The organism is Vibrio sp. 10N.261.52.C11 (assembly GCF_041471405.1).
Lineage (GTDB): Bacteria > Pseudomonadota > Gammaproteobacteria > Enterobacterales > Vibrionaceae > Vibrio > Vibrio crassostreae_C.
Map to the genome: position 1 here is coordinate 1 of NZ_JBFROI010000035.1, position 57,671 is coordinate 57,671.

45 protein-coding genes and 1 pseudogene (1 of these 46 running past the window's edge) are annotated in these 57,671 nt (G+C 43.8%); 22 read left to right on the top strand and 24 right to left on the bottom strand.

Annotation, left to right across the window (positions count from 1 at the left end; translation table 11 throughout):
• The 6 genes from mltG to AB4323_RS14200 all read left to right on the top strand — a co-directional run.
• The coding region (gene mltG, locus AB4323_RS14175; protein ID WP_372152760.1) for an endolytic transglycosylase MltG at positions 1-1,009 on the top strand (1,009 nt) is incomplete at its 5' end.
• Between the two features lie 10 nt (positions 1,010-1,019).
• The gene (tmk, locus tag AB4323_RS14180; RefSeq protein ID WP_017062148.1) at positions 1,020-1,652 is read left to right on the top strand and encodes a dTMP kinase; all 633 of its coding nucleotides are present in this window, start codon (positions 1,020-1,022) and stop codon (positions 1,650-1,652) included.
• A gap of 6 nt (positions 1,653-1,658) precedes the next feature.
• Complete coding sequence (locus AB4323_RS14185) at positions 1,659-2,624, top strand: DNA polymerase III subunit delta' (RefSeq protein WP_017062147.1); 966 nt, start codon at positions 1,659-1,661, stop codon at positions 2,622-2,624.
• Entirely contained in the window at positions 2,615-3,382 is a 768-nt protein-coding gene (locus AB4323_RS14190) for a TatD family hydrolase (RefSeq protein WP_017063483.1), read from the top strand. The genes AB4323_RS14185 and AB4323_RS14190 overlap by 10 nt, the downstream gene beginning before the upstream one ends.
• A 445-nt stretch (positions 3,383-3,827) precedes the next feature.
• On the top strand, positions 3,828-5,258 hold the full coding sequence (gene ptsG, locus AB4323_RS14195; RefSeq protein ID WP_102332502.1) for a PTS glucose transporter subunit IIBC: 1,431 nt from the start codon (positions 3,828-3,830) through the stop codon (positions 5,256-5,258).
• Positions 5,259-5,487: 229 nt separating this feature from the next.
• Positions 5,488-5,892, top strand: coding sequence for a hypothetical protein (locus tag AB4323_RS14200; RefSeq protein WP_372102488.1), 405 nt, complete (start codon positions 5,488-5,490; stop codon positions 5,890-5,892).
• Between the two features lie 92 nt (positions 5,893-5,984).
• Here the strand turns inward: AB4323_RS14200 and AB4323_RS14205 are convergent, their stop codons facing one another.
• Positions 5,985-6,578, bottom strand: a complete 594-nt coding sequence (locus AB4323_RS14205; protein ID WP_017067207.1) for an outer membrane beta-barrel protein — start codon at positions 6,576-6,578, stop codon at positions 5,985-5,987.
• A gap of 145 nt (positions 6,579-6,723) precedes the next feature.
• On the opposite strand from AB4323_RS14205, the gene AB4323_RS14210 reads away from it, so the two are divergent.
• Together AB4323_RS14210 and AB4323_RS14215 are read left to right on the top strand one after the other, a co-directional pair.
• Entirely contained in the window at positions 6,724-6,813 is a 90-nt protein-coding gene (locus tag AB4323_RS14210; RefSeq protein WP_100214626.1) for a YnhF family membrane protein, read from the top strand.
• A gap of 62 nt (positions 6,814-6,875) precedes the next feature.
• Positions 6,876-8,090, top strand: a complete 1,215-nt coding sequence (locus AB4323_RS14215; protein WP_372134782.1) for a patatin family protein — start codon at positions 6,876-6,878, stop codon at positions 8,088-8,090.
• Positions 8,091-8,249: 159 nt separating this feature from the next.
• Here the strand turns inward: AB4323_RS14215 and pyk are convergent, their stop codons facing one another.
• Positions 8,250-9,698: a pyruvate kinase gene (gene pyk / locus AB4323_RS14220; RefSeq protein ID WP_017062141.1), complete on the bottom strand. Its 1,449-nt coding sequence runs from the start codon at positions 9,696-9,698 to the stop codon at positions 8,250-8,252.
• Positions 9,699-10,017: 319 nt separating this feature from the next.
• On the opposite strand from pyk, the gene AB4323_RS14225 reads away from it, so the two are divergent.
• Both AB4323_RS14225 and AB4323_RS14230 read left to right on the top strand, forming a co-directional pair.
• Positions 10,018-11,235 carry an ROK family protein gene (locus AB4323_RS14225; protein ID WP_372152762.1) on the top strand — a complete coding sequence of 406 codons (1,218 nt, stop codon included), beginning with the start codon at positions 10,018-10,020 and terminating at the stop codon, positions 11,233-11,235.
• A 168-nt stretch (positions 11,236-11,403) separates the two neighbouring features.
• Entirely contained in the window at positions 11,404-12,345 is a 942-nt protein-coding gene (locus tag AB4323_RS14230) for a chemotaxis protein CheV (protein WP_017062139.1), read from the top strand.
• Positions 12,346-12,678: 333 nt separating this feature from the next.
• On the opposite strand, the gene AB4323_RS14235 is transcribed toward AB4323_RS14230, so the two are convergent.
• From AB4323_RS14235 to AB4323_RS14250, 4 genes are all read right to left on the bottom strand, one after another.
• The gene (locus AB4323_RS14235) at positions 12,679-15,771 is read right to left on the bottom strand and encodes an error-prone DNA polymerase (RefSeq protein WP_372152764.1); all 3,093 of its coding nucleotides are present in this window, start codon (positions 15,769-15,771) and stop codon (positions 12,679-12,681) included.
• A gap of 73 nt (positions 15,772-15,844) precedes the next feature.
• Complete coding sequence (locus AB4323_RS14240; RefSeq protein WP_372152765.1) at positions 15,845-17,314, bottom strand: DNA polymerase Y family protein; 1,470 nt, start codon at positions 17,312-17,314, stop codon at positions 15,845-15,847.
• A gap of 3 nt (positions 17,315-17,317) precedes the next feature.
• The gene (imuA, locus tag AB4323_RS14245; protein WP_017063488.1) at positions 17,318-18,025 is read right to left on the bottom strand and encodes a translesion DNA synthesis-associated protein ImuA; all 708 of its coding nucleotides are present in this window, start codon (positions 18,023-18,025) and stop codon (positions 17,318-17,320) included.
• Between the two features lie 318 nt (positions 18,026-18,343).
• Positions 18,344-19,084, bottom strand: coding sequence for a YciK family oxidoreductase (locus AB4323_RS14250; RefSeq protein ID WP_017062135.1), 741 nt, complete (start codon positions 19,082-19,084; stop codon positions 18,344-18,346).
• 137 nt (positions 19,085-19,221) lie between these two features.
• Between AB4323_RS14250 and sohB the strand changes: the two genes are divergently transcribed.
• The gene (gene sohB, locus AB4323_RS14255; protein ID WP_065583981.1) at positions 19,222-20,289 is read left to right on the top strand and encodes a protease SohB; all 1,068 of its coding nucleotides are present in this window, start codon (positions 19,222-19,224) and stop codon (positions 20,287-20,289) included.
• A gap of 144 nt (positions 20,290-20,433) precedes the next feature.
• On the opposite strand, the gene AB4323_RS14260 is transcribed toward sohB, so the two are convergent.
• From AB4323_RS14260 to AB4323_RS14270, 3 genes are all read right to left on the bottom strand, one after another.
• Complete coding sequence (locus AB4323_RS14260; RefSeq protein ID WP_050634858.1) at positions 20,434-21,996, bottom strand: SpoVR family protein; 1,563 nt, start codon at positions 21,994-21,996, stop codon at positions 20,434-20,436.
• Positions 21,997-22,007: 11 nt separating this feature from the next.
• The gene (locus AB4323_RS14265; protein ID WP_017062133.1) at positions 22,008-23,279 is read right to left on the bottom strand and encodes a YeaH/YhbH family protein; all 1,272 of its coding nucleotides are present in this window, start codon (positions 23,277-23,279) and stop codon (positions 22,008-22,010) included.
• Between the two features lie 127 nt (positions 23,280-23,406).
• Entirely contained in the window at positions 23,407-25,341 is a 1,935-nt protein-coding gene (locus AB4323_RS14270) for a PrkA family serine protein kinase (RefSeq protein ID WP_017062132.1), read from the bottom strand.
• Between the two features lie 379 nt (positions 25,342-25,720).
• Between AB4323_RS14270 and AB4323_RS14275 the strand changes: the two are divergent.
• A pseudogene (locus tag AB4323_RS14275) lies at positions 25,721-25,861 on the top strand (MipA/OmpV family protein); the annotation flags it as partial.
• Positions 25,862-25,969: 108 nt separating this feature from the next.
• On the opposite strand, the gene AB4323_RS14280 reads toward AB4323_RS14275, so the two are convergent.
• The 5 genes from AB4323_RS14280 to AB4323_RS14300 all read right to left on the bottom strand — a co-directional run bounded on the left by AB4323_RS14280 (position 25,970) and on the right by AB4323_RS14300 (position 32,927).
• Positions 25,970-26,470 carry a YfbU family protein gene (locus tag AB4323_RS14280; RefSeq protein ID WP_017070032.1) on the bottom strand — a complete coding sequence of 167 codons (501 nt, stop codon included), beginning with the start codon at positions 26,468-26,470 and terminating at the stop codon, positions 25,970-25,972.
• 224 nt (positions 26,471-26,694) lie between these two features.
• Entirely contained in the window at positions 26,695-27,435 is a 741-nt protein-coding gene (gene pflA, locus AB4323_RS14285; RefSeq protein ID WP_010437353.1) for a pyruvate formate lyase 1-activating protein, read from the bottom strand.
• Positions 27,436-27,599: 164 nt separating this feature from the next.
• Positions 27,600-28,601 carry a lipid A deacylase LpxR family protein gene (locus AB4323_RS14290; RefSeq protein ID WP_017062129.1) on the bottom strand — a complete coding sequence of 334 codons (1,002 nt, stop codon included), beginning with the start codon at positions 28,599-28,601 and terminating at the stop codon, positions 27,600-27,602.
• A 200-nt stretch (positions 28,602-28,801) separates the two neighbouring features.
• A complete protein-coding gene (pflB, locus tag AB4323_RS14295; RefSeq protein WP_017063492.1) occupies positions 28,802-31,078 on the bottom strand; it encodes a formate C-acetyltransferase in 2,277 nt (758 codons plus the stop codon).
• 307 nt (positions 31,079-31,385) lie between these two features.
• Positions 31,386-32,927, bottom strand: a complete 1,542-nt coding sequence (locus AB4323_RS14300) for a DUF3360 family protein (RefSeq protein ID WP_008220142.1) — start codon at positions 32,925-32,927, stop codon at positions 31,386-31,388.
• A 799-nt stretch (positions 32,928-33,726) separates the two neighbouring features.
• Here AB4323_RS14300 and AB4323_RS14305 point away from each other — a divergent pair.
• The 4 genes from AB4323_RS14305 to AB4323_RS14320 all read left to right on the top strand — a co-directional run bounded on the left by AB4323_RS14305 (position 33,727) and on the right by AB4323_RS14320 (position 36,905).
• Positions 33,727-34,497 (top strand): ABC transporter ATP-binding protein, encoded by a 771-nt coding sequence (locus tag AB4323_RS14305; RefSeq protein WP_372102498.1) that lies wholly within the window; start codon positions 33,727-33,729, stop codon positions 34,495-34,497.
• Between the two features lie 137 nt (positions 34,498-34,634).
• Positions 34,635-35,405 carry an ABC transporter substrate-binding protein gene (locus AB4323_RS14310; protein ID WP_010437364.1) on the top strand — a complete coding sequence of 257 codons (771 nt, stop codon included), beginning with the start codon at positions 34,635-34,637 and terminating at the stop codon, positions 35,403-35,405.
• A gap of 79 nt (positions 35,406-35,484) precedes the next feature.
• On the top strand, positions 35,485-36,225 hold the full coding sequence (locus AB4323_RS14315; RefSeq protein WP_017066929.1) for an ABC transporter permease: 741 nt from the start codon (positions 35,485-35,487) through the stop codon (positions 36,223-36,225).
• Between the two features lie 2 nt (positions 36,226-36,227).
• Complete coding sequence (locus AB4323_RS14320; RefSeq protein WP_017063494.1) at positions 36,228-36,905, top strand: ABC transporter permease; 678 nt, start codon at positions 36,228-36,230, stop codon at positions 36,903-36,905.
• A 71-nt stretch (positions 36,906-36,976) separates the two neighbouring features.
• On the opposite strand, the gene xthA is transcribed toward AB4323_RS14320, so the two are convergent.
• The 3 genes from xthA to emrD all read right to left on the bottom strand — a co-directional run bounded on the left by xthA (position 36,977) and on the right by emrD (position 41,582).
• Positions 36,977-37,783, bottom strand: a complete 807-nt coding sequence (xthA, locus tag AB4323_RS14325; protein WP_372152767.1) for an exodeoxyribonuclease III — start codon at positions 37,781-37,783, stop codon at positions 36,977-36,979.
• A 169-nt stretch (positions 37,784-37,952) separates the two neighbouring features.
• Positions 37,953-40,043, bottom strand: coding sequence for a S9 family peptidase (locus AB4323_RS14330; protein ID WP_372147280.1), 2,091 nt, complete (start codon positions 40,041-40,043; stop codon positions 37,953-37,955).
• Positions 40,044-40,376: 333 nt separating this feature from the next.
• On the bottom strand, positions 40,377-41,582 hold the full coding sequence (emrD, locus tag AB4323_RS14335) for a multidrug efflux MFS transporter EmrD (protein WP_017065927.1): 1,206 nt from the start codon (positions 41,580-41,582) through the stop codon (positions 40,377-40,379).
• A gap of 499 nt (positions 41,583-42,081) precedes the next feature.
• On the opposite strand from emrD, the gene AB4323_RS14340 reads away from it, so the two are divergent.
• Complete coding sequence (locus AB4323_RS14340) at positions 42,082-44,199, top strand: methyl-accepting chemotaxis protein (protein ID WP_372116420.1); 2,118 nt, start codon at positions 42,082-42,084, stop codon at positions 44,197-44,199.
• A 112-nt stretch (positions 44,200-44,311) separates the two neighbouring features.
• On the opposite strand, the gene AB4323_RS14345 is transcribed toward AB4323_RS14340, so the two are convergent.
• The 5 genes from AB4323_RS14345 to dinG form a co-directional block, all read right to left on the bottom strand.
• Entirely contained in the window at positions 44,312-45,445 is a 1,134-nt protein-coding gene (locus tag AB4323_RS14345) for a cupin domain-containing protein (protein ID WP_102332495.1), read from the bottom strand.
• Between the two features lie 71 nt (positions 45,446-45,516).
• The gene (rsmS, locus tag AB4323_RS14350; protein ID WP_017055021.1) at positions 45,517-45,687 is read right to left on the bottom strand and encodes a pleiotropic regulatory protein RsmS; all 171 of its coding nucleotides are present in this window, start codon (positions 45,685-45,687) and stop codon (positions 45,517-45,519) included.
• Positions 45,677-46,225 carry a primosomal replication protein gene (locus AB4323_RS14355; protein WP_372097852.1) on the bottom strand — a complete coding sequence of 183 codons (549 nt, stop codon included), beginning with the start codon at positions 46,223-46,225 and terminating at the stop codon, positions 45,677-45,679. The genes rsmS and AB4323_RS14355 overlap by 11 nt, the downstream gene beginning before the upstream one ends.
• Before the next feature lie 22 nt (positions 46,226-46,247).
• Positions 46,248-47,027 carry a TSUP family transporter gene (locus AB4323_RS14360; RefSeq protein WP_017062114.1) on the bottom strand — a complete coding sequence of 260 codons (780 nt, stop codon included), beginning with the start codon at positions 47,025-47,027 and terminating at the stop codon, positions 46,248-46,250.
• A gap of 128 nt (positions 47,028-47,155) precedes the next feature.
• A complete protein-coding gene (gene dinG, locus AB4323_RS14365) occupies positions 47,156-49,231 on the bottom strand; it encodes an ATP-dependent DNA helicase DinG (protein WP_229647102.1) in 2,076 nt (691 codons plus the stop codon).
• A gap of 513 nt (positions 49,232-49,744) precedes the next feature.
• Here dinG and AB4323_RS14370 point away from each other — a divergent pair.
• On the top strand, positions 49,745-50,689 hold the full coding sequence (locus tag AB4323_RS14370; RefSeq protein ID WP_372152769.1) for a porin: 945 nt from the start codon (positions 49,745-49,747) through the stop codon (positions 50,687-50,689).
• Between the two features lie 67 nt (positions 50,690-50,756).
• Positions 50,757-51,371 (top strand): DUF2057 family protein, encoded by a 615-nt coding sequence (locus AB4323_RS14375; protein ID WP_372152771.1) that lies wholly within the window; start codon positions 50,757-50,759, stop codon positions 51,369-51,371.
• A 61-nt stretch (positions 51,372-51,432) separates the two neighbouring features.
• Here the strand turns inward: AB4323_RS14375 and AB4323_RS14380 are convergent, their stop codons facing one another.
• On the bottom strand, positions 51,433-52,161 hold the full coding sequence (locus AB4323_RS14380; RefSeq protein WP_372152773.1) for a pseudouridine synthase: 729 nt from the start codon (positions 52,159-52,161) through the stop codon (positions 51,433-51,435).
• A gap of 321 nt (positions 52,162-52,482) precedes the next feature.
• On the opposite strand from AB4323_RS14380, the gene AB4323_RS14385 reads away from it, so the two are divergent.
• Positions 52,483-54,708, top strand: a complete 2,226-nt coding sequence (locus tag AB4323_RS14385; protein WP_372152775.1) for an NADP-dependent isocitrate dehydrogenase — start codon at positions 52,483-52,485, stop codon at positions 54,706-54,708.
• A 279-nt stretch (positions 54,709-54,987) separates the two neighbouring features.
• Here AB4323_RS14385 and cspD read toward each other — a convergent pair whose 3' ends face one another.
• Positions 54,988-55,209, bottom strand: a complete 222-nt coding sequence (gene cspD / locus AB4323_RS14390; protein ID WP_010437410.1) for a cold shock domain-containing protein CspD — start codon at positions 55,207-55,209, stop codon at positions 54,988-54,990.
• A gap of 585 nt (positions 55,210-55,794) precedes the next feature.
• On the opposite strand from cspD, the gene clpS reads away from it, so the two are divergent.
• On the top strand, positions 55,795-56,115 hold the full coding sequence (clpS, locus tag AB4323_RS14395; RefSeq protein WP_004737430.1) for an ATP-dependent Clp protease adapter ClpS: 321 nt from the start codon (positions 55,795-55,797) through the stop codon (positions 56,113-56,115).
• A gap of 39 nt (positions 56,116-56,154) precedes the next feature.
• Positions 56,155-57,671 carry the 5' portion of an ATP-dependent Clp protease ATP-binding subunit ClpA gene (gene clpA, locus AB4323_RS14400; protein ID WP_017062108.1) on the top strand. The gene runs 757 nt beyond the window's last position, so 1,517 of the gene's 2,274 nt are visible here — the first part of the coding sequence; its start codon is at positions 56,155-56,157; its stop codon lies off the right edge, out of view.

The following is a 57,671-nucleotide window of genomic DNA, read 5'->3' on the forward strand; positions in this document are numbered from 1 at the left end:
AAAGTTATTTATTTTTATTATCTTGTGCTTAATTGCAGCCGGTGCTGCTGGTTTTTATGTTTACAACCAAGCGCAAGATAACCTGAAACAAGTTATTCAATTAGAAAAACCACAAGTCGTGACTGTTGCTTCAGGTAGCAGCTTTAACCGCGTTCTAGCCCAGTTGATTAACGAGGGGCTGTTTGAGGCTTCTCCTTACGAGAAATTAATCCGTAAGTTACATCCTGAGCTTGTAGACGTAAAAGCGGGTACTTTCCTGCTTGAACCGGGTTTAACCTTAGAGCAAGCGCTACAGGTGCTTGTAGAAGGGAAAGAACACCAGTTTACTATTACCTTTGTTGAAGGCAGTCGTTTTGACGAATGGCTTGTTCAGCTAAAAGACAACGAATTCATTCAACAGACATTGGATGGCGTTTCTGAAAAAGAGATCGCTGAAAAGTTGGGTATTGAAAACGAAAAGCTAGAAGGTCTCTTCTTAGCAGAAACGTATCACTACACCTACGGCACCACTGATTTAGATTTGTTGAAGCGCGCGCATCGAGACCTAATGAGCGTGGTGAATGAAGAGTGGGAAAATCGAGCGGATAAGCTGCCTCTTAAATCGCCATACGAAGCGTTAATTCTTGCATCTATCATTGAGAAAGAGACCGCTGTTGCGTCAGAACGTGAGCGTGTTTCTTCTGTGTTTGTTAACCGTCTAAACAAGCGTATGCGTTTGCAAACTGACCCAACGGTTATCTATGGCATGGGTGACAGCTACGATGGCAACATCCGTAAGAAAGACTTACGCACGCCAACGCCTTACAACACCTATACAATGAGTGGCTTGCCACCGACACCTATCGCTATGGCAGGCAAAGCGTCTATCAACGCGGCGTTGAATCCAGAGAAGAGCAACTACTTGTATTTCGTTGCGAGTGGAACAGGTGGTCACGTATTTTCAAAGAGTTTGACTGAGCATAACCGTGCAGTGCGAGCTTACTTAAAGCAATTAAGAAAAAACAGATAAAGAAATAATTATGAATCAGTCGAAATTTATCGTGGTTGAAGGCCTTGAAGGCGCTGGCAAAAGCACAGCAATCAATGCCATCGTTGAGACATTAAAAGCATCGGGTGTTGAAGATATTGTTAATACTCGCGAGCCGGGTGGTACTGTCTTAGCTGAAAAGATGCGTTCATTGGTTAAAGAAGAGCACGAAGGCGAGAAGCTTCAAGACATGACTGAATTGCTGTTGATGTATGCAGCACGTGTTCAATTAGTCGAGAACGTCATCAAGCCGGCACTCGCCAATGGTCAATGGGTATTGGGTGATCGTCATGATATGTCTTCACAGGCATACCAAGGTGGTGGTCGCCAGATCGCGCGCACGACTATGGAATCACTGAAAGCAACCACGCTAGGCGGCTTTAAACCCGATCTAACGCTATATTTGGACCTAGACCCTAGAGTAGGGCTAGAGCGTGCTAGAGGCCGTGGTGAGCTTGATAGAATTGAAAAGATGGACATCTCATTTTTCGACCGCACGCGTGAGCGCTATCTAGAAATTGCAGAACAAGATGATTCTGTACTTGTGATTAACGCGCAGCAAGAAATTGAGCAAGTAGCCGCTGATATTAAAGTCGCGCTAACTGCTTGGCTCGACAAACAGTAGGTAGTCATGGCTGAAGTGTATTCTTGGCTCACACCTGTATGGAGTGAGTGGAAAAAAAGTCTCGATGCGGAGCGTTTTCCTAACTCTGTGATTGTTAATGCACCGGAAGGGCTCGGCGTTGATGCTTTGATTAGCCAACTTACCGACGCATTGATGTGCACGAACTATGAAAGCGAGTCGTGCGGGTTTTGCCACAGCTGTGAGTTAATGAAGTCGGGCAGTCATCCTGATTTTCATGTGATCTCACCCGAGAAAGAAGGTAAGTCGATCACGGTTGATCAAGTGCGTGCCAGTAACCGCTGGGCTCAAGAGTCTTCTCAGTTAGGTGGCTTGCGCGTTATTTTGCTTAACCCTGCTGAAGCAATGAACGAATCGGCTTCCAACGCACTATTGAAAACTCTGGAAGAGCCATCAAGCAAGTGCATCTTCATTCTGTCTACTCGTAACAGTAATCGCTTAATGCCGACTATTATTAGCCGTTGTCAGCAATTCAATGTGGTTAGTCCGCAGTTAGAGACAGCATCAGCGTGGTTAGATGGTGAAGTGGGCAAAGCGGTACCGCAGTATATTTTAGCACTCAATGACAACGCGCCTTTAAAAGCAAAAGCGATGTTTGAGCAAGGTGGCGTTGAAGCTTCAACAAAAGCGCTCGATGGCTTTGTGAATGTGATAAAAGGCACTCAACCTGACATGCTAAAGTTCTCTACAGAGCTTAGCAAAGACCCTTTGATTCAACTTGGCTGGCTTTGGCATCTATTGTCAGATGTACAGAAGCTGCATTTTGGTTTGGCGAATCAGGCTTTCACTCCGAGTGCGAAAGCACTGTGTGAGGCGATGTCTTATCAAAGTGCTTATGCAGCATCGAATAAACTGCTGACATTGATTGAGCAGTTAAAGCAACACCCTGGGCTCAATACGGAGCTACTCATAATGAATTGGCTGATAGCCACTTGCGAGGAAACATGTTCGTAGATTCCCACTGTCATTTAGACAAACTGGATTACCAAGATTTACACACCAGCGTAGAAGATGTGGTTAACAAGGCGAAGGCTGCTAATGTAGACCAATTGCTTTCTGTCGGTGTGACACTCGATTCGTTTGAAAATATGCTCGAGATGATCTCGCCGTTTGATAACGTTAAAGCCTCTTGTGGCGTTCACCCTCTCGATGTTGAAAGTGATTTCAGCCTAGAGACAATGCGTGAATACGCGAGCAACCCTAAGGTTGTGGCGATTGGAGAGACAGGTTTAGATTATCACTACCAACCAGAGACGGCGGAGCTGCAACAGCTACGATTTAAGCAGCATGTTGAGTTAGCCGTTGAGCTGAATAAACCTTTGATCATTCACACTCGTAACGCACGTGAAGACACATTAGCTATTTTACGTGATGGCGGAGCTGAGAAGTGTGGCGGTGTGATTCACTGCTTTACCGAAGATCAAGCATTCGCAGAAGCAGCAATGGAACTAGGTTTCTATATCTCAATTTCAGGCATTGTGACCTTTAAGCAGGCTACAGAACTTAAAGAAGTTGTTAAAAACCTACCGCTAAACAGGTTGCTGATCGAGACGGATTCTCCATACTTGGCGCCCATTCCATATCGTGGAAAGCAGAATCAGCCTGCATATGTCGTCGAAGTGGCGGCCTACATTGCGCAATTAAAAGGTGTGTCGATGAAAGAGGTTGCCGAACAAACGACCAAAAATTACCAAAAACTTTTTTTGCGATAAAAATCTAAGTAAAGAAATAAAAGGGAGCAAAAGCTCCCTTTTTGTGTTTTTTATCACCAAAAATACGTTTTTTTTTAATGTTTACGAATTATGTTGAACTTGAGAGCGCTAATTATAACATTTGTAATTTTGTTACTAAAAATAACATTCGCTCCTATTTTATTTACCCAGTAAAATAATAGGGCTCTTGAAAAATACTTATATATTTCAATGCATTAAACACTTGTAAAGCATTGCATTTCTAGATTTGACATGTGATCCAAGACGTGTTTTGGAACTAAATTTCGTAAGTGACTAGAAAGTTAGTTCCCCATCAATATATATTTAGCGGCAGAAAATATAATGCAATACATGGTTACATTTTCGCAGGGTGCTAACATATAGGCTACGGGGGTGTGCCGTTAGAACCCAATATAATTATTTTATCTTTATCAGGAGCATAAACATGTTTAAGAACCTTTTTGCTAGCCTGCAGAAAGTTGGTAAGTCTCTGATGCTTCCAGTATCAGTTTTACCAGTTGCGGGTATTTTGCTAGGTGTCGGTGCAGCAGATCTTCCTTTCATTCCAGAAATCGTTTCAAACTTAATGGAACAAGCTGGTGGTTCAGTATTCGGTCAAATGGCACTACTGTTCGCAGTAGGTGTTGCACTTGGCTTTACTAACAACGATGGTGTAGCGGGTCTAGCTGCTATCGTTGGTTATGGCATCATGACTGCTACACTTGGCGTAATGGCTGGTGTAATGGGCGTTGATAAAATCGATACTGGTGTACTAGGTGGTATCCTAGTCGGTGGTGTTGCTGCTTGGGCATTCAACCGTTTCTTCCGTATTCAACTACCAGAGTACCTTGGCTTCTTCGCTGGTAAGCGTGCTGTGCCAATCATCACAGGTTTCTCTGCGATTGGTCTAGCAATCCTACTATCTGTAGTATGGCCACCAGTTGGCGGCGCTATCTCTGCGTTCTCTGATTGGGCTGCTCACCAAAACCCACAAGTGGCGTTTGGTATCTACGGTATCGTTGAGCGTTCTCTAATTCCATTTGGTCTTCACCACGTTTGGAACGTACCTTTCTTCTTTGAAGCTGGTACTTGTGTAAACGCTGCTGGCGAAACTCAAAACGGTGTTCTTACTTGTTACTTAGTTGCTGATGACGCATCTCGTGCAGCGGGCAATGGCTTCGGTCAGCTAGCTGGTGGTTACATGTTCAAGATGTTCGGTCTACCTGCTGCTGCAATCGCGATTGCACACTCAGCTAAGCCTGAAAACCGCGCTAAAGTAATGGGCATCATGGCTTCTGCTGCGTTGACTTCATTCCTAACGGGTATCACTGAACCAATCGAATTCTCTTTCCTATTCGTTGCTCCAGTACTGTACGCAATCCACGCTCTACTAGCTGGTTCTGCATACGTTCTTGCGAACACTCTAGGTTTTGTACACGGTACATCTTTCTCACACGGTCTAATCGACTTCCTAGTTCTATCTGGCCACGCGTCTAAGATGGGCCTAATGGTTGTATGTGGTATTGCTTACGCTGCAATTTACTACATCGTATTCCGCACTGTGATTAAAGCTCTAGACCTTAAAACTCCAGGCCGTGAAGACGAGACTGAAGAAGAGTCAGTTGCGACTGGTTCTGAACTTGCTGGTGAGCTAGTTGCTGCATTCGGTGGCAAAGCGAACATCACTGGTCTTGACGCTTGTATTACTCGTCTACGTGTTGCAGTAGCTGATACAGCTCTTGTTGACCAAGACAAGCTGAAGAAACTAGGCGCTGCAGGTGTTGTAGTAGTAGCGGGTGGCGTACAAGCTATCTTCGGTACTAAGTCTGACAACCTTAAGACAGACATGGATGAGTGGATCCGTAACAACGGTTAATTCTCTGATTCAATAAATTGAAAGGAGGCCGAAAGGCCTCCTTTTTTGTTTTCTGCTCTATGAAAGATCTATTGTGCTTAATCTCCATTAACTCAGGTACTTATCATTCAACTCGATCATTTGATGGTCGTTCCCAAATTTTTCGTGTCTTTTATCTTTTACCCAGCGATGACACCTTTTGCTGAGATTCCAGTAGACTTCCGTTTTTTAAGTACAGTCTGAGAATATTATGAAACATCGTTACTTGTTCGGCCTTATGTGCTGCAGCGGAGCCTCGTTTGCTCAAGCTTCTGAAGCTCCAGCTTTGGAAGTTGGACTCGCCATTGACCAAGACCTGAGTGTCGTTGTGGAATTTGATCAGAAATACCGTGCTACGATTGGCAATGACGGCGCTGCCTTTGATTACATTTTGAAGCGTGGTCAGTTCGAGACTGAAGCTCCGTTGAGCTGGTACGTCGGTGCTGGTGCTTGGGCTGAATGGAATGACGACTTTGGCTTACGCTTGCCGTTAGGCGTGAAAGTGAATTTCTACGAAGGTTGGAATGCTTACGCTCAAGTTCACCCTGAACTCGATATGTATAAAGGTGTTGAGTTGCAAGTGGGCGGCGCTTTAGGTGTTACCTATAAGTTCTAACCTGAACTAAAACCGTTTTAATAATGAAAAAACCAGCATTTAGCTGGTTTTTTAGTTTGGGCCGATCTTATATTTTTGCTTCATTGAGCCGCTTAGAAAGTAAAACTCAGTCCGACATTGGCTTGGAATTGGTTCATCCAGTCGGTATCAAAGCGAATGATGCACTCTTGCCCGTTATTTGGGATATTACAAACACCGGAGGTATCGTTGTCGACAACCGTGCCTAACCAACGTACTTGTGTGTTCAACGCTAGTCGGTCACTAAATTTGTACTCTAAGCCACCAAAGATAGAAGTTGAGAATCCATACTTATCTTTTGCCCAGTCTACATCGACGTAAGAAGCACCCAGGCCTAGCCCTAGATAACCCGACAACACAGGCGAAGCAGGGTAGTAGATGCTGCTTTGAAGGTGCAGGTATTGGATGGAGGAGCTTAGGTTAAGCGTTTCTAATTCCGAGCTCTGATTGGAGTAGAAGAAGCCGATGCGTCCTTTTTCAAGTGGCGTTTCAATGGCAAAGGTGTAATTTTCAGAGCCTTTCATGTCATAGGTTTTACCGTCCTGGTCTTCGACACTGCCACCGCCGGTATAACCTACCATAGGTGTAATGATGATCTCCGGCGAAGCATACGCGCTTGAAACGGAGAGAAGCGTAATCAGTGCCATCATATTTGCTTTGTTATTCATGAGTATATCCTTATCCATACACTTACTAATTGTGATGGTTACATCAATATTGTGCGACTAATTTCGACGATTCTTGAAGATACTTCACACACCTGATAGTACTTAAATAGAGACTCGACAAATTAATAATAAGCCAGAGGTGTCTATGGACCATAATCTGAAAAATGCCCTACAAATTACCGTGTTTATCTACATGATCATTCTTTCATTTGGCTTTATTGCGATTGGTAGTTAATACCATCTATTGCGAGGCTGAGTTTTGATACTCAGGGAATAATGAATAATGAATAATGAATAATGAATAGTGGGATTATAACCAATATTGATACAGCAATAGACTTGGATTATTACGCTAAGTTTATTGCTGGAAAAACAGCACTGGTCGCTCAAGGTGGCGGACAGAGAAGTATTTTTACTTCTGGAGTGCTGGATGCCTTTCTTCTCTCAAATTTTGACCCCTTCGACGAATTTTTTGGTACCTCAGCAGGTGCTCTCAACTTATGTGCTTATCTGTGCCGTGATAAAGGCCTTGGACGTTCTTTTGTTCTCGACCTCACAACCTCACCAGAGTTCTTCAATCTCTTTTCCTATATACGACACAGAAAGAACCTAGGATTAGAATGGGCGCTAGAACAAATCATGGCTTACCCATATAAGCTCGATCTGGATTTAGGGCGACAAACGCTAGGCGATCGCCACTTCTATGCGGCTGTAACGGATTCCAAAGACTTACGAGACCACTACTTCCCATTATTGGGCGAAGATTGGTACAAGGTGATGATTGCGACCTGTGCTATTCCTCGCTTGTACAATGACGAAGTCTTTATTGGTGACAGTGCTTATGTGGACGGTGGTGTATCGGCGTGTATCCCAGTTCAGGAAGCGTGGCGAAGACAAGCTCGTTCTATTGTGGTGATTCGTACTGAGCCAGTGGTGGAGGAAGGTAATACCCATTTGGTTGAAGCACCAGTTAAGGGATCTTCAGTCAAAGCGCCTAAACCTATATCTGCAGAAGAACTGGAGTGGTTCCGCGAATCTTTCGACAGTGTTCAAGGCCATTGGCAACAGAAAGTGGAACAGTGGAAAACCGACTGGACCTCTTTCTTCCAACAACAAATTATGCGCTCAAAAGAGCAGAAGCGTGACCGTGGGCATTTAGACCTGCTGAACGGTGGTCGCTGGCTATTTGGTGCAGATGATATTTATCGCTTAAGTCATTTAATCGGAGATAAGTTTGATTCAGGGTTGGCTGACATGCTGATGGTGCATTATCAGACCTACTCATTGACTCAGGATTTTTTGAATTCGCCACCAGACGACGCGTTTGTGGTTCAGATAGCACCTAGTCAAACGCTTAAATCGAGCTCATTAATGAGTCATAAAGATGATTTACTGCATGATTACGAATTGGGTTTAGAAGCCGGTTACCGATTTGTGGAGAGCTATACCTCAACGGAAAACGCTCGCAACTCGCATATGCCACAGTTAGCCACCATTGCTGCGGGTAACTAATTCCCGAAGTTGATGAGCTAGCATGCTGTGAGCTCGTTATGCTGTTTAAGCAGATTTTAGTGAGTCGTGTTCTGAAATGAAAAAGGGTTATTGAACTTGGTTCGATAACCCTTTTAAGTTTTTGAGATTAGGCGAATCGTTTCGCCTTAAGGTCAAATATTAGGTGACAGGCAAGATTCTCATACAGTTGGTTGACCCTGCTACATCCATAATGTCGCCTTGAGTGACGATCACTAGGTCACCAAACTTAAGGTGTCCTTTCTCTTTCAAGCAAGTGAGTGTAGATAGTGCAATGTCAAAGCTGTCTTCGGCTTCTGTCTCGAAGTAGATTGGTGTCACACCTCGGTATAAGGTACAGCGATTAAGCGTTCCTTCGTTACGAGACAGCGCGTAGATCGGCATGTCGGCACTCAGGCGAGACATCATCAGTGCGGTGCGGCCTGACTCGGTGAGAGTGACAACGCCTTTAATGCCTTCCATATGGTTTGCAGAGTAGATGGTCGCCATCGAAACGGTTTCTTCGGCAGTAACAAAGGTGCGGTCAATACGGTAATTGGATTGGTTATTAATGCCTGCCATTTTTTCCGCACCAATACAGACTTCAGCCATCGATTTTACGGTCTCGACTGGGTAGTCACCAGCTGCAGTTTCACCAGACAGCATCACAGCATCGGTGCCATCGAGTACGGCGTTGGCAACATCCATAACTTCGGCACGGGTTGGCATTGGCGCAGAAATCATTGATTCCATCATCTGAGTTGCGGTGATGACAGTTCGGTTAAGCGCTCTGGCACGGCGTATAAGCTGTTTTTGTACTCCGACTAACTCAGGGTCGCCAATTTCCACTCCGAGGTCACCACGAGCCACCATGACCACATCTGAGGCCATTATGATGTCATCCATGTTCTCAACTGTAGCTACTGTCTCTGCTCGCTCCACTTTTGCGACGAGGTGAGCTTCTAAGCCGGCTTCTCGTGCAAGCTGACGAGCATAGTGCATGTCTTCACCATTACGAGGGAAAGACACCGCTAGGTAATCCACTTTGATTTGTGCGGCGGTGACGATGTCGCGCTTGTCTTTTTCTGTTAGCGCTTCTGCGGAAAGGCCACCCCCTTTTTTGTTGATGCCTTTGTTATTTGAGAGTGGGCCGCCAATGATGACTTCGGTATGAACGCGACAGCCTTCCACTTTGGTTACTTTGAGTTGAACACGACCATCGTCAAGCAACAGTATATCGCCGGCGGATACGTCGTTAGGCAGTTCTTTGTAATCAAGGCCAACGGCTTCTTGATTGCCTTCACCTAAACCTAGGCTGCTATCGAGAGTGAACAGGTCGCCTACGGCAAGTTGGATTTTGCCATCTTTGAATGTCGACACACGAATCTTGGGACCTTGTAAGTCTCCGAGAATGGCGATTTGAGTACCGTGTCTTTTTGCTATTGCTCTGACTTTTTCTGCGCGTTGTATATGGTCGTCGCTGGTGCCGTGAGAGAAGTTCATACGGACTATATTGGCACCGGCTTTGATGATCTCTTCAAGCACGTTACCTTTATCAGTAGAAGGGCCTAGCGTTGTGACGATTTTCGTTTTTCTTAATTCGGCTGTCATGAATACTCCTAGAGTGAGGCCAAGTAATCTTTTAAAAGACTGAATTAAGTATATGCATTAATTGATAATTTATTGGGAGCTAGGAGGATATTTCTTGATTTGCCTTTAATTATTGAATTCAGGGCTCAAACGCAATGTTTTACTCTGAAAATTAAGTCGCAAATTATCGATGTGGGTGTTAATTTTCCTCGAACTATTTGACTCGATACACAAAGATTCATGTATATACGTGATACTGGTCACGGCGATATACCAAGTGACTTCACAATTACTTCGCAAAGTAAAAAAATTACCTCGTTGATGATTTCTGGAGCGTAAAATGTACATGGCTCAACCGGGCCATATTGATCATATCAAACAGGTCAATGCTGGTCGTGTATATAAACTAATTGACCTTAAAGGTCCTATTTCTCGTATCGATCTGTCCAAGCAAAGTGAGTTGGCTCCGGCGAGTATTACTAAAATTACCCGTGAACTCATTGAAGCTCACCTTATTCACGAAACGACGGTTCAAGAAGCCACGACTCGTGGGCGTCCTGCTGTCGGTCTGCAAACCAATAACGAAGGTTGGCAATTTTTGTCGATGCGTCTTGGTCGCGGATACTTGACGATCGCGCTCCATGAATTGGGCGGCGACGTGCTTATCGATACCAAGATTGATATCCATGAACGTGATCAAGACGATGTGCTTGCGCGTCTTCTCCATGAAATCGATGAGTTCTTCCAAACCTATGCCGAGCAACTCGACAGGGTGACGAGTATCGCTATCACACTGCCAGGTCTGGTGAATTCAGAGCAAGGTATTGTGTTGCAGATGCCGCACTATAACGTTGAAAACTTAGCGTTGGGGCCGGAGATCTACAAAGAAACCGGTTTGCCAGTCTTTATTGCCAATGATACCCGAGCGTGGGCATTAGCAGAAAAGCTGTTTGGTAACTCACAAGACAACGACAACTCTGTTCTTATCTCGATTCACCACGGTTTAGGTGCCGGGATCATTCTTGATGGTCGCGTTCTGCAAGGACGTCACGGTAACATCGGTGAGTTGGGGCATATCCAGATCGACAAGGAAGGCAAGCTTTGCCACTGTGGTAATCGAGGCTGTTTAGAAACGGTGGCGAGTTCTCAGGCAATCCGTGAGCAAGTCAAAGAGCGATTGGTAAATGGTGAAGAATCAACGCTAACGGTGGTTGAAGACGTCACTATTGAACAGATCTGTGCTGCCGCTGCTAATGGGGATCCGCTGGCTGTCGAAGTGATTGAACAGTTAGGCCGTTATCTAGGTTCTGCGATTGCGATTGTGATTAACCTGTTCAACCCAGAGAAAATCTTGGTGGGTGGTGTTATCAATCAGGCGAAGAGCGTGTTATACCCGGCGATTCAAAAGTGTATCGAAGAGCAGAGTCTATCGGTTTACCATAAAGACTTAGAGCTGGTGGAATCTCGTTTTTATAAGCAGGCAACCATGCCAGGTGCTGCGCTCATCAAGCAGGCCTTATACGATGGCCAACTGTTAATGAAAGTTATTGAAGGTTAACCCCTTTTTCTCGTCTTGTAGCCTTACCTTGAACCTTTCCATGTACTTAAGCTTTGTATAACATCATTTGTTGTACTTAGTTTAAGCATTCTGTGCATTGGCGCTTTGCTTTAACCTATTGAAGTAGGCTATTGTAGCCACAGTTATTATTTGTCACTAAGGTGTTGTATGTCTGGCGTTTTAAATTCGGTTGATCAGAGAACCAAACTGGTCGGTGAAAACCGTCTGGAACTCTTGTTATTCAGCTTAAATAGTCGTCAACTATTTGCGATTAACGTATTTAAAGTGAAAGAAGTCCTCAAAGTGCCAGTACTCACTCGCTTACCGGGCTCTCATCATCATATTACGGGTGTTGCGTCTTTACGTGGTGAATCGGTGCCTGTTATCGATTTACGCAGTGCCATTGGCTTTCCGCCATCTCGTGCGGAGTCTCAAGAGAGCAACCTGATTATTACGGAATACAACCGAACCGTACAAGGTTTCTTGGTTGGGCAAGTTCGTAATATCGTGAACACGACATGGACAGAAATCCAGCCGCCGCCAAAGACAACAGGCCGTGCAAACTACCTAACCGCTATTACGCATATTCAAGAAGAAGAGCAGCACAAGATCGTCGAGATCATCGATGTTGAGAAAGTGTTGGCTGAGATCATTGATTACGATGTCTCGATCTCTGAAGGCGTTTTAGATGAACAATTAGCTCAGGAGATGATAGGACGCAATGTGCTTATCGTTGATGACTCTTCAACAGCGCGTAACCAGATCAAAGGCACCTTGTCGCAGTTGGGTTTGAACATTATTGAGTGTTGTGATGGCTTAGAAGCACTGACCTTACTTAAGGGCTGGTGTGATGAAGGCAAAGACATCAATCAAGAAATATTGTTGATGATCACCGATGCTGAAATGCCTGAAATGGACGGCTACAAGCTGACACACGAAGTACGTACTGACCCAAGAATGCATGACCTATTCATCACGCTAAATACTTCATTAAGTGGAAGTTTTAATGAAGCTATGGTTGAGAAAGTAGGGTGTAACCGCTTTATTTCTAAGTTCCAGCCAGACCTCTTGGTTGAAGTGACTCAAGAGCGAATGCGTCAGATTTTATAATTAATGCTGCTGTACGGTTTGTTTTGAGTGACCTTATAGAAAGCGCTTGCTAATATTCACGCAGCATATTTTTCTTAACGAAATATGCTCAACTACTAGCGTAACTTTTCACACACAATCTAAGGTAGTTCCTCTTAATGATATGGTTAACGTCTAAAGTCGTCATGACTTTGAGCTTATTACTGTATAGGGAATTTAAGAAAAGACGTACGGAAGCTGAAGTTGAGTCATAACTCAACAACTGGAATTGAAGGGAAGCGGATGCTTCCCTTTTTCGTTTTTCTTTCTCTCGTTTCTTTAGCCAATGACCGGTTGAGACCAGTTGGTACTTCGCTAATGAAAATCCCGAGATTTGGTTTTCAAGCTAACAATTTCATCGGTAATATCGATAAGTTTTCCCGCGATAACATGCACGACTTCACCTTCTTTTTCTAATATCCCTTGTACTTTTAACGCCTTGGCTGTGAGATAAGCTTGCTGTTGAGCGCGTGCGGTTGCTCCCCATACCACGACATTAATATTACCAGAGCTATCTTCTAGCGTGACAAAGGTGACACCTGCCGCGGTGCCGGGAGATTGTTTTCCTGTGACTAATCCGACAACGGTGACCATAGATTTGTGTCTTTGCTGTATTAAATCTTTCATGTGTGTGAATCGACCTAGTCGTCCCGCTTCTTCGAGCAAAGTGATGGGGTGCTTGTTCAATGAAATTCCGACACTGGTGAAGTCTTCGAGTAGATCTTGCATCTCGTTGGGCTTGTGCAGTACATGTTCGTCATGCCCTGCCTCAGCATCGTCATAGGCTTGGCTAAACAGAGGTAAATCCGACGCCGAGTCCATGATCGCCCAGCGAGTCTGGAAGCGGTCACCAGAAACGTTATGTAGCGCATTGGCTGATGCCAGTAGCTCGATATCTTTCTTATTCATCGATAACTGTTTGACCTGACTAGGGTGGCGATAACCGGATTGTGGGCGATTGGCGAGCACGCTTTGAATTCCATGCTCGCTGAATCCTTTGATTTGTCGCAGCCCTAAGCGAATCGCTAGACCATTCTGATGAGGGGCAACCGTGTGGTCGTTTTGAGAAGCGTTCACACATACCGGAAGTATCACCACATTGTGTCGTTGTGCGTCTTGTACCAACTGTGAAGGGCTATAAAACCCCATCGGTTGGCTATTCAACAGAGAAGCGTAGAAGCACTCTGGGTAGTAGCATTTCAACCAAGCGGAGCAATACGCTAACACCGCAAACGAAGCGGAGTGGCTTTCAGGAAAACCGTACTCGCCAAAGCCGCATATCTGTTTAAAGATCTGCTCAGCAAACTCTGTCTCATAGCCGCGCTTTTGCATTCCTTCGATGAGTTTGTTTTTAAACTTAAAGACGTTGCCATTTTTCTTCCAAGCGGCCATTGCCCGTCTGAGTTGATCTGCTTCTCCGCCTGTGAACCCTGCAGCGACCATCGCGAGTTTGATCACTTGCTCTTGGAATATCGGTACACCTAAGGTGCGCGACAGTACTGATTCCACGTCTTTAGATGGATAACTGATTGGCTCAATGCCATCTCGACGCTTGAGAAACGGATGCACCATATCACCCTGAATAGGGCCTGGGCGTACGATAGCGATTTGAATCACCAAGTCGTAATAAGTCTTCGGTTTAAGCCTTGGCAGCATGCTCATTTGTGCGCGTGACTCAATTTGGAATATCCCGACTGTGTCTGCTCGCTGAATCATGCCGTAAACCTGAGGATCGTCCTTAAGGCGAGTGATCTCAGCAATGGTCAGTGATCGCCCGTGAATACGTTTGATCAGGTCGAAACATTTACGAATCGCAGAGAGCATACCCAACGCGAGCACATCAACTTTCAGCAAGCCTAAGGTTTCTAGATCATCCTTATCCCATTGGATAATGGTTCGATCGTGCATCGCTGCATTTTCGACGGGAACCAGCTCATACAAAGGCCCTGAGGATATGACAAAGCCACCGACATGTTGAGATAAGTGACGTGGGAAGCCGATAATCTCATTCACCAAGTGGATAAACTGCTGCCCCTTCAAAGAATCAGGTTGTAGCCCTAATTGAGTGAGCTGAGCCTGCCAACCTAAGCTTTTGTCCCTGCGATTGGTGTTCTTGATGAAGTAGTCGAGCTGAGTTTCTTGTAGCCCTAATGCTTTCCCCACATCTCTCACCGCACTTTTGAAGCGATAAGAGATGACTGTTGCAGCAAGTGCAGCCCGTTCTCTACCGTATTTTTTATAGATGTATTGGATGACTTCTTCACGACGTTCGTGTTCAAAATCGACATCAATATCAGGCGGCTCATCGCGCTCTTTACTGATGAAACGCTCAAACAGCACCGAGATCTGTCTTGGGTCGACAGAGGTGATTTCTAAGCAGTAACAGACCACGGAATTGGCCGCTGAACCTCGACCTTGGTAAAGAATGCCTTGGCTTTTGGCAAACATCACGATGTCATGAATGGTGAGAAAAAAGAAAGGGTAGTCAAGCTCGTCAATTAATCCCAATTCTTTATCTATGATTTGTTGGATGTCGTTAGGTACACCTTGTGGGAAGCGAGTCTGTTTTCCTTTTTCGACCAACATGCGCAGATAACTCATGGGCGTCTCACCTTGAGGAATCAGCTCACTGGGATATTCGTAGCGTAAGCTATCTAAATCAAACTCACACAGCTCAGCGATACGGTTGCTCTCTTCTAGCCACTCCGCTTTGAAGATATGAGAGAGCTTATTGATACTCCGTAAACAGCGCTCGGCATTAGCGAGTAAGTGACTGCCCACTTCGGTAATGGGCTTTTGGTACTTTATCGCAGTGAGTGAGTGCTGCAAGGGTAAGCGATTCGCATTGTGCATCAACACACCACCACAAGCTGTAATCGGCAGTTGGTGATGTTGTGACAGCTCAACGCAGTAATCTGTGTACTGCTGGTCGGTTTGCTTTAGGTGTCTTTGTAAGCCAATCCACAACCGACCTGAATGATGCTGGGAGAGCCATTGCCCCCAGTGTGCGTCTTCATTTTTCTGTTGAGGAAGCCAAAGAATAAAGCAGTGCTTAGCTGACATGATGTCCCACTCAGAGAGCTGATAATGTCCCTTGCTGCTACGACGTCTCGCGTTGGTAATAATACGGCACAGCTCGGCGTAGGCTTGTCTGTTTGGGCATATCAAGACCACTTGGCACTCTTCATTTAGCCAAAACATGCTCCCGACAATTTGCTTGAGCGACAGTTTATGTTGCTTGATCGCAGAGTGAACCTTAACGATGCCCGCGACTGAGCACTCATCAGTAACCGCGAGTGCTTTGTAACGCAAGAAATCGGCCTGTAAAACAAGCTCCTCTGCGTGTGAGGCTCCCTTAAGGAAGGAGTAATTGCTTTGGCAAAATAGCTCTGAGTATTGCTGAGACATAACGTAATCTCACTTAACCATTGCGAGTGAACATGATTGAAAAGGGACGCTGAAATTGAATCAGTAGAACAGACTAGCTAAATAAGCCGTGCAAAAACCACTGCTTATCTGGCGTTCTAAAGACCCATAACCACCGACCGTTTTCACTGTGAGCAATAAAGTAGTCACGAATGATCTTCTCTCCGTCCCACCAGCCAGACACAATACGTTCAGGGCCTTGAGACAAGGTGACGCTTTCGGTTAAGGCTTCGGGCTCTGGCAGTAAAATACTGGGCCGGAGTCGTTGTTGATCGACGCTAAGAGCTATGGTTTGTTGCTCGCTCTCTGGGGGCGTTTGCCTTTTTGCCACAGATTTACTCAGTGTTGGGAGCGAATACTGATTGGCCTTTTCTGGCCTTGGGTCGTGCTGTATTTTCGGTGTTTTAATACAGGCCTGCCCAAGCTTTGCTTGCAGTAATGAGAGCAAATCTAACGCGGCAAGTGTTCCGGTATTACCATCAAAAAGATCATGGTAGGCCATTTGGGGTTCTCCATGACGAACCAAGCTGAGGGTCAGCCCTTGAACCGGTGCTGTGAGCTTGAGTGACTCTAAGGTGAGATGAGTAAGGTTCGCCCATTTTTCTGCAAGGTAATCACCTTGTGCCGAATAAAAAGAGACCGGGTGATCGTCTTTATCTCTAAGGTGCAGAGTCAGTGTTAGCTCAAACGCGACTCTGTCACGTAGCTTCAAAAAACACTCGAGTTGATTCAGTAATTTCAGCAACGGCTTTTCGATAAATAGGATGTTTTCAATATCAAACAACAGCTCCAAATATTGCTGGAAATTCTCTGGTGGGTGATAGAAATCAATTGGGTGCTTGAACTGGCCGTTTAGGCGACCGACATAATTGACCAAGTCGATATCAAAGCGGCGTGCGACCTCTTGCAAAGGCAGCTTTAATAGATCTTCAACGATGTTGATACCGACACGGTTCAGGCGTTCAACTTGCTTGGTCGGTAGCTCACTGGAATTCAATGCTTGTTGATTGACCCAAGTTTTCATCTGCTCAATATTGTTTGTTGCTTGGTTGATCGCTTGCTTACCCAAAAGGATCGCAGAAAGCGGCGAATAACCCGTAGCGAAGCTGAACTGGATATTGAGCGTTTCTAAGTGGCTTTTGAGCTCATGCCAGTAGTTATCTAGCCCGTCGTAAAGTGACAGCATGTTAGAGGCTTTAATCAACAAACCATTAGGTGGCAATAACGCCATGTCGGAAGTGACCAAATACGCCCATTGAGCGATCTCTTTGAGCTTACTTTTCTCCAGTTCAATACTGTAAGGGTGGACGTGTAAGTTGTGACACAGCGCCGCCGCAGATCCTAAGCCCGTACCAAGTGAAATTCCCGATTGCAACGCAACTGGGTTTGCTTGCAGTACTCGGTGATCTTTTTCATCCACGATGATAATGGGTTGTTCGCGTGAGTCTTCGCTCGAACCCAATTCATTAGAGTTAAACAAGGTATCCAACTGCAGAGATGGAAAGTGCAGATAAAGCCACAACATACGTTAGCCTTGCTTCGCAATAGGAAAAGCCAGCACAGTGTTACCAGACAAAGCGCGGTCTGAATTGTCTTCATAAACGACTTTCTCTGTGAGTAACGGCCAGTAGTGTGTCATGTCTAGAATAAAGCTGCCATACGACCAGCTGCCTTTTCTCTTAGTCACTTCAACCTTTAATCCCTGCGCGTGAGAAGAGAGTTTCATGCTTAAGGAAACGGGCAGGGATAATTGATTATGGCTGGTGGCTTTAAAGTGAAACTGCAGGCACTTACCGGTTTCACTGGCTGCTTGTAGGCGCTTTGTTTGGTGTATTTCTAGATCGGCTCCCCATAGCAATACAGAGTGACAAGCGCCGCTTTTGAGGCACTGCTCAGCTGCCCACAACGCATCGAGATCGCGTTGAGGCTGGATAACGAGAATGTTTTCTAATTCAATGCCTTGGCTGTTAAAAAACTCAGCACAGATCTTCCCTGGCGGGTTAATGAATATGGCCAGTTTTTGCGAGTTTTGTTGAGATAAATAGGGCGTCAGTAGGCGAAGCTCGCCGATCCCTTGTTGTGATTCAACTTCAATAACGCCGTGCGTCGGGAAGCCGCCATCAAGCTGTTTATCCAGTTGAGGATAGCCTGTTGAAGTGGTGCTTCCTTGCGTTGTTGATTGTAACCCTTTCCAGATTAGCTGGCGGTCTTGTAAGTTTTTTATTAGTTCATGCATAATTAAATACCTGTATATTTATACAGTATATTTAACAATGGAAAAGATGCAAAGCAAAATGACGAAAATTAGGGGAATAATACCAATCACAGTAAGTAAGTGATCATAAATAGCGCAGGAAAAATGCTTGAGAACAAGGCAGAAATTTTCGATAAGTAGTTATTCTACAATCAAAATTTCTAACGCCGTTATCGAGTGTTTTAACAAGCTAGGATGACCAGTTATTTACTACGATTGGTATCAGTGTTAGTTGATTGATTTAGATACAAAAAAAGCCGCTATGGAAGCGACTTTTTACTATTGGTCAATGATATCAAGTTACTTAGGTTGAGCATCGATACATTGGCCATTAATGTCTGTCACACTTGGGTTCATTAAGTGTAGGTACAGTGGGATGATGTCGAGTGGCGTTTTTAGCTTATTCGCATCTTCTCCTGGGTACGCTTTTGCACGCATACGTGTTTGAGTGCCGCCTGGATTGATTGCGTTAACACGGATGTTCGTGTCTTCAAGCTCGTCCGCTAGGATCTGCATCATACCTTCGGTAGCAAACTTAGAAATTGCGTAAGTGCCCCAGAATGCACGGCCAGAGTGACCAACCGTTGAAGAGGTAAATACGATACGACCTGCTTCTGCTTTTTTAAGTGCAGGTAGCAGAGCTTGAGTCATCAAGAACTCAGACTTCACATTGATCTGCATAACATCATCAAAGGTTTCTTCATCAATCTGCTCAAACGGGCTCAGAGTGCCAAGAACGCCAGCATTATGAAGTAGGCCGTCTAAACGACCGAACTGTGATTGAATGGTTTCAGCCATATCAACGTAGTTCTGCTTTGTCGCACCTTTTAAATCCAATGGGATAATTGCAGGCTGCGGGTAACCAGCGCTTTCGATTTCATCGTAAATGAATTCTAGGTTTTTAACATTGCGGCCTAACAGAATGACAGTTGCGCCATGTTGAGCGAAGCTTAGTGCAGCTTGGCGACCAATGCCAGCACCGGCACCTGTAACCAAAATTACTTTATCTTTGAGGGCATCTGTAGAGATTGGGTAATCCACTGTGCTTATCCTTCTTTCTTTTATTATGTTCGTCATTCCATTGATGTTTAATCACACAGATAACCGCAGGAATGATGAGAAATTCTTGGTAATCGTGACAAGATGGTTACAATACACTAATTCATACAATAGGGGATATGACATTGGAATTTTTGTTGGACTACGGCTTGTTTTTAGCCAAGATTGCGACCGTTGTAATCGCCATCATTGCAATTTTAGTCATTGCTAAATCTGTGGGTGGAAAATCAAGCGCGATTAAAGGTGAGCTGGAAATCACGAACCTATCTGAACACCATAAACAGACGATTGAACAATTAGAGCACCATCTACATGATGATGCTTTCATCAAAGCCCGTGATAAAGCAGAAAAGAAAGCGGAAAAAGAGAAAGTAAAATCACGCGGTAAAGAAGTGAAGAAAGCAGCGAAAGAGGGTGAGCTTGATAGCAAGCGTGAACCACATCTATTCGTTCTTGATTTTAACGGCAGCATTGATGCGAAAGAAGTGGCTTCATTGCGTGAAGAGGTAACGGCGGTTCTGGCTGTGGCTCGTGAAGGCGATGAAGTCTTACTTAAGCTTGAATCTGGCGGTGGCATGGTTCATGGCTATGGTCTGGCGTCTTCTCAACTTGATCGTATCAAAGCGGCTGGCCTGCCTTTGATTATCTCGGTAGACAAAGTAGCAGCAAGCGGTGGTTACATGATGGCATGTATCGCAGACAAAATCGTATCAGCACCTTTTGCTATCGTTGGTTCTATTGGCGTGATTGCTCAACTACCAAACTTCAATAAACTGCTTAAAAAGCACGACATTGAGTTTGAACAGCTAACTGCGGGTGAGTACAAGCGCACACTGACTATGTTTGGTGAGAACAGCGATAAAGCACGTGAGAAGTTCAAAGAAGAGCTAGAAGAGACACACGGCTTATTCAAAGACTTCATTCGTGACCATCGTCCAGCGCTAGACCTTGATAAGGTTGCAACGGGTGAGCACTGGTTTGGTACACAAGCACATGAACTTGGGCTGGTGGATGAGATCCGTACTTCTGATGACTTAGTTGTTGAAGCATGCAAAGACAAGACGGTTCTAGCGATTCACTATGTACAGAAGAAAAAGCTGTCAGACAAGCTAGCTGGCGTGGCAGGTAAATCTGCAGACAGCGTGCTGATGAAGCTGATTGAACGCGGTCAAAAGCCGATTGTTTAAGCTTATTTAGTTCGAGCCTTAAAAAGAAAGCGCATAAGTCATCAGACTTATGCGCTTTTTTATTGCTCCACTTCCGAGCGGGTGACCACTATGTTGTAGGGGGAGCGGAGTTTTATACCCATAATCTACTTACTATGATGGGTATTAAATCTTGGCTCCATAGTCATTGCGTTTCGGACAAGTCGTCAGGATTTCTCGATGACCCGTGTCTTTGAGCTCTTCCAAAATCACATCAAAGCCCCACAAGCGATAGAGATGCTTCATCACTTCGTCGTAGCCTTTATCAAGCGGGATGCGGTCGTGAGGCACATATTGCAGTGTCATTGAGCGGTCACCACGAACATCGACATTAAACACCTGAATGTTTGGTTCAAGGTTACTTAGGTTGTATTGCGCCGCAAGCTTCTCACGAATCAGGCGATAGCCCGGATCATCATGAATAGCACTCACCTCAATGGTATTTTTACGGTCGTCGTCGAGTACAGAGAACAGCTTAAAGTCTCGAATGATTTTTGGAGAAAGGTATTGGCTGATGAAACTTTCATCTTTGAAGTTGTGCATCGCAAAGTGCACCGCTTCTAACCAATCACTTCCGGCTAACTCAGGGAACCACTCTCTATCTTCATCGGTTGGCTCTTCACAGATGCGTCGGATGTCTCTAAACATCGCAAAGCCAAGCGCATAAGGGTTTATACCGCTGAAATAAGGACTGTTGTAGGCAGGTTGTGCGACGACACTGGTATGGCTGTGTAGGAATTCTAAGATGAACTTATCACTCACCAAGCCTTCGTCGTAAAGGTGGTTAAGAATGGTGTAATGCCAGAAGGTTGCCCAGCCTTCGTTCATCACTTGAGTTTGTTTTTGAGGGTAGAAGTATTGGCTCACTTTGCGAACGATGCGAACACACTCTCGTTGCCAAGGTTCAAGCAGTGGTGCGTTCTTCTCGATAAAGTAGAGAATGTTTTCTTGAGGCTCGCTAGGAAAGCGGATCTTGGTCTCTTCTTCCTTACTTTTATTTTGAGGAACGGTTCGCCATAGCTCATTCACTTGAGATTGCAGATAAGCTTCGCGTTCTTCTTGTCTTGCTGTCTCTTCTGCAATGGAAATCTTCTCAGGGCGTTTGTATCGGTCTACGCCGTAATTCATCAGTGCGTGACAAGAATCAAGGAGCTGCTCGACTTCAGCAACACCATATTTCTCTTCACAACCACTGATGTACTTCTTAGCAAACAACAAGTAATCGATGATGGAACTGGCATCGGTCCATGTTTGGAACAGGTAGTTGCCTTTAAAGAAAGAGTTGTGGCCATAACAAGCGTGAGCCATTACCAGCGCCTGCATTGTGACCGTGTTCTCTTCCATCAGGTAAGCGATACACGGATCGGAGTTGATTACGATTTCGTATGCCAAGCCCATTTGGCCATGCTTGTAGTTTTGCTCGGTTTGAATGAATTTCTTACCAAAAGACCAGTGGTTGTAATTTATCGGCATACCAATGCTCGAGTAGGCATCCATCATCTGTTCTGAAGTAATCACTTCAATCTGGTTTGGGTAAGTGTCTAAACGGTAATGCTGCGCCACACGCTTAATTTCTACGTGGTATTTCTCCAAGAGGTTGAATGTCCAATCTGGACCATCAGGCAGCATCTTGTCGTTTTTCTTCTTTGCAGCTTTGTCTTTCTCTGCAACGTTTGATTTCGCTGTCATGGCAAACTCCCTTACGCTGTCTCTTTCTGGAACAGTTCTCTAAACACAGGAAAAATATCATCCACCGTTTTAATGTTTTTCATGGCGAAGTTGTCAAAGCTACTCTCGAGTTTTTCGTATTCGTGCCAAAGCGTTTGATGAGAGCGGCGTGTTATTTCGATGTAAGAGTAATATTGGCAAGTTGGCAGAAGCGTATTGACCAGTAACTCTTTACAACGAGGAGAGTCATCAGCCCAGTTATCGCCATCAGAGGCTTGTGCTGCATAGATGTTCCACTCATTAGCAGGGTAGCGGTCTGCGACAATTTCCTTCATCAGTTTCAGTGCGCTCGAAACAATGGTGCCACCCGTTTCTTGTGAGTAGAAAAACTCATGTTCGTCGACCTCTTTAGCCTGAGTATGGTGACGAATAAACACAACATCGACGTTTTCGTAGGTGCGATTTAAGAACAGATACAGAAGAACATAAAAGCGCTTCGCAATATCTTTTGTGGCCTGATCCATAGAGCCCGATACATCCATTAGACAGAACATCACGGCTTGGCTAGATGGAATAGGGCGCTTCTCGTAGTTTTTAAAACGTAAGTCGAAGGTGTCAATGAACGGCACGCTTTCAATCTTTTTACGTAACTCGGCAATCTCTTCTTTGAGGCGACCTTCCTCAAAAGGTTGTGCCGGCTCCGTCATTTTAACTTGGTCAAGCTGTTCCATCAGTAGGTTAAGCTCGCGCTTTTTACCTGCTGTCATCGCGGTTCTACGAGCCAGAGATTGCTGTAGTGAACGAACGATAGCGATGTTGGATGGAATCCCCGCGCTTTGGTAACCAGAGCGGTGAGTTTTCCATTCGGTGATTTTGTTGACCTGATTTTTCTCTAGATTAGGTAGAGCTAAATCTTCAAAGAGAATATCAAGATACTCATCTTTTGAAATTTGGAAGGTAAATTCATCTTGGCCTTCGCCGTCAGGGCTTGCGTCGCCTTGGCCTGAGCCACCACCTTGACCACCACCTTTAGGGCGTTCGATTTTATCGCCAGTGATGAACTGATCATTACCTGGGTGAACGCGCTCTCTTACGCCGCCTTGACCTTGGTGAAAGTTCGGCTCTTTGATGTCTTTATGGGGAATAGTGACGTCTTCACCTGTTTCTGTATTGGTGATTGAGCGTCGGTTAACTGCATCGGCCACAGATTCTTTGATTTGCTCTTTATGGCGTCGTAAGAAACGCTGTCTATTCACAGCACTCTTATTTTTGCCATTGAGCCTCCGATCGATAAATTGTGCCATAAGAACTCCCTCTCAGCTGATGTCGCGATCCTACTTTTTATTCGGGTATAAGAGTTATTGATTTACTAAGGTATAAAAGTTATTGGTTTATACGAGCTGCTCAGTTGAGCAGCTCAATACCGTTTAGTTATGAGGATTTACGAACTCTTAGGTACCACTCAGATAGCAGTCTCACTTGCTTCTCGGTGTAGCCTTTTTCCATCATACGAGCAACGAAGTCGTCATGTTTTTTCTGATCATCCGTTGAGGTCTTAGCATTGAACGAAATAACAGGAAGTAGCTCTTCTGTGTTAGAGAACATTTTCTTCTCAATCACAGTGCGCAGTTTCTCGTAGCTCGTCCACACTGGGTTTTGACCGTTATTGTTGGCTTTGGCACGAAGCACAAAGTTCACAATCTCATTTCGGAAGTCTTTAGGGTTACTGATACCGGCTGTCTTCTCGATTTTCTCTAGTTCTCCATTCAGAGAAGCACGGTCAAATAGTTGGCCTGTTTCTGGGTCGCGGTACTCTTGGTCTTGAATCCAGAAATCTGCGTAGGTGACATAGCGGTCGAAGATATTCTGACCGTACTCAGAGTAAGACTCTAGATAAGCGGTTTGAATTTCTTTACCGATGAACTCTACGTAGCGTGGCACTAGGTATCCTTTCAAGAACTCTAGGTACTTCTCGGCGGTCTCTTGAGGGAACTGCTCCCGTTCGATTTGCTGCTCAATAACGTAGAACAGGTGCACTGGGTTCGCGGCCACTTCGGCTTGGTCGAAGTTAAACACACGAGACAGGATCTTAAAGGCGAAACGCGTTGATAGCCCAGACATGCCTTCGTCAACGCCAGCATAATCTCGGTACTCTTGGTAGCTCTTCGCTTTTGGATCGGTGTCTTTTAGAGTCTCACCATCGTAAACACGCATCTTAGAGAATAGAGATGAGTTTTCAGGCTCTTTTAGTCTCGAAAGAATGCTGAATTGCGATAGCAGATCGAGTGTGCTTGGTGAGCAAGGCGCTTGGGATAGCTCACTGTGCTCAAGCAGTTTCTTGTAGATCTTAACTTCTTCAGACACACGCAGACAGTAAGGGACTTTTACAATGTACACACGGTCGAGGAATGCTTCGTTGTTTTTGTTGTTACGGAAGGTCTGCCACTCAGATTCGTTCGAGTGAGCGAGAATCATACCGTCAAATGGCAGTGCAGAAAGCCCTTCGGTACCGTTGAAGTTACCTTCTTGTGTTGCCGTAAGTAGAGGGTGTAATACTTTGATTGGCGCTTTGAACATCTCCACGAATTCCATCACACCTTGGTTGGCTTTACAAAGCGCACCAGAGTAGCTGTAGGCATCAGGATCATCTTGAGAGAAGTGTTCAAGTTTACGAATATCAACTTTACCAACCAGAGACGAGATATCTTGGTTGTTTTCATCACCTGGCTCCGTTTTCGCGATCGCAACTTGATCGAGAATAGAAGGGCGCAGTTTGATGACTTTGAATTTGGAAATATCACCGCCAAAATCGTGCAGACGTTTCGCTGCCCACGGAGACATAATTGAGCGAAGATAGCGTTTCTCAATGCCATATTCATTCTTCAATAAGTCGCCGTCTTCGTTAACGTCGAATAGACAGAATGGGTGATCGTTTACTGGGCTTCGTTCACCGTCAGCAGACAATACATAGATTGGTAGTTTCTGCATCAGGGCTTTGAGTTTTTCAGCGAGAGAAGATTTACCACCGCCCACAGGGCCAAGTAGGTAAAGGATTTGTTTACGTTCTTCTAAACCTTGCGCAGCATGTTTTAAGTAAGAAACAATCTGTTCAATCGCATCTTCCATACCGTAGAAATCTTTAAATTCGCTGTAGCGTGAGATGACACGGTTCGAGAAAATACGACTCAGTTGAGGGTCTTGAGCAGTGTCAATAACCTCTGGTTCGCCAATGGCTAGTAATAAGCGCTCGGCAGCATTAGCGTAAGCACTTTTATCGTCTTTACACAGCCCTAAGAACTCCTGCAATGTCAGCTCTTCTTCCTTGGCTGCTTCATAACGTGATTGATAGTGGTCAAAGATACTCATAGTCACATTCCCCTTGTTAACCAGTCAAAACTGACGAGCGATTGAAAAATAGGCTCTCCCTACATTTTAAGGTTAGACCCGCTTCCACAATTTTGCTTAACAATTATGTATTTATTTACAATTTTGCGTGTGAAAAACGTGGCGAGCGCAATAGGTAACTTGAGGCGCGTAGAATCAAATTATTTTACATTCGAGGGGATCTGGCCGTTTGTTTTGAGATTTTAGGTCGCTTAACAATACTCACAATGGATTTATGTGCATTAGATGTATAACTGGGCTCTATTGATTTTTGGAATGGAGTACCATATAATGCGCTAAGTTATCAAAAATTGCTCAATAAATAGGTAGATGTAGTGAAGAATAATGGGTTCAAAATAGTGGCTATCTGCATGTTACGCCAAATGTTCGAGTAACTGGTGGCGTTCGTTATACCAACCTTGAAGGTGATATAGAGAATAGCCCAATACTTGAAAGTGGTATCAACATGGCCGCGAACGTTGGTGTTGCTTACGTTTTCTAGTTGCTTTGGTTTTTCTCTTTGTGTGCGAACATTAAAAAAAGGGTTACTCATGATGAGTAACCCTTTTTCTTGAAACTTTTTAAAAGTTATCGCTGATCTATTAACGAATTAAGCGCTAAAGATTTGAGATAGCTCTGTCGCACATAGGTGGTACTGACGAGGGCAGTTGCGCCATGTTGTTAGCATGCGACGGTACTTCTCTAGCATTGGCATCTGGCTATTGAAGTGGTGATCGGCTTTGTCGAATTGAGGGTAAAGACCTTCAGAATCAACAAGGAAACGCACGTAGTGTACGATCTGCGCTTCAGAAGCGATATCAAAACCTAAGAACTGCAGGCGACGTTGGTCTACTTCAGCACGCTCTTGTTCTGCAAGCATTTTGTTCGACTCTTGCATTGCATGGTACATCTCCATGATGTCGATAATTTCGCGACATTCTGCTTCAGTCAAACAACCAAACTCTTTGTTAAGTTCACGCATTTGGAGTTCGTAACCACGTTCTACAATCGTTTGTAGACGCTGGTATTTCGCCGAGTTCTCAGGGTTCATTTGAGACATTAGGTAGTATTGATTTGATAGAATTAGACGCTGAGCATTGGTCATTTCCATGGGATGAGCCTCACTAAAAAACTAAATGTTATATTCTTTTGTTGCAGTAAGAGTAACAGCATTCCTACGCGTGGAAACATGATCTCAACACGGATTTAATATGATTTTTTTAATTGATAAACAAAAGTTGTAAAGAAAAGTGAAAGGATAGTTAGCGCTAGAAAAGAAAACGCCCCAATCGAAATTGAGGCGTTTAAAATAGAGGTTGAGCATCGTCTGCAGTATTAGTATTTTACGTTTGAATGATACTGGCTAAGAACAGCAACAATCTCATCCATTTTCTCTTTGCTTGGCGGGTTTGTACCTTCAAGAGGGTAGTCAAAACCAAGTGCTTCCCACTTATGTGCACCAAGCTTATGGTATGGAAGCAGTTCTACTTTCTCGATGTTATCCATGTCTTTGATGAATTCGCCTAGCAGATGAGCATCTTCAGGTGTGTCCGTGTAGCCAGGGACAATCACATAACGAATCCACGTTTTCTTACCGATTTTGTGTAAGTAGCGTGCGAAATCCAGAGTACGTCTGTTTGATACACCAATGAAATCGTGGTGAATCTCATCTCGCATGTGCTTAAGATCCAACATAACTAGATCAGAGGCTTCTAGGACTTCATCAACCACTTCAGTGTGCTTACGAATGTAGCCATTAGTATCAAGACAAGTGTGGATGCCTTCAGCTTGAGCTGCGCGGAAAAAATCACGAACAAACTCAGGTTGTAGCATCGCTTCACCACCAGAACAGGTGATACCACCGCCCGATGCTTTCATGAAATGACGGTATGATTTTGCTTCGTTGATGATCTCTTCGACCGTTACTTCCTTTCCGTCATGAAGATCCCATGTATCACGGTTATGACAGTACATACAACGCATTAAGCAGCCTTGAAGAAACACAATAAAGCGGATACCAGGGCCATCGACAGTACCACAAGATTCGAATGAGTGAATGCGACCAGTTGTAGACATGAGCTATTCTCGTAGAGGAATTTATACCGTTTATTTTATTACAAAAACGGTACATAAAATAGGGTCAAATGGTAACGAGACCTTTAAAAATAAAGGCAACCACCTGTGAAGATGATTGCCTTTATTAAACTTGAAAAGTAAAGGACGAAAGCCCTTACTGGTGGCTAGAAGAAAGCAAACATTGTGATACCGCCAGTGGTGTACACTGACTCTTTCGCTTCTTCGTAATCCGGTGTTTTTGCGGTTAGCGCGAAAGAGGCACCAACGTATCGGTTATACCAAGCGACACCCAATACAGCAGTTGCTTGAATGTTCTCTAAAGTCACATCGTAGATCGCTGGATCTTCGTTGTTTTTATTAGCGTACTCATCAACACCTGAGCGATCGCCTTCGATAGTCAGGTCGTTGAATCGGTAGCGACCTTCGAGGCCTGCATAGGTAAACCAACCAGCGTTTGATGCGCCGATCATGCCCGGTTTGAATGGGTTTTCTGTGGTGATGTTAGCTGCACCAAAGTTACCGCCTAAGTCTGTACCCCAACGAAACATGAAGCCCGTTGAAATGTCACTTCTAAAGTTACCGACGTTGATTTCAGAAACGTTAGAGATTTCGTAGTCAGTATTCGCAAGAGCTTGATTACGCATTAGGTTGAAATGGCTTAGGTAACCAACGCTTCCCGCCCATTCATCATCGACTTGGTATTCCCAACCCATCGGCTCATCCGACTTAGTGATTGAGTGAACCAGCTTTTGAGCATCTTCAGACAGTGCACGTTCGCCCGTAGTACCAAACGTGATATTAAAACGCTGGGCTTGCTGTGGGTTTAAGCTGATGTAATTGAATTCAGTGTGAAGGTAACCTGCGTATGGGCGATCATTAGGCGATGGCGTTTCTAACTCAATGTCAGAAGGCGTATACATCTTGTGGCCAATGGTGATTTCCCACTTGTCTAGAGAGCTTGCGCCCCAGTAGGAAAGACTCAATGGTTTTACCCAGTTATATGGCGTAATACTTGATGATGTGTAACCCAGAAATAAGCCGTTGGTATAGTCTTGGTCGACACCAAAAATACCATCATTATCTAAAGCAAAAGTTAACGTAGAACGCTCAGAGGCTAAAGATGAGAAAGAGAGAAGAATCAGGGGTAAACAACGCAGGTATTTCATGGAGCAGTTACTCTTAAATTATGAACCGCGATATTACCGTAATTTGACAGAATTTGTGGAAAAAAAGTGAATGGCAGGGTGCTTTTTTGCTCAACCTAACATTTCGCGGGATAGGTGAGTGTAGTGCGATTTATTTCAGATATAAAAAAGCCCCGCACATTGGCGAGGCTAATATTATTTACTGTCTATTGAGCGTGAGCTTATAGAGACTCAGTAAATGTACGTGCGATTACGTCAGCTTGTTGCTCTGCAGTTAGAGAGTTAAAGCGAACAGCGTAACCAGATACACGGATTGTTAGCTGAGGGTATTTCTCAGGGTGCTTAACTGCGTCTTCAAGAGTTTCGCGGTTAAGAACGTTAACGTTAAGGTGTTGACCACCTTCAATGCCAGCTTCGTGGTGGAAGTAACCATCCATTAGGCCTGCAAGGTTAGCACGTTGGCTGTCTTGTTCTTTACCTAGTGCGTTTGGCACGATAGAGAACGTGTAAGAGATACCATCTTGTGCGTCAGCAAACGGTAGTTTACCTACAGACGTTAGTGATGCTACAGCACCTTTCTCATCACGACCGTGCATTGGGTTTGCACCAGGAGCGAAAGGAGCGCCAGCACGACGACCGTCTGGAGTGTTACCAGTTTTCTTACCGTATACAACGTTAGACGTGATAGTAAGAACTGACTGTGTAGGGATAGAGTTACGGTAAGTCTTAAGCTTACGGATCTTGTTCATGAACGTAGAAACTAGTTCACAAGCAATATCATCTACACGAGAGTCGTTGTTACCGTATTTAGGGTAATCGCCTTCGATTTCGAAGTCAGTTGCGATACCGTCTTCGTCACGGATTGGCTTCACTTTAGCAAACTTAATTGCAGACAGTGAGTCAGCTGCAACAGATAGACCAGCGATACCACAAGCCATAGTACGACGAACATCACGGTCATGAAGAGCCATTAGAGACGCTTCGTAGCTGTACTTGTCGTGCATGTAGTGAATGCTGTTTAGTGCAGTCACGTATTGCTTAGCTAACCAGTCCATGAATGTGTCTAGGCGACCCATTACGTCATCGTAGTTAAGAACTTCGTCAGTGATCTTGTCTGAAACAGGACCAACTTGCATCTTAAGTTTCTCGTCCACACCGCCGTTGATTGCGTAAAGCATTGTTTTCGCAAGGTTAGCACGAGCACCGAAGAACTGCATTTGCTTACCAACGATCATTGGAGATACGCAACAAGCGATAGCGTAATCATCAGACTCTAGGTCAGGACGCATTAGGTCATCATTTTCGTACTGGATAGAAGAAGTATCGATAGATACCTTCGCACAGAAACGCTTGAAGCCGTCAGGTAGTTGCTCAGACCAAAGAACAGTGATGTTTGGCTCTGGAGAAGGACCCATAGTGTATAGAGAGTTTAGGAAACGGAAGTTCGAACGCGTTACTAGCGTACGACCGTCGATACCCATACCACCCATAGACTCTGTTGCCCAGATTGGGTCGCCAGAGAACAGCTCATCGTACTCAGGAGTACGTAGGAAACGAACCATACGCAGTTTCATTACGAAGTGGTCGATCATTTCTTGTGCTTGTTCTTCAGTGATCTTGCCAGCAGCGATATCACGCTCGATGTAGATGTCTAGGAAAGTCGAAGTACGACCTAGAGACATTGCAGCACCGTTTTGAGATTTAACAGCAGCTAGGTAGCCGAAGTAAGTCCACTGGATAGCTTCTTGAGCTGTTTGAGCTGGCTCAGAGATATCGAAACCGTATTTCTCAGCCATTTGCTTGATTTGACCTAGAGCACGATGTTGCTCAGAGATCTCTTCACGCAGTTGCATTGTTTCTGCTAGGTTTTCACCGTTTTCGAATTGCTCTTGAAGAGAAGCAAATTGAGCTTGCTTGTCTTTCATTAGGAAATCAATACCGTAAAGTGCAACACGACGGTAGTCACCAATGATACGACCACGGCCGTAAGCATCAGGAAGACCAGTCAGAACACCAGACTTACGACATTTTAGGATATCAGGAGTGTAGATATCGAAAACGCCAGCATTGTGTGTTTTGCGGTATTCTGAGTAGATTTTTGAAACCATTGGGTCAAGAGTTTCACCGTATGCTTTACAAGAACCTTCAACCATACGCACACCACCGTTAGGGATGATTGCACGTTTTAGTGGCTTCTCAGTTTGTAGACCAACGATAGTCTCAAGATCTTTCTCAATGTAACCTGCATCGTGAGCAGTAATGGTAGAGATAACAGAAGTATCGAAATCTACAGGTGCTTTAGTTGCGTTTTCCTGTTTGATACCTTCCATTACCGAAGACCAAAGCTTGTTAGTTGCTTCAGTACCCTCAGAAACTAGGAAAGACTCGTCGCCTTCATACGGCGTGTAGTTCTTTTGAATGAAATCACGAACGTTTACTTCGCTTTGCCACTCACCTGCAGCAAAATCTTCCCAAGCTTTAGCAAATTGCTCTGCCATGACATACCTACCTTTTTAGTAGAAAAAATACGTACATTAACACTGTTGAGCCAGCGCCCCTCGTAAGGGTAGTACACTCTTATTAATAACAATATATATGAGCATATAAGCGTCATATGGTTATATATATTGTCACTACCTTTTATATGTTGTCTTTACTCTATGAATTCAAGACTACGCTAAAAAATTTCTGCAAACCTTAAACTAAATCAATAAATGCCAAAAAAAGTTGAAAAAATTTGAGTGGCAGGGGTTGCCACCCAAACTTTTTTTTAATCCTAATACTACTTTTGTGTAGTAAGGACCATTATAGCCAAGCTTTTAGGCCATATTGACTTTCTAGCATACCAACTGCAAGCATTGCTACTAGACAGATAACTAAAACGCCAACTGGGATAACAATCTTATCTACAAATGATAGACGCTTCGCACGCTCTTTATCACCAATTAGACCGTTATTATCTAGAAGCATAGTCAGTGCCCATGCTAATACTGGGTTAACAACCGCTGAACCGAAGATACAGATACCAGCTGCTTGAGAGTCTTTTGAATCTTTAACCATCTGCATACCCGCTTCAAGTAGAGGTAGAGATACACCTACAAGTAGCGCAACACGCATCACTGGTGGCCATACTGCTACGTCCATTGGGAAGCCAAGAATCGCAACAATAATACATAGAGAGCCAAGCAAGATTGCGCCGCCAGGGATTGGACGTTTCGCGATTGCTGCTGGGATCATGTAAGTACCCCAAGATGAAGTGATGTTACCACCACCAACTGCTGTACCTACCATTTGACGAACTGAACACATAGTCATTGTGTCGTCTACGTCCATCAGTACTTTTTCAGACTTTTTAGGGTAGTTCAGTTCTTGGAAGATACGGTGACCTAGGAAGTCAGGTGACCACATTGCTACTGCTAGGATTGCAAATGGTAGAGAAGCGATGAAGTGCTCAACGTTTGGTAAACCAAGCATCCAACCTTCTTCAGTAGAACCCCACCAGTAGATTGGGTTTAGGTTTGGAATGCCTGTTTCAGTTACGAATTTGATATCGAAACCAGCACCAAGTACTAGAGCAATAGCTAGACCAGTGAAAGCACAAACAGGGATTGCTAACCAACGCTTGTTCACTTTAGCAAGGAATGCATATAGACCGATGGTAACGGCTAGAACAATCAAACCGATGTAACCCATGCTACCAGCAGCGACAGTGTCAGACTGAAGACCAACAGCCCAAGCTTGAATTGAGTTGATTTGGCTCATTGTACCGGTTAGACCCAAGAAGATGAGCAAGCCACCCGCCGTACCTTCAGAGGTAAGGTTAACAAGTTTAGACCCACCTTTTAGGAAGCTTAGGATAAGACCGAAGACACCGATAAGGATTGCCAATGCAAGAGGGTGAGCACCAGCAAGAGCGATGGTACCAATAAGAGGAATCATTGGGCCGTGGTTACCGGCAAGGTTAGCTTTAGGGTTAAAGAAACCAGAAGCAAGGATACAGAACAGCAGTGCAGGGATAAGCATTTCTACACGAGCGACTTCAATCGCAAAGTCTTTACCAAGGTTTACGTGATCCCAAGCTTGAGTTAGGCCTTCAGCCCAAGACATCATTACTGCAGAGTACATCGCGATGATACCAATGGTACCAGCCAGTGCAGGAACAAGGTCTTCTAGTTCAAAGCGGAAGTCACGGCCAGGAAGGTTTAGGCCAAAGCGGCGAGGCTTCATGATTTGAAGTTCGTGATCTAGATAATCTGAGCGGTTCTCAAATTCAGAAGCAGGGCGGTGTAGCTCTTTATAGCTTTTCTCTTCTACTTCAGAGTTCGCATTGTTCACAACGTCTGACATAGATTCCTCATATTTTATGTTAGTAATTCTAAAATTGAATTCTATAAGTTCGCGTAATTGCGTAATTGCGTTATTTCTTAGTTATAACTCATTAACATCATGTTGCACGGTTTTGATGTGCTTTATGCAGCTAAGTTAAAAGAAATGTTTGGCATTTTTAATGCCTTATTCTTTGCTGAGGAGTCTAACAAGCTTACCCTTTAGGGTGATTGATCTTGATCACTTTATGAGTATATGTGAAAGAAAGCTACAAAACGCAGCGATTCATTAACTTCCCATTGATGAATCGTGTAATTAGTTTTCACAAATTGACGTTTACCTATCTTCTTCGAGCCTTTGTCGTCATGGCTTGAGTTCAATACTCAATTCTTACTGAGTTATTTCACTATTACTTGCTTCCCAACTGTTCCGAGTGAAATGCTTACAATGTAATAACCTTAAAATAATTGTGCCTTACGGTGTGTATGTAGTGTTGAGCGTGCAGATTATATTTTGCAGATCTCGGCGTATCTAAGTTCACAAAACTTGTTTTTCTTGTGAGACATCAAGCTACGTGAATCTCATTTTGGTTAACTTTATTTAAACAATGTAAGGGGTGTAATTACAGCTTATTGATAGAACTCATTCATTAAATTGAGGCGAAAACGCTACCTTTTGCATAATAAGTCAGAGTGAATCGCTATTTATTCCAATTTATTAGGTTAATAATTTGTTGCATGTTGTTTCGTGTGGTGCTAGTTTGTATCGCATGAAAAGGTCGGAGTACCTTGCATTTTCACAAACTTGGGAGAGAAAGCGCATGAAAGATGTACCAGCGCTGGACATAAAGGATCTACACAAAACGTTTGGTCAAAATGAAGTTTTAAAGGGAATTTCACTTTCTGCGCACAAAGGCGATGTTGTATCGATTATCGGATCTTCAGGGTCGGGTAAAAGTACTTTCCTTAGATGTATCAACCTTTTAGAGACACCAACTGCAGGCGAGATTTGGGTTAATGGCGAATTAATTCAAATGAAAAACAACCGCCAAGGCGTATCTGTTCCTGTCAACGAAAAACAAGTACAGCGTATCCGTTCACGCTTAGCGATGGTTTTTCAAGGCTTCAATCTTTGGTCTCACCTGACCGTTCTCGAAAATGTTATCGAAGCACCCGTTCACGTATTAGGTGTACCTAAAGCTCAAGCGATTGAAAATGCAGAATTACTACTTAAAAAAGTAGGCTTGTATGAGCGCAAAGATTACTACCCAGGTCATTTATCCGGTGGACAACAACAACGAGCGGCAATTGCTCGAGCGTTAGCGGTTGATCCGGAAGTGATGCTGTTTGATGAGCCAACATCAGCACTTGACCCTGAGTTAGTAGGCGAAGTACTCGGTGTAATGCGAGATCTAGCAGAAGAAGGAAGAACCATGCTTGTGGTAACACATGAAATGGCTTTTGCTCGTGACGTATCAAACCATGTGATGTTCCTGCACCAAGGTCTAGTGGAAGAACAGGGCGATCCAGCTAAACTGTTTAGGGAACCTGAATCTGAACGTTTACAACAATTTATCTCATCGATTTACTAATCAGAATTGAAACGCCGTTGCCAACGGTAAACAGCGACGGTGTGAACAATAAAACACAACAAGTAAGTTAATAAGCAACAACAAACACAATATTAAAACTAGCAAAACATAAAAACCTAAATCACAGGAGTAGGGATATGAAAAAGTGGTTATTAGTCGCGGCACTTGCTGCAACTGCTGCAACGGGCGTAGCTCAAGCAAAAGAATGGAAAACAGTACGCTTTGGTATTGAAGGTGCTTACCCTCCATTTAGCTGGACAGAAGCTGACGGGTCACTGAAAGGCTTCGATGTCGATATGGCTAACGCACTTTGTACTGAAATGCAGGTGCAGTGTAAGATCGTTGCACAAGACTGGGATGGTATCATTCCTTCTCTACTTGCTCGTAAATATGATGCGATCATCGCGGCAATGTCTATCACGGAAGAGCGTAAGAAAAAAATCGACTTCACTGGTAAATACGCACTTATCCCAAACAAGTTCATCGCTAAGAAAGGTGCAGGCCTTAACTTTGATGATCTAAGCGGTCAAAAGATTGCCGTTCAACGTGCAACAACTCACGATAAATACCTAACAGACAACTACGGCGATACAGTAGAGATCGTTCGTTACGGTTCATTCGACGAAGCTTACCTTGATCTAGCAAACGGTCGTGTTGCTGCTGTACTAGGTGATGCATCTGCTCTAGAAGAAGGCGTGCTAAACAAAGCTGGTGGTGAAGACTACGAGTTCGTTGGTCCATCACTAACTGATCCTAAGTGGTTCGGCGAAGGTTTTGGTATTGCTCTACGTAAGCAAGACAAAGATCTGACTAAGCAATTAGATGCGGCAATCCTTTCACTACGTGAAAAAGGCATCTACCAAGATATCGCGGCTAAATACTTCAACTACGACGTATACGGTCAGTAATCTTTAGCGTCAATTCTTAAGGGAGAGGTTCTCCTCTCCCTGTCTTACCAACTTTTTCGCAGTTCTGTTGGAATCCATTATGTTTGATTTACAAGGATATGAAGCGTCGATCCTGAAAGGGGCGGTGCTCACAATCGAAGTTGCCTTGCTGTCGCTAATTTTAGCTATGGTTCTTGGTATGCTAGGTGCCTTAGCAAAACTAGCGCCTTATCGCTGGGCTCGTGCTATCGCAACCCTCTACACAACCGTTATTCGAGGCATTCCTGATCTCGTCTTGATGATGCTGATTTTCTTTGGTGGACAAATCCTTTTAAACAACAGTTTGTATTCCATCAATGAGTGGCTCAATGAGTGGTTCACATCAAGTGATCCTAACCACGAGTGGACCGCTTACTTACCTGATTATATTGATGTCAGTCCATTTGTTGCTGGTGTCTTAACCATTGGATTCATCTTTGGCGCTTACATGGCTGAAACCTTCCGTGGAGCGATCATGGCGGTTGATAGCGGTGAAATGGAAGCAGCAAAGGCCTATGGCATGGGACCTGTTCTAGCGTTCCGTCGTATCCTGTTACCGCAAATGATTCGTCACGCACTGCCGGGCTTTGGTAACAACTGGTTGGTTTTACTTAAAACTACCGCGTTGGTTTCCATTATTGGCCTAGAAGATATGGTACGTGTTAGCGCACTGGCGGCAGGTTCAACCAAAATGCCATTTACCTTCTATATGACAGTGGCGATTATCTTCTTATTCTTCACCAGTGTTTCAACGGGCTTACTTAAGCTGGTTGAACGTAAATTCAGTATCCACGCGAGGTAGTTATGGACTTTTCATTGATAATTGAAAGCCTGCCGATTTACCTTGGTGGTTTATGGACAACGGCTTGGATGGTTTGCGTTGCTTTGATCATTGGCTTATTCGTCGCCATACCACTAGCTATCGCTCGTAACAGTCCAAATATGCTGATTAATGCTCCGGCTTGGTCATTCATCTATTTCTTCCGTGGTACGCCATTATTGGTGCAGTTGTACCTGATTTACTACGGAATGGATCAGTTCTTCCCTGTAAAAGATACACTATGGGAAAATGCATGGTTTTGTGCTTTGGTGGCATTCATCCTTAACACATCGGCATACACAGCTGAAATCATTCGCGGTGCGATTAACGGCTTACCAAAAGGTGAAGTTGAAGCAGCAAAAGCGTATGGCATGAGCACACCTAAGACATACCGACGTATCATTCTGCCAAGTGCATTACGTCGTGCATTACCGGCTTACAGTAACGAAGTTATCTTTATGCTTCACGGCTCAGCCGTTGCAGGTATTGTGACGATTATGGATCTAACGGGTGCAGCTCGTTTGGTTAACTCTCGCTACTATGCTCCGTTTGAATCTTTCCTAACAGCAGGTCTGTTTTACATGGGGTTGACGTTTATCATCATTGCGATTTTCAAATTCGCAGAGAAACGTTTCTTAGCTTACTTAAGACCACTTAGCTAATTACACATCATAATTAACAAAACGGCGCTTCTATAGCGCCGTTTTTTATGAGCAGATTCTGTTGCTGTTGATTACTTAAACGTTGACCAAATTGGCGCGTGGTCAGACGGCTTTTCGATGCCACGCAGTTCGTAATCGATGCCTGCTTCAGTACACTTATCAGCAAGCTTCTGAGTCGCAAGTACTACATCAATTCGTAGGCCGCGGTTGTCCACGAAACCTTTCGAGCGGTAGTCAAACCACGAGTATTGGTCGTTTACTTCAGGGTGCAGTAAGCGGAAGCTATCCACAAAGCCCCAATCCATCAATGTTTTCAACCATTCGCGCTCTTCTGGTTGGAAAGAACATTTACCAGTTTTTAACCAACGTTTCGCATTAGGTTCACCAATGCCGATGTCTGCGTCGATAGGGCTGATATTAATGTCGCCCATCACAATCACTTGCTCATCTTTGTTGTGATAATCGTTTAAGTAAGTCATTAAGTCTTTATAGAACTGGCGTTTGTACGGGTATTTTGTTTCATGCTTGATGTTATCCCCTTGAGGGAAGTAGCCATTTAGCACGGTAACCTTTTCACCATTTTCATCTTCAAACGTCGCCATGATCATGCGTTTTTGATGGTCTTCATTATCTGTTGTGAAACCCTTCTGCACAGAAATAGGCTCTTGCTTACACAACATTGCCACACCGTAGTGGGCTTTTTGACCGTGGAAGTAAACCTTATAGCCCATTGCTTCAACATCAGCAATTGGGAAGGCTTCATCGTGCACTTTTATCTCTTGCAGACCAATCACGTCGGGTTGGTGTTTGTCGATAATAGCTTGCAGTTGGTGAAGGCGGGCTCTAAGACCGTTGATGTTGAAGCTAATTACTTTCATTTGTTTTTATACCTCTCGTAAACCTTTGTCACTGCTTGTTTTTAAAGGTTTTTGATTTGGTGGATTTCATGGTTCATCGTATTTAACCATGCTTAATAATTTCTGTCGCCACTTTGTAGAGACAAAATGGCGACATTAAATGATGTGAATACTTACAGTTACGTAGAATCTATTGAGTCTTAAGTAAATCCAAAAAGAACGCGTATTCAAGTGCGTCTTCTTTTAATCGTTTAAATCGGCCAGAAGCGCCACCGTGACCGGCTTCCATATCGGTTTTGAACAGCAATACGTTGTTGTCTGTTTTCATTTCACGCAGCTTCGCAACCCATTTCATTGGCTCAAAGTACTGCACCTGTGAGTCATGCAGGCCTGTCGTTACCAACATGTTCGGGTAGTTTTGTACCTTAATGTTGTCGTACGGTGAGTACCCCAGCATGTAATCGTAGTAGGCTTTATCGTTCGGGTTACCCCATTCGTCATACTCATTGGTGGTTAGAGGGATCGATTCATCGAGCATGGTTGTCACAATGTCTACAAACGGAACATGTGCACCAATACCACGGTACAGTTCTGGTGCTTGGTTGATGATTGCTCCCATCAATAGACCGCCAGCAGACCCCCCAACGGCGAACACTTTATCTTTCGCGCCGTAGCCTTCTTCAACAAGCTCTTTGGTTACATCAATAAAGTCGTTGAACGTGTTTTGTTTGGTCAGTTTTTTGCCATCTTCATACCAAGGGCGACCAAGCATTTCTGAACCGCGGACATGTGCGATGGCATAAACAAAACCTCTATCCAGTAGGCTTAGGCGAGTTGAGCTGAAGGTAGGTTCAATCGTAGAGCCGTAAGACCCATAGCCGTATTGGTAGATTGGGTTAGTGCCGTCTTTCTTAAATAAGTCTTTACGATAAACCAAAGAGACAGGAACTTGCTTACCATCGCGAGCCGTAATCATGATTCGCTCTGATTGGTAGTTATCCGCTTCGAAATCACCTAATACGGGTGTTTGCTTCATGAGTTCGGATTCACCTGTACTTAGGTCGAAATCATAGTAAGTACCTGGCGTGGTTAAGCTGCTGTAATAGATACGAACTTTTGCGTTATCTAATTCATAGTTACTCGTTAGGTAAGCGGTAAATGCGGTGTCGTTAAATTCAAGTGGAAACTCGTGGCCTGTTGAGAGTTGGCGAACTTTCACTGTAGACAAGCCATCCGCGCGTTGCTCGTAGACAAGATGGTCATCAAACAACTCGAAATCTACAAGCTGAGTATTATCGTCTGCTGGGATGACATCGACCCATTTTGAGCGTTCATGCATCTCTTCGGTTGTGACTTTCATTAAACGGAAGTTGACCGCTTGGTAGTTGGTGTAGATGTAATACCAATCACCTAGCTTAGCGATGCTGTACTCTATGCCGGTCTCTTTTGGGTAGAAAGCCTCAGCTGTAGCCTTTGGGTTGTTGGCATCGATGACTGAGACACCGCTGGTTTCTGTGCTCGAATGCCAAATGTAGACCTGTTCTCCATCTTTGCTTTTACTCAAAGAGGTGTAGTAAGCGCTATCGGCTTCTTCGTAGATTAACTGATCGCTTGCCTGAGCTGTGCCTAACACGTGGCGGTAAACTTGATAACCCAGCAATGTTTGTGGATCTTTTTTGATGTAGTAGAAGGCTTGGTTGTCGTTTTGCCACGCGATTGCACTTGAAGCGCCTTCAATTTCATCTTTTAGGTATTCACCTGTTGTGAGGTCTTTGATCTTGATGGTGTAAATTCGTCGGCTCAGCGTATCTTCGCCATAGGCCAACAAGTTTTCGTCTGGGCTGATCGTTAAGCCACCAATACTGAAGAATTCATGCTCTTTTGCTAGCTCGTTAACATCTAAGATGACTTGCTTGTCTGTGCCTAAAAAGTTTTTTTCACGCAGGTGAACTGGGTATTCGTTGTCGCCTGTGACCTTATTCGAGTAGTAGTAACTGCCTTTGCGAACCGGTACCGAATTGTCGTCTTTTGCGATTCGGCCTTTGATCTCTTGAAATAATTGTTTTTGTGCTGCTTCTGTATGTTTTAACACTGTATCTGCGTACTGATTCTCTTGCTCAAGCTGTTGCAAAATCTCTGGATCTTGGCGTGCATCATCGCGCATCCAGTAGTAATCATCGATTCGGGAGTCACCATGAATCGTCATTGCGTGAGGGACTTTCTTAGCAACGGGTGCTTGGGTTTGCTGAGCGACGAGCTGTGATTGAGAGTAGTGGTTCATGGTTGATATTCCTTGATTGCTGCATCCGGCGACAAGCGCTATTGATACGACTAATGTGGTTAAAGCGATACGCATCTATATATCCCTAGTGTGCACCTTACTCTTTTTGATGCCAGCATCCTTTGTTGGTTGGGTATCTTCCAGTGATATTATTTATAATTGGATTCTGGATATGCACCTTCATCGTAAGTGTCTGTTATTGTTTTCAAAAAATCAAAGTAATGTTAAATGAAATTACTGATACGTGAGAGTGGAAGGAATAAATGTGCAACAAAAAGGGACACACTTTTCAGTATGTCCCTTTCCTTTGTTTAGCAAGATTCGAGTTTTACGTTAAATAGCCAATGGCATTTCATTTGAGTGGTCAGGTTTACGATTAACCCAACGTAAACCAAGCATAGCGATGAATGACATTGCAATCATCAAGCAACCGAGTGGCAGTTGGTCTTGAGCTGGGAAGAACGATGCCAATAGTGTTGCGATGCCAGCACCTAGATTTTGCATACCACCTAAAATCGCACCTCCAGTACCAGCGTGGTACGGGAATGGCGAAAGTGCCCCTGTTGTTGCTGCTGGGAATAATATGCCAGCGCCCAAGAAGTAAATTGTGGCACCGCCAATCAAAGTTAATGCTGTTGTTTGACCAAACAGACCCGGTATCAATACCACTGTTGAGCCTACCAATATCGCAACCAGACCAACATTCAATGCACGGCGCTCAGAGCGACGTTGTGCGATGTAACTAGATAAGCCTGCACCGACTAAGTAACCTGGAATAGGCAAGACAAACAGCAAGCTTACTGTGGTTGCCGGTAAGCCAAGTACGCCACCAAGCAACACACCTGCCGCTGCTTCAAATACGGCTACACCAGCAAAGGTTGCGACTAATACCAATAAGAAACCTTGGAAACGTTTATCAGACAGAACGAACTTGTAGCTGTTGGCAACCGATTCATGCTTGCGTCGTTCTTTCGGCAGTGTTTCCATCATGCTCGTCATCATAGTGATCACAACAGCAATACCAAACAGCGCAAGGAATAAGTAGCTAGAACGCCAGCCGAAAACTTCTGTTAGGTAACCACCCAGTACAGGAGCCATCAATGGTGAGAAAATCACACACATGCTAATCAAGCTGTTTGCACGGTGCAGCTCTGCGCCTTCAAAACAGTCGCGAGTCAATGTACGAGACATCGCACCACCACAACCGATGCCCAAACCTTGGATAAAGCTGCCCGCTAAGAACCATTCATATTCGTGAGCGAACAATGCTACCAAAGTACCGATGATGTAGATGATCAAACCAATCACGATGATCGGTTTACGACCTAGGCGATCTGAAAGTGGGCCGTAAACAAATTGCGACAGACCATAAGGGATCAAGTAACACGCCATCACTGCCTGCAGTGAAGATGCCGAAACTAAGAACTCACCTGCCATATGACCGATAGAAGGCACGTACATCGTTTGAGTCATTTGACCTACGGCAGTCAGAATAGCGATTAAAAAGGTAAGTTTCGCTAATGGAAACGAGGCGGACATTTGCGTATCTCTCCAAAAATTAAGACGTAAAAAGCCTTAGCGCTCCATTAAAGGAGAGCCAAATGAATAAAGTGTTCAGGGAATCTAGGCGTGAGATATTAGAGCTTGATTGCGGGCTTAGCAATCAAAAAGTGTGAAGTTGATCAAGATAAAAATCTATAACTTGGATTATAAAAACTAATCCGAAGTTGCTGCATTTTAAAGAGGGAGAGGGTGGAGTGGGCTTCCTTTAAATATCGATGTTCTGGCTATGTCCAAAGCGCTAAAACCTAAGCAACACAACTAATGATTATATGAGTACATCATTTGAAATCACAGAAAAAAGGAAGAAAACACGCTCTATTAACATTTGTATAAACTTTCGTTTTATATGTAAGCAATTTGTGCTGTAATTATCCGCTAAGCTATTCGTCTAACTCATTTACATTGTGTACAGCAATTCGTTGTCGATGTGATAGTTATGGTTATGGAAGTCTTTTGGCTTAAATAAGGATATTAAATGCGCTCTCTATCGGTACAGTGGAAAATAACCCTCTTAGCAGGTTGTTGTTTAATCATTACGTCACTGTCTCTTATTGGTTTCTCGATCTACAACGCGACGAGCAATCAACAAGTCATCAAATCTCAAAGTTCAGAATCAGTTATCAATAAAACTCAGCAGTTGCTGGCGTCTGTTTCTCAGCTAAACGCTCAAGAAACTCAACGTTATGTAGACGAAGCTATTTACCGCGCAGAGATGCTTGCGGCCAGTGCTCAGTTTCTAAAAAACAATGCAGACGAAAACTTTACACCAAGTGAAGAGCTTCGTACCGCCTTGGATGAAATGGTTCGTCGCTCGGTTTTAAACTTCGACTCTATTCAAGGAGCGTATCTAGTTTTCAAGCCTGACTTGCTCGATAGTGAAGATGCGAATTATGTCGATGCTGATTATGTTGGTTCTAACGAAAAAGGTCGTTTTGCTCCTTACTGGAAGGTGGCAGATAACGGTGAAAATGTTCTAGCGAACGTTCTTTCAGAATCTATCTTGAATGATGACAGCAATAGCGAACGTTTTTACTGTCCTTTGTCTTCAGGGCAAACGTGTATTAGTACGCCGAGAGTCGTGAACAGCGGTGGTGTAGCACTACTTACGTCCTCTATTTCAGTCCCTATTTTGGTTGACGACGTTGCTATTGGTTTTCTTGGTATTGATCTAAGACTTGATGGTTTAACCAGTGTGATTACTCAATCTGACCAGAGCTTGTTTAACGGTGCGGGTAAAGCTTACGTGGTTAGTCTAGATGGTTCGGTCATCGCTTCTGATGATTCAAGCATTGCAGTCGGTTCAACTTTCCAAAGTGGCAATACAAACAGTGATTTAATGACCGACTTTATCTTTGGTGGTGAAGTGACAACGCAATGGAGCGAGAACGGTGAGTGGTTACTTGCCTTTGCACCTGTTGTTGCAGCTAACCAAACTTGGGGGGTGTTGTTTGAGATCCCAAGAGACAGTGTCGTCGCTGACGCAAATAAATTGGATTCTATCATTAGCACTAAGCTAAGTGAAGGCATCAAAACAGAAGTGATCGCCGGTACAGTGTTTATTATCTTTGGCTTAGCCATTATCGCGTTTGCCTCGTTGTCTATTGTGAAGCCGATTCGTCAGGTTGTGGAAAGGTTGAATGACATCGCTTCAGGTGAAGGTGATTTGACGCAGCGCTTGGAAGTGAAGTCTCAAGATGAAATCGGTCAGTTGTCAAAAGGATTTAACCTGTTCCTAGATAAGCTGCAACACACAATCAAAGAAGTCATTCACACCACAGAACAAGTGGCAAATACTACCAGCCAAGCGAAAGCATCAGCATCAAGTACTCGTGAAAGCAGCGAGTCTCAATTTAAAGAAGTGGATCTAGTCGCGACAGCGGCCGAAGAGATGACTCAAACTGCGGGCTTAGTGGTACAAAATGCAGAAGTGGCCGTTGATGCAGCGTGCGAAGCGAATCGTTCTGCTCAACAAGGGCAACAAGTCATCGAACTTTCAGCAGGTGAAATGAGAAAGCTGGTGGAGCGTATGTCGAGTGCTGTTCCTATTGTTGAAGAATTGGCAAAAAATAACGGAAACATCACCGAGATCTTAAGTGTGATTGAAGGGATCTCTGAGCAAACTAACTTACTGGCATTGAACGCGGCGATTGAAGCGGCTCGTGCTGGCGAACAAGGTCGAGGTTTTGCTGTTGTTGCGGATGAGGTAAGAAACCTCGCAAGTCGCACCCAGTCATCGGTTGGTGAGATCAGAGCGGTGATCGACAAGGTTCATGCTGGAACTCAAGATGTCGTTGAAGCAATACAAGAAGGCAATATCCTAGCTAACGATACAGCACTACACGTTCAGAAAGCAGTTGAAGATCTGGGGTCGATCTTTACTTCTATTGAGGCGATCAGTGATATGAACAGTCAGATCGTTCGAGCAGCCGAAGAGCAACAATCGGTTTCCGGTGAAGTAAATCAAAGCGTGGTTAATATTCGCGATTTGAGTGCGAAGATCTTGGAGCAAGCCGCGGCTTCTGAGCAAGTCGGCAATGAAATTGACCAACTGTCTCAACAACAAAAGAAGTTGGTCAATCAGTTCAAGGTATAAGCATTAAGCCTTAACCAGTTCTTGAATAGAAAAAGGGACAAATGAAGATTTCATTTGTCCCTTTTTTAATTGTTTATTTAGAGGCTAGGCAATAACCAGCGGTTGACGCTGCTTACTCTTCGATAAACCAGTAGCCTTTGTTGACCAATTCAGTCACGACAGTTATGCCCGAAGGAGATAGGGCAGTAGCCGAGGTAATCATGGTCTCATCGCAAAGTATGTTGAGTAACGAAGAATCCGCTTCATCCACCTTAACCACTTCGCCATTGATGTAAGCAGTGTTGCTTTCATTTTCGTGGTAGAGCGCCTTTAAGCCTGATACTCGGTGAATCTCACCTTCAGACTCTAAGTGTTGAGCGATCTCTTCTTGAGTCCATAGTGGCTCTGGAGCAACGATATCAAGCTGGTGGCGTGATTGGCTTAGCAGACAACCCATGAATTCACTGATGGTTTCAGGTTGCTCTAGTGCAGATTTCAACATGCCTGTGAGATTACTTAAATCCGATGAACGAATTTTTCCGTAGCCTTCTTGCATTTTGAATTCTGGATCGTGCAGGTGTACGTCACCCATATCATGAGCAAGCACAAAATCGGCAAAGTTGCTGATCAGTTCTTGTTCTTTAGGCGAGCGGTAGCCAATAGAGTAGCTCATTGACGGCTCTAACGTGCTCCCTTCATGTGGGAAACCTGGTGGGATATAAAGGATATCGCCCGGCTCTAAAGTTTCATCAATGATTGGGTCAAAACCTTCAATTTGACGAAGTGCAGACGCTTGAACAGTCTCTTTGTATTGGCCAACATCTTTAGCGCCAACCTTCCATTGACGTTTGCCTTGACCTTGAATGATGAAGACATCGTATTGATCAATATGTGGGCCTACGCCGCCTTCAGGTGCTGAGTAGCAGATCATGAGATCGTCGAATAACCAGTTTGGTAACGCTTGGAACGCCTCAGTCAGTTGATTTGCGCCTTGGTGCCAGTGGTTCGCTGCTTGAACGATCAGCTGCCAATGAGTTTCGGTTAACTCGCCAAATTTTTCTTCAGAGAATGGACCGTGTTCTGCAGTCCACTGATTGTCGAGGTTAGAGACAAAGCGAGAATCCACTTCTTCTTCCATCGATAAACCAGCAAGTTCTTCCGGCGAAATTGGGTCGACGAAGTTTTGGAAGCCACCCTTTAAGATGGTTGGTTTTTTATGCCAGTAGTTTTCAAGAAACTCGGGCATAGAAAAGCTAAGTTGGTACATGTGAATCCTGTATATTTTTATGCTAAATGCTAAATGCTAAATGCTAGATGCTAAATGCTAAATGCTAAATGCTAGATGCTAGATGCTAGTTTGGCTTGTAAATCTTGCTGGACAATTTTGATTGCTTCTAACGCGACTTTTGGATCGATTTCGTTGCTTTCGAGCAGATAGATCAGGTCGACAGCTAATTTAACTTCTTCTGGTGCGTTATCCAGTGGTGATGGTGTGTTATCAGTGTTCATTTCGCTTAGGGTTCTCTAAGTTAATCAGTCTCTCAATATTTTTCATTGAGTCTTCACAGCGTTCTAATCGCTCTTTTGCTAACTGCCAAGCCTCTTCCGCTTTTTTCTTACTGTGGCGAGGCGCAGAATCAAACGCTAACTTTCTTACTCGGACTAAATCGATCAATCGCTTTTGCCAGTCTTGGTGCTGAGCGAGTTCGTTGTATAGGTCGTTCAGGGTTTTCCCTGACTTACTTTTTCGGTCCAAGCGTAAATCGTGGTTGGCTAACTCTCTTTGGATTGCTGCAATCTGATTTGTCAGCTTTTCTGTCAGGTAGTTGGCTCTGGATGCGGTCAGTTGATTTGTGGTTTGTTCACGTACAATGGTGCGGTACGTTGCCTGAGTTTCAAGTGCATAGGGAAGCAAAACAGAGGCGCCACATTTAAATAAGGCTCGGTCAAACAAGGCTTGATGATAAGCTCCTCGAGATTTATCAACCTGCGAGCAATGGCCAATCAAGGTATCAATGACACTTTTTAGCTTTGAAAATTGATTCATCTCACTCCCCGTTGGCTATTGCCTATAAGTTCACAAACCAAGCTTCATATGCCAGTTTAATTGCAAGTACGCTTACTACGGTAACAAACACAGGTCGTATAAATGTAGCACCGAAACGAATAGCAGAGTGAGCGCCAACAAATGCACCGGCCATCAAACAAAGGCCCATGGTTAAACCTAGAACCCAATCAATATGACCAAGAATCGCGAAGGTCACCAAAGAGGTAAAGTTACTGGTAAAGTTCATGGCTTTGGATAGACCAGAGGCAAGTAAGATGTTTAAGCGATAAAGCGCCATAGAGCTTACCGTCCAAAACGCGCCAGTTCCTGGACCAGCAACCCCATCATAAAAGCCAAGAATGAATCCTTGGTACTTTTGTTTTCTCTTAAGCACAGGGCATGGCTTAGGAGACACATTATGGCTCACATCTGGAGTCTTATGAAAAATGGTATAGACCGCTGCGGCAAGAATGACTAACGGCAATACCTTCTCTAACCACTCGGTGCTAATGGCATCAACAGTGAGTGTGCCGATGGTCGCACCTATTAAAGTAGATATGAATGCATTGACCCAACACTCAGGCTTGAACAGCTTTTTACGGTAGTAAGTGAATGCAGCTGTAGATGAAGCGAAGGTTGCTGCAAGCTTGTTAGTACCCAATGCGATGTGTGGCGGTAAACCAAGTGACAGTAAAGCTGGAACGGTTAACATCCCTCCGCCACCTGCGACAGCATCAATAAAGCCTGCTGCAAATGCAACCAGAGCAAGTATGACCAACATGGTTGGCTCAATCATTTCCATAAATAGCTAGTGTTCTCGTTATCGGCTGATAGGGCAGCCACATGAAAAATCTATGGATTAGTCATGTTGGGTTGTGAATGCAAGGGCCTAGCGATGAAGGCCCATAACTACCTCAAGGGCAGGGGATATTAGTATTTTATTGTTCTTTTAAAAGGCGGTAGTGAATCGAGTAGGGACTTTCCGTATCGCTTCGTTACTATGCGTCTATCAAGGATCGTGACTTTACCAGAATCTCTTTCTTTACGCAGTAACCGCCCGACAGATTGAATAAGCTTTTTACTCGCTTCTGGAACCGTAATTTGCATAAATGGGTTACCGCCTCGTGATTCAATATATTCAGAGTGTGCTTGCTCTACAGGAGAGGTAGGCACACCAAAAGGAATCTTTGTAATGACGAGATTTTCAAGAAGCTCTCCAGGCAAATCAAGCCCTTCAGAAAAGCTGCCCGTTCCAAAAAGGACGCTTGTTTTGCCTTGTTCTATTAGCTTTTTATGTTTTTTTAGAATTTCAGTGCGTGAACTGTCACCCTGAACTTGTAAAGCCCATGACTTTTTAACGAAACCTGTTGCTAAAGCTTCTGCAACTTTGTTCATTTGCCAGTAAGAAGAGAATAAAACGAGATTGGCTTTGTTGTCTTCTATTACCTTAGGCAAAATTTCAATAAGATATTCGGTAAACTGAGGTGCTTGAGGTTCGTATTTCATTGCAGGGACGATCAGCTCTGCTTGGTTTTGATAATCAAATGGTGATGCCAAAGCAAGGAATTGAACACCATCTTCAGCTTTTTGACTGATACCTGCTTGGTGACAGAAAAAGTTAAAGGAGTTAAGTGCTCGCATTGTCGCAGAAACTAATACGGCTCCAACACAGCGGCTCCAAATCTGCTGGTCAAGTTGCCAACCAACCTCTAGAGGTGAAACGTTGACAACGAAATCGCCTTCGTTCTCTTTGTTTAACTCAAGCCAACGTGCTAGTGGTGCGCCTTTTTCTCGCTTAGGTTCCGCCATTAGGCGCCAGACTTGAGCTAGATTCTCTGTCCTTTGTATATAGAAGCCTATTTCAGCGAGCGCTGGCTCGGCTAGTTTTGCGGAAAGCTCTCCGTCTTTGACTCGCTCAGCAATGAGGTCAGCGATTTTTGCTACAGATTGGCTTGTCTTTTGAGTTAGCTGTTTGAGATCTTTCGACTCACTTTCTAACCATTCAGGCAAGTCACCATGCTCAAAGCGATACAAGCCGTCTTCAAAGTGGCTTGCGTCAAACTGTTTGCTCATTTGAGTCAGAGTAGGGATCAGTTGTTGTACGGAGTCCTGCAATTCATTTCTAAATCGGTGCACACGCTTTTCGTCCGCTAAACCAGAAAGCTTAGTGATCGATTGATTTAAACGCTCTAACCAAGAAGCCGCACCTTTTAAACTGGCAGCTGCAGAGGAGTGATCTCGAGCGACATGAGGTAAATGGTGTGCCTCGTCGAATATATAGATGCTGTTTTCTGGCTCTGGAAGAATAACTCCGCCACCTAGGTCAGCGTCGGCCATTACCAAACTGTGATTAGCGATAATCACATCTGCTTTATCTAGCTCTGAACGCGCTTTCTGGAAAGGGCAATCTCTGTGAGTTGGCATACTGTTGTTGCAGCTGTGCTTATCACTTACGATCATTTGCCAAATGATATTGTCGATTGGTTTCGGCCATGAATCACGATCGCCATCCCATTTACCTTGAGCCAGACTACGATACATGGTTTGAAGTTGCTCGATATCCTTTTTCTTTGGTTTGGATTCGAACATAGCCATTTGTCCACCATCAACACCGCAAGCCGCTGCCAATTTCTCTGAGCAACAATAGCGTTGCCTGCCTTTCGCTAATATAAAAGAGAACTCTCTGTCGGTGAGTCTTCTATATAGAGGGAGATCTTTATTGACGAGCTGTTCTTGTAGCGCGACGGTTGCGGTCGAAATAATGATTTTCCGATTATTTAAAACCGCAACGGGAATAGTTGCCATTAAATAAGCCAGTGATTTACCGATTCCTGTTCCCGCCTCAGCAACAATCATGCGGCTGCTCTTGTGGTATTGACCGCAAAGTGTCTTCGCTATCTCAGCTACAAGGTAATTTTGTGCACGGCGAGGTACAAAGTTGTCCAACTGATCTTGGAGGTTTTGATAACTGGTGCGAATAGAATTTTGAATTTTAGTAGTTAGCATACTGTGACCTACGTAACGGAGCGAGGATAGTAGCACATATCACTAGCCGGTACATTTACTGCAAAATAGCTTGCTTTTGAATCAAAGGTAGATCTCGTTCACAAAAAAAAACTGAACCATCAGGAACTTAACGATTTTATTTATCTTGTGAAATATTAATATTAAAAAAGACTGACTTACAGGTGTTAAATTCTACTTTTAGGATGTATTAATGGTTTATATTGGTTTTATGTGCTGTTTTGTTGGTTTTTATAGTTATTATATTTCCTAATAAAACTAAGGATAAGCTACTCGTAAAATGATGAAAAAAAATGTAAGCGTTTGATTTTTAATTGTTTGTGTTTTTTTTAGGTCTATTTTTAGTTTATTTGACACGCAGGATAATCTTTTGCAATCTAGACCTCGAAATTTAGTGACGGTGATTAGCCAACAAAGAGTGGTAATCGCTAGTCATAAAAATAATAGGGAACCGGGCAAGGATCTCCCATTCTTAGAAAAGGCAGTGGATTTATTATGAAAAAGACTCTATTAGCGTTAGCTATCGCAGCTACAGCGACATCAGTAAATGCAGCAGAAGTATACAGCAAAGACGGCGTTTCTGTTTCTGTTGGTGGTGCAGCTGAAATTCAACTATACAAAGGTTTCACGGAAGATTCTGACGCTGAAATGCGCATAGATGATGGTGAATTGAACTTCGGCACAACTGTTGCGATTAATGAAAACTTAAATGCAGTAGGTTATTTCGATTTCGAATTTGAAAACCGCGATGATGCTGGCGCAGGTTCTGGTACGGAGAATACTGAGCTATACGCTGGTTTTGAATCAAACGGTCTTAAGGTTACCTTTGGTCGTCAATATACTATCGCTGATGAAGCTGGCATTGGTGAAGACTACGAGTTTGGTACTGAATCTTTAGGCCTTGGTGACGCTCACGGTGCAGAAGTTACTAAAGTTTGGTATACAGGAGATAAGTTTTGGGTTGCTGTTGCACACGATTTAGATAACGGCAAAGCTAATGATAAAACTATTACTGACTTCGGTGCATCTTTCAAGCCTGTCGATGCTCTTGAACTACGTGCTTTCTACTACATACAAGAATCTAACACTGCTCAAGTTGTAACTGCAGACATCGAATCTTACAACTTAGAAGCTATCTACAGCTTCAGCGATTTTACTATTGCAGGTTCTTTCGGTTCTTACGAAGATGACAAAGTTGTTGACTCGGAGCTAGATGTAATTTCTGTAGCTGGTACTTACACCATGGGGCGTAATGTTTTCGCTCTTGGTTTCAACCAAGCAAGCCACAAGGCTGAAGACGTATCAAACGTTTATGCGAATGTTACTCACAGCCTGCACAGCAATGTTCACGTTTACGGTGAAATCGGTTACGCAGACAGCGATGATTCTTCTGTAGACTACGACCTAGCATACCTTGCAGGTTTAGAAGTTAAATTTTAATATTTAACTTTTTGCATTAATACATTAAAGCCACCAAACATTGGTGGCTTTTTTAAAAGGAAAATGTATGAAAAAACTGTTTTACTTTTTAATTTTGAGCGGCTCTATAAGCGCTAATTCAGCAGAACTATCAGTTTCTCATACACTCAAGTTGCACGCTGTTAATAATGAAAAACCTGTAGATTCTGATGTGATCGAGTTATCGACTGGTGAGAATCAGTTAGTGGTATCGTACAGTGAAATTTTAAAGGATGGGTCTCAATCTAGATTTTATTCATCTTCACCGTTTGTTATTGAATTCGAAGTCAAAAAAGACGAAATGGTTTCATTAAACTCACCCAATATTCGACGTTACCGCGATGCTCAAAAAGCTTTTTCTAAAACTCCCCCAGAATTTACTGTTAGTCAGGATGAAGACGATCTGGATGCAAAGATTTATTCGCTTGTATCACAAAATGAGATAACTCCTTTCACTGATATCGTCGATTTAGTTCAAGAAAATAATAGAAATTCAGGGAAAATTTTTACTAATAGCGGCATAGTTAACGCTGATATTGCGGCTACGTCTATAAAGAATCTATCCTTAAGTTCTGATTCGGTCAGACAGCTTCAAGCTTGGTATATAAAAGCTTCTAAAAAAGAGCGTAAAGAATTCCGCAAGTGGATGATTGACCAAGAGTAATAAATCTTCATATACAAGAAAGCGAGACACTTATTAGTCTCGCTTTAATATTTGCTATGAGTTAAATCTCTTTCCACTCACCAGGCTGAAGCTCACCCACGTTCATGTTGCCCATTGAATAGCGAATAAGTCGCAGGGTAGGGTAGCCGATATTTGCTGTCATTCGTCTTACCTGACGGTTACGCCCTTCAATGATAGTAATCGCTAACCATGTTGTCGGTATCGCGGCTCTGAAGCGTACTGGAGGGGTTCTATCCCACACAACAGGTTCAGACATCACCTCAACCTGAGCGGGCAGTGTCATGCCGTCTTTTAGTTCGACACCTTTTCTCAATTTATCTAAATCTTCCTCAGAAGGTGCGCCTTCAACCTGTACCCAGTAAGTTTTTGGTGATTTTGAGTTGGGCTGAGTCAATTTGGCTTGAAATATTCCATCATTGGTCAAGACCATTAACCCTTCACTGTCACGGTCAAGTCGTCCGGCTGCATAAACATCTTTAACAGGAATAAAATCCGCTAATGTTTTTCTACCTTCACCATCAGTAAACTGACTTAGCGTATCAAATGGCTTGTTGAACAGAATAACCTTGCGATCTTCGATCGCTATCTTAGGTTTTGTGTTCGTAGGTTTACCCTTGTAACGGTGTTTACTTGAATGAGGTTTCTTGTGCGAATTACCAGTGCTATTTTTATCACTGCGTCGGTTCTGCCTATTACCGCTTTGTTTTAATATTGCTTCAGAACGAGCTGGTTTGTCTGAGCGAGATGCGCTGCGTGAGCGAGTAGACATGTTAACTACCTTGCAAAAATGTAAACGAAGTGTGCTGAAAAGTTTTCACTGAAACGGAATTGAGCTATCATTTGCGCGCCTAAAAGACACAAAATAGAACAAGTTGATGGACTCTTAAGCCTGATTTGTTTAATTATACCTTCGTGTTTTATTATAACAACGCACTCACGGATTTGGTTCATGCTCTCATCAAGATTGCATGAAAAATAAGATAGAGTACGACTATCGAGTAAGCAGTTTTCACTCTTCGAGTCGCTTACTGGTCAATTTATAACATTCTCACCATTTTAGGTGAGCTTGTAAGAACTATAGGGAAATTTCATGCCTACTGAAAAACCAACTATCATCTATACCATTACAGACGAGGCTCCGGCGCTAGCAACTTACTCTTTGCTGCCAATCATTCAATCTTTTACAGCTTCTTCTGGTATTGACGTTGATACTCGCGACATTTCACTTGCAGGGCGTATTATTGCCAACTTCCCTGAGCATTTGAATGAAGAGCAACGTATTGGTGATGCACTAGCAGAACTAGGTGAATTGGCTAAAACACCAGAAGCAAACATCATTAAGCTTCCAAACGTATCAGCATCTGTACCTCAGCTCCAAGCTACGATCAAAGAACTTCAGTCAAAAGGTTATGCACTTCCTAATTACCCGGAAGAAGCAAAGACTGATGAAGAGAGAGCAATAAAAGCGACTTACGACAAGATCAAAGGTAGTGCGGTAAACCCGGTTCTACGTGAAGGTAATTCAGATCGTCGTGCGCCACTTTCAGTTAAAAACTACGCTAAGAAAAACCCGCATTCAATGGGCGCTTGGTCATCAGATTCTAAGTCTCATGTTTCTAGTATGGAAGACAAAGACTTCTTCGGTAGTGAAAAATCAGTAACGATTGAAGGCGCGACTGAAGTTAGCATCGAATTTGTAGGTAAAGATGGCACTAAGAAAACATTGAAGCCAGCTTTTGCTCTGCAAGATAAAGAGATCATCGACGCTTCAGTGATGAATAAAGCAGCTTTGGTTGCCTTCTTCGAGAAAGAAATCGCATCAGCTAAAGAGCAAGGTGTTCTACTTTCTCTTCACATGAAAGCAACGATGATGAAAGTTTCTGACCCAGTGATTTTTGGCCACGCGGTTAAGGTTTACTACAAAGACGTGTTCGCTAAACACGGCCAATTGTTCGATGAACTCGGTGTTGATGTAAATAATGGCATCGGTGATGTATACGCGAAGATTGCAGCCCTTCCTCAAGAGCAGAAAGAAGCAATTGAAGCTGATCTACAAGCGGTCTACGAGACTCAGCCTCCACTAGCAATGGTTGATTCGGATCGTGGTATCACTAACCTACACGTACCAAGTGACATCATTGTTGATGCATCTATGCCTGCAATGCTGCGTTCTTCAGGTCAGATGTGGGATCCAGAAGGTAAGCAAAAAGACACCAAAGCAATGATCCCAGATCGTAGCTACGCGAGTATTTACCAAGCGGTTATTGATTTCTGTAAAGAAAATGGTGCTTTTGATCCGACGACAATGGGTAGCGTGCCAAACGTTGGCCTAATGGCTCAAAAAGCGGAAGAATACGGTTCTCACGATAAGACTTTTATTCTAGAAGCTGCTGGTCAGGTTCAAGTGGTTGACGCTTCTGGTTTTGTTCTTCTTGAGCAAGACGTAGAGGAAGGCGATATCTTCCGTATGTGCCAAGTAAAAGATGCTCCGATCCAAGATTGGGTTAAGCTAGCTGTTACTCGCGCACGTGCTTCAGGTGTTCCCGCTGTATTCTGGCTAGATGCGTCTAGAGCTCACGATGCGCAGCTTATCAAGAAAGTAGAAGCTTACCTTCCTGAGTACGATACAGAAGGCTTAGAAATTAAGATTTTGGCACCGCTAGAGGCAACTCAATACTCACTAGTTCGTATTAAAGAAGGCCTAGACACAATCTCTGTTACAGGTAACGTATTACGTGACTACCTCACTGATTTGTTCCCAATTCTAGAACTTGGTACGTCAGCTAAAATGCTATCGATTGTTCCATTAATGAACGGTGGTGGCTTATTTGAAACTGGCGCTGGTGGTTCAGCTCCTAAGCACGTTCAACAAGTAGAGAAAGAAAACCACCTGCGTTGGGATTCTCTAGGCGAATTCTTGGCATTGGCTGCATCTCTAGAGCACCTAAGCGTTGTTACAGGTAACGCTAAAGCACAAGTACTGGCGGATGCTCTTGATAAAGCGACGGGCGAATTCCTTGATAATAACAAGTCTCCTTCACGAAAAGTGGGTGAGCTTGATAACCGTGGTAGCCACTACTACCTAGCTGCATATTGGGCGAAAGCACTTGCAGAACAAACGGTTGATGCAGATTTAGCGGCAGAGTTTGCTACTGTTGCAAGCCAATTAGCTGAAAGCGAAGAGGCTATCGTTGCTGAGTTGAATAATGCACAAGGTGTCGCAGGCGATTTAGGCGGCTATTACCTGCTTGATGACGCACTCGTATCCAAGCTAATGCGCCCAAGTGCTACGTTAAATGCCCTGATTGATGCATAACTATAGCACTGAGTGGTAAACACTGTTGTGGCTAGCTAGTTATTTGACTTAGCTAAGCGATACATTTATAGCCTTGTTAAAACAAAGATTGAAGACGCTTTAACGATAACGTTAGAGCGTCTTTTTTTTGCGGAAATAACATTGAGTTTATGGAGCGAAGATCGAAAAACCGCTCATTTAAAACTGAATAACAGTCAGTAAATGAGCGGTTTTAATGTTCTTGTTTACCGAGCGGCCCTAAACAGGACGAGTGGAGGTAAATATGATATCGGCAATCGCTTATTTAGCGACACTGCCTTCTACAGGAACAACAGAGCTAGCGTGCGAGCCTTTAGGTCCACTTTCTACTTCATAGTCGACCTGCTGACCAGCCTTTAAGGTTCGATAACCTTCCATTTGTATTGTGGAGTAGTGCGCGAAAATATCGCCGTCTTCACCTTCTGGACAAATAAAGCCAAACCCTTTGGCATTGTTAAACCATTTTACTGTACCTGTAGCCATGCTATACATCCCTCATGCATTTTGTTACTAACGTTGTTATATCAATTGTTGTAAGTGCGATTGATATCATTCCTACCAGCTAAAGAATTTCAGCTAATAGCTTGAATCTCGTACATTGCTTACGGAAATTAACGCTACCCTGCGTAATTATTCCTTATTGTTAATTTTTGAAGCGTGTTACTGATTTTAATTCATGTTGCAAAAGTGTATTAAAAAACCTTTTAGCTCCAATGTAGCTAATGATTGAGCACAGTCAATAGTAAATTGGTATAAAAGTGATCAATTTTAATAACAAATCACATTCGAGATTAACCGCAAACTATTAACCAAATAGTAACTTAGCGGTAATCTTATCGTTAGTATCAATAGTTATGGCGTCTTTTTAATCAATCACATATGTTAATCTTGTTAATCGAGATCTTTTATTTGCAGCGATGGAAATGGTGGATTAGGCTCAGTATAGAGGAATATTTTTTGGTACTGTTTCTAGGTGCAGTTTCTTAGTACACGGTAAAGCGTGAATGTGGTAAATTTGAGTTAGGTAAACACTCACGACTTCCGAAAAATAACCCTTAGCAAAGCGATATGAGCAGAAACTTTGAATGGGCATCTCCAGGCTCAGATTTACTGGAGAAAGAAGCAACAAAAGTAAAGCCACCGGCGATGTATAACGTTGTGTTGAATAACGATGACTACACGCCCATGGACTTTGTAATCGAGATCCTAGAGCGATTCTTCTCACTAGATATCGAAAAAGCAACGGAAGTGATGCTCAAGGTTCATTATGAAGGTAAAGCTATATGCGGCACATACAGTGCTGAAATAGCGGAAACAAAGGTAGCGCAGGTCACGATGTACTCAAAGGAAAATGAGCATCCGCTACTATGTACAATGGAGCAAGTATAAATTGCTCGAACAACACTGTTGTTCCCTTAGGAGGTACTTATGCTAAATAAAGAATTAGAGACGAGTTTAAATGGCGCATTTGCTCGTGCGCGAGACAAGCGACATGAATTCATGACTGTCGAACACCTCCTACTAGCATTATTAGAAAATGATGCGGCCAAGGAAGCGCTCCAAGCTTGTCAGGCTGATCTCGATGCTCTTCGCAATGAGCTCGATATTTTTATCGATCAAACGACCCCACTTATCCCTGAAAGCGACGAAACTCGCGAAACTCAGCCTACGTTGAGCTTCCAACGAGTACTTCAACGCGCTGTTTTTCATGTTCAATCTTCAGGTCGCAGCGAAGTAACAGGTGCTAACGTACTTGTGGCTATTTTTAGTGAGCAAGAATCTCACGCGGCATATCTTCTTAAGAAAAACGACATTAGTCGCTTAGATATTGTTAACTTCATCTCACACGGTATTACCAAAGCGAGCAACGAAGGCGACAGTCCTTCATCATCCGATTCATTTGGTGGTGCAGAAAATGCTGAAGAAGCTAACTCTGAAGACCGTTTAGAAAATTTTGCTACTAACCTTAACGAAGTCGCAAAGCAGGGCAATATTGACCCACTAATCGGTCGTGACAAAGAGCTAGAACGCACTATCCAAGTTCTGTGTCGTCGTCGTAAGAACAACCCTCTGTTAGTGGGTGAAGCGGGGGTAGGTAAAACTGCCATCGCGGAAGGTCTTGCATGGCGCATCGTTGAAGGACAAGTGCCTGAAATCATTCAGAGCAGCGTAATTTATTCTCTAGATATCGGTTCACTGTTAGCCGGAACCAAATATCGTGGTGACTTTGAGAAACGTTTTAAAGCGATTCTTAAGCAACTGGAGAAAGAAGAAGACGCGATTCTGTTCATCGATGAGATCCACACCATTATCGGTGCCGGGGCTGCATCGGGTGGTCAGGTTGATGCGGCAAACTTAATTAAACCATTACTAAGCAGTGGCAAATTACGTTGCATCGGTTCAACAACGTACCAAGAGTACAGCAGTATTTTTGAGAAGGAGCGTGCTTTAGCTCGTCGCTTCCAGAAAATAGATATTATTGAACCATCGCTAGACGATACGACCAAGATCCTGATTGGCTTGAAGCCAAAATACGAAGCTCACCACGAAGTGCGCTACACCAACAAAGCGTTGCGTGCCGCTGTGGAACTGTCAGCTAAATACATTAATGAACGCCACCTTCCTGATAAGGCCATTGACGTAATCGATGAAGCGGGCGCTCGTAGTCGTTTGGCACCTGCAAGCCGTCGTAAGAAAACGGTAAGCGTGGCTGATATTGAGTCAATGGTTGCGAAAATGGCGCGTATTCCTGAAAAGTCAGTATCGTCTTCAGACAAAGATACACTCCAGAAACTGGATGAGCGCATGAAAATGTTGGTATTCGGACAAGACCCTGCAATCGATGTATTGAGTGAAGCGATTAAGCTGACCCGTGCTGGATTGGGTGCAGACAATAAACCTGTTGGTTCATTCTTGTTTGCTGGTCCTACTGGTGTCGGTAAAAC

Coding starts and splice junctions, on each gene's coding strand:
- tmk (WP_017062148.1), top strand. CDS start 1,020: ATGAATCAGTCGAAATTTATCGTGGTTGAAGGCCTTGAAGGCGCTGGC.
- AB4323_RS14185 (WP_017062147.1), top strand. CDS start 1,659: ATGGCTGAAGTGTATTCTTGGCTCACACCTGTATGGAGTGAGTGGAAA.
- AB4323_RS14190 (WP_017063483.1), top strand. CDS start 2,615: ATGTTCGTAGATTCCCACTGTCATTTAGACAAACTGGATTACCAAGAT.
- ptsG (WP_102332502.1), top strand. CDS start 3,828: ATGTTTAAGAACCTTTTTGCTAGCCTGCAGAAAGTTGGTAAGTCTCTG.
- AB4323_RS14200 (WP_372102488.1), top strand. CDS start 5,488: ATGAAACATCGTTACTTGTTCGGCCTTATGTGCTGCAGCGGAGCCTCG.
- AB4323_RS14205 (WP_017067207.1), bottom strand. CDS start 6,578: ATGAATAACAAAGCAAATATGATGGCACTGATTACGCTTCTCTCCGTT.
- AB4323_RS14210 (WP_100214626.1), top strand. CDS start 6,724: ATGGACCATAATCTGAAAAATGCCCTACAAATTACCGTGTTTATCTAC.
- AB4323_RS14215 (WP_372134782.1), top strand. CDS start 6,876: ATGAATAGTGGGATTATAACCAATATTGATACAGCAATAGACTTGGAT.
- pyk (WP_017062141.1), bottom strand. CDS start 9,698: ATGACAGCCGAATTAAGAAAAACGAAAATCGTCACAACGCTAGGCCCT.
- AB4323_RS14225 (WP_372152762.1), top strand. CDS start 10,018: ATGTACATGGCTCAACCGGGCCATATTGATCATATCAAACAGGTCAAT.
- AB4323_RS14230 (WP_017062139.1), top strand. CDS start 11,404: ATGTCTGGCGTTTTAAATTCGGTTGATCAGAGAACCAAACTGGTCGGT.
- AB4323_RS14235 (WP_372152764.1), bottom strand. CDS start 15,771: ATGTCTCAGCAATACTCAGAGCTATTTTGCCAAAGCAATTACTCCTTC.
- AB4323_RS14240 (WP_372152765.1), bottom strand. CDS start 17,314: ATGTTGTGGCTTTATCTGCACTTTCCATCTCTGCAGTTGGATACCTTG.
- imuA (WP_017063488.1), bottom strand. CDS start 18,025: ATGCATGAACTAATAAAAAACTTACAAGACCGCCAGCTAATCTGGAAA.
- sohB (WP_065583981.1), top strand. CDS start 19,222: ATGACATTGGAATTTTTGTTGGACTACGGCTTGTTTTTAGCCAAGATT.
- AB4323_RS14260 (WP_050634858.1), bottom strand. CDS start 21,996: ATGACAGCGAAATCAAACGTTGCAGAGAAAGACAAAGCTGCAAAGAAG.
- AB4323_RS14265 (WP_017062133.1), bottom strand. CDS start 23,279: ATGGCACAATTTATCGATCGGAGGCTCAATGGCAAAAATAAGAGTGCT.
- AB4323_RS14270 (WP_017062132.1), bottom strand. CDS start 25,341: ATGAGTATCTTTGACCACTATCAATCACGTTATGAAGCAGCCAAGGAA.
- AB4323_RS14280 (WP_017070032.1), bottom strand. CDS start 26,470: ATGGAAATGACCAATGCTCAGCGTCTAATTCTATCAAATCAATACTAC.
- pflA (WP_010437353.1), bottom strand. CDS start 27,435: ATGTCTACAACTGGTCGCATTCACTCATTCGAATCTTGTGGTACTGTC.
- AB4323_RS14290 (WP_017062129.1), bottom strand. CDS start 28,601: ATGAAATACCTGCGTTGTTTACCCCTGATTCTTCTCTCTTTCTCATCT.
- pflB (WP_017063492.1), bottom strand. CDS start 31,078: ATGGCAGAGCAATTTGCTAAAGCTTGGGAAGATTTTGCTGCAGGTGAG.
- AB4323_RS14300 (WP_008220142.1), bottom strand. CDS start 32,927: ATGTCAGACGTTGTGAACAATGCGAACTCTGAAGTAGAAGAGAAAAGC.
- AB4323_RS14305 (WP_372102498.1), top strand. CDS start 33,727: ATGAAAGATGTACCAGCGCTGGACATAAAGGATCTACACAAAACGTTT.
- AB4323_RS14310 (WP_010437364.1), top strand. CDS start 34,635: ATGAAAAAGTGGTTATTAGTCGCGGCACTTGCTGCAACTGCTGCAACG.
- AB4323_RS14315 (WP_017066929.1), top strand. CDS start 35,485: ATGTTTGATTTACAAGGATATGAAGCGTCGATCCTGAAAGGGGCGGTG.
- AB4323_RS14320 (WP_017063494.1), top strand. CDS start 36,228: ATGGACTTTTCATTGATAATTGAAAGCCTGCCGATTTACCTTGGTGGT.
- xthA (WP_372152767.1), bottom strand. CDS start 37,783: ATGAAAGTAATTAGCTTCAACATCAACGGTCTTAGAGCCCGCCTTCAC.
- AB4323_RS14330 (WP_372147280.1), bottom strand. CDS start 40,043: ATGAACCACTACTCTCAATCACAGCTCGTCGCTCAGCAAACCCAAGCA.
- emrD (WP_017065927.1), bottom strand. CDS start 41,582: ATGTCCGCCTCGTTTCCATTAGCGAAACTTACCTTTTTAATCGCTATT.
- AB4323_RS14340 (WP_372116420.1), top strand. CDS start 42,082: ATGCGCTCTCTATCGGTACAGTGGAAAATAACCCTCTTAGCAGGTTGT.
- AB4323_RS14345 (WP_102332495.1), bottom strand. CDS start 45,445: ATGTACCAACTTAGCTTTTCTATGCCCGAGTTTCTTGAAAACTACTGG.
- rsmS (WP_017055021.1), bottom strand. CDS start 45,687: ATGAACACTGATAACACACCATCACCACTGGATAACGCACCAGAAGAA.
- AB4323_RS14355 (WP_372097852.1), bottom strand. CDS start 46,225: ATGAATCAATTTTCAAAGCTAAAAAGTGTCATTGATACCTTGATTGGC.
- AB4323_RS14360 (WP_017062114.1), bottom strand. CDS start 47,027: ATGGAAATGATTGAGCCAACCATGTTGGTCATACTTGCTCTGGTTGCA.
- dinG (WP_229647102.1), bottom strand. CDS start 49,231: ATGCTAACTACTAAAATTCAAAATTCTATTCGCACCAGTTATCAAAAC.
- AB4323_RS14370 (WP_372152769.1), top strand. CDS start 49,745: ATGAAAAAGACTCTATTAGCGTTAGCTATCGCAGCTACAGCGACATCA.
- AB4323_RS14375 (WP_372152771.1), top strand. CDS start 50,757: ATGAAAAAACTGTTTTACTTTTTAATTTTGAGCGGCTCTATAAGCGCT.
- AB4323_RS14380 (WP_372152773.1), bottom strand. CDS start 52,161: ATGTCTACTCGCTCACGCAGCGCATCTCGCTCAGACAAACCAGCTCGT.
- AB4323_RS14385 (WP_372152775.1), top strand. CDS start 52,483: ATGCCTACTGAAAAACCAACTATCATCTATACCATTACAGACGAGGCT.
- cspD (WP_010437410.1), bottom strand. CDS start 55,209: ATGGCTACAGGTACAGTAAAATGGTTTAACAATGCCAAAGGGTTTGGC.
- clpS (WP_004737430.1), top strand. CDS start 55,795: ATGAGCAGAAACTTTGAATGGGCATCTCCAGGCTCAGATTTACTGGAG.